Raw genomic sequence first — 55,889 nt, 5'->3', positions numbered from 1 at the left:
AGACCAGTACGCAGTGGAACTGAGCCTGGCGTTTATCATCTGGCACGTCTTTCAGCGCGACAAGCAGCTTTTCCAGATTCTGCTGGTCGGTGGCATCGATACCTGAATAGCGTGCGGAGTAGATACCCGGCGCACCGCCAAGGGCATCTACCGCCAGACCGGAGTCGTCGGCAATCGCGGGCAAACCGGTAATCTGTGCGGCATGGCGCGCTTTCAGGATCGCGTTTTCGATAAACGTCAGCCCTGTCTCTTCGGCGGAATCCACACCCAGTTCGGTCTGTGCAACGACATCCAGTCCAAAATCATTTAATAGCGAGGCCAGCTCGCGCACTTTACCGGCGTTACCGGTAGCGAGAACAACTTTCTGCATGGTTTAATCCTGCTCTGTCAGCGCCGCGACTTCCGTCGGGATAGATTGCGGGTTGAGAATTTTTACCTGTTTATGCCGCCCAAGTTCACCTTTCTCGATGATCACCTGGCTTTTGGCGACACGAAACTGTTTTGCCAGATATTTGGTCAGATGCGCATTCGCCTGGCCATCAACCGGTGGGGCAGTGATGGCGACTTTTAGCTCGTCGCCATGCAGTCCAACAATACTGTCACGGCTGGCTTTCGGCTGAATATACAGCCGTAAAACCAGCCCGTCAGCGCAGGTGCTCACTGCACTCATAGCGCCATCCACAGCCCCGGCAGCAGCATATCGCCCGTGGACTGTAACAGCTCAGCGATCCCCATATTCACGACGTACAGCAGCAGAACCAGGATCATCGGAGAGAAATCGATGCCGCCCATAGACGGAAGCAGGTTACGGATTGGACGCAGCAGCGGTTCAGCCAGCTGAATTAACGCGTACTCCACCGGGCTACGGCCCTGGCTTACCCAGCTCATGATCGCCATGACCAGCAGCACCCAGAAGATCAGCAGACCGACGGTTTTTATCAGAATCAGTACGGCGGCAATCCAGATTATCGGCTGGAAGGTGATAACCATAAACAGCACAATCGCTTTGATAACGCTCAGAATAAACGCGACCAGCAGAGAAGCACTGTCAATGGGGCCCATCGCCGGAATGACGCGACGCAGCGGTCCTACGATAGGTTGCGTGATTTTCACGACAAACTGCGAGAACGGATTGTAAAAATCACAGCGGGCCCACTGCATCCAGACGCGCAGTAACAGCGCCATCGTATACAGCTCAATGACCGTTGAAAGCAGGAAAGTCAACGTCTTCATGGCGTTCCTCAGGTTTCCTTATTATTGGGTGTAATCGCGCGCACCGAAAATTGCCGTGCCGATGCGCACCATAGTGCTGCCTGCCGCGATGGCGGCTTCCATATCATCCGACATGCCCAGAGAAAGCGTGTCTACCGTTTGATAGCGCGCTTTAAGCGCCTCAAATGCTACAGCCATTTGCTGTGCCACGGCAAACTGCCTTTCATAACTTGACTCCGGTGCCGGGATGGCCATCAACCCGCGCAGGGTTAAGCGCGGCAGTGCCGCGACGTCTGCTGCCAGCGCATCCAGTTCTTCCAGCGCAATACCGGACTTGCTGTTTTCGTCACTGATGTTGACCTGAATCAGCACATTCAGCGGCGGTAACGCTTCAGGGCGCTGGTCGTTCAGGCGCGAAGCAATACGCAAACGGTCAATGGTATGGCACCAGTCGAAATGTTCAGCGACCAGACGGCTTTTGTTCGACTGCAAGGGGCCAATAAAGTGCCATTGCAGATCCGTCTTCCCCTGTTCCTGGAAGAAGCGAATTTTATCCACGCCCTCCTGCACGTAGTTTTCACCAAACGCATGCTGACCCGCCTCAATCGCATCTGCGATGGCGCTCGCAGGCTTGGTTTTACTCACTGCAAGTAACGTAATTTCTTCTGAAGCACGGCCGCAACGTGTTGCTGCAGCTGAGATTTTGTCCCGGACCTGTGCCAGGTTGTGCGCAATGTCGTTCATTTTCCGAGGAGTATTGTATGGATGTGGAAGAAATTGTGGCCCTTAGTGTAAAGCATAATGTCTCCGATCTACACCTGTGCAGTGATTCGCCACCGCGCTGGCGCAGATCAGGTCGTCTTGAACCCGCGCCGTTTCCGCCGCCCGAAGTCGATACGCTATTAAAAGCGTGGCTCAACGATGAACAGCAGGGAACGTGGTGGGCGAACGGGCAGGTGGATTTTGCCGTTACCCTGGCGGGCAATCAGCGCCTGCGCGGAAGCGCGTTTAAACAGACAAGCGGCGTCTCAATGACGCTGCGGCTGTTGCCCGGGGTCTGCCCGCAACTCTCCGTGTTGGGGGTGCCCCGGGTTGTTCCTGAGCTGTTATCCAGTGACAACGGGCTAATTCTGGTCACCGGGGCAACCGGCAGCGGTAAGTCCACTACGCTGGCAGCGATGGTGGATTTTCTTAATCACCATACTGACGGGCATATTCTGACGCTCGAAGACCCGGTGGAGTTTCTGTACCAGAGCGAACGGTGCCTGATCCAGCAGCGCGAGATTGGCCAACACAGCCCGTCATTTGCCGACGCGCTGCGCGGGGCGTTACGCCAGGATCCTGATGTCATACTGCTGGGTGAGCTGCGCGACAGTGAAACAATCCGCCTCGCGCTGACGGCGGCAGAAACCGGACATCTGGTGCTCGCGACACTGCATACCCGCGGGGCAGCGCAGGCGATTGAGCGGCTGGTCGATACGTTTCCGGCGCAGGAGAAAGATCCGGTGCGCAATCAGCTGGCCGGCAGCCTGCGGGCGGTGCTGGCGCAAAAGCTCCTCCCCGATGCGCAGGGCGGGCGCGTGGCGCTTTATGAGCTGCTGGTGAATACTCCGGCGGCGGCGAATCTCATTCGCGAAGGAAAAACGTGGCAATTGCCCGGTATTATTCAAACCGGCCAGCAGGCGGGGATGCAGAACTTTGACCAGAGCCTGGCTGAAAGACGGGCGCAGGGGCAACTCCAGGCCCCGGCGCTCAATAACCCTGTTCGAAATAGCTTTCGAGAATGATGACAGCAGACGCGGAGTCAACGCTGCCTTTGTTGAGAGCCCTGAAGCCGCCGTGTTCAAAAAGACCTGCACGTGCTTCAACGGTGCTCAGACGCTCGTCGTGGAGCTTCACGGAGACGCCAAAGCGGCCATGGATTTTATTGGCGAACTTACGCGCTCGGGCGGTAAGCGGTTGTTCAGTGCCATCCATGTTCAGCGGTAACCCAACGATGACGTCATCCGGCTGCCACTCTTTTAGCAGGCGCTCGATGAGGTTCCAGTCCGGTGTGCCGTCACTGGCCTTCAGGGCCGTGAGTGGACGTGCGGTACCCGTGATTCGCTGACCCACGGCGACGCCTATGCTTTTGGTGCCAAAATCGAAGGCCAGAAGTGTTCCGCTCATCAGGCATGCCCCGCTACGCCAGGCATAGTCAGGATATCAATGCCGATCAGTTTTGCGGCGTCACGCCAGCGATCGGCAATAGGGGTTTTAAACAGAATGTTCATGTCCGCAGGCGCGGTCAGCCAGGCGTTATCGAGGATCTCTTGCTCAAGCTGGCCTTTCTCCCAGGAGGAGTAGCCCAGCGCCACCAGCACTTCCGACGGCTGCTCAGCGGTACCCAGCGTTTCGAGTACGTCGCGAGAGGTCGTAATGACGGTGTTGTCAGAGATGCGAATACTGGAAGAGAAGACCGGCGGCGTATGCAGGATAAAACCGCGATCCTCTGCGAGTGGCCCGCCCAGCATCACCGGTTTATCAAGCCTGATTTCCGGCAGACGCTCTTCAGCCGAAATTTTCAGCTTGTCCAGAATCCCTTCAACCTGCAGGTTTTCCAGCGGTTTGTTGATGATAATGCCCATCGCGCCGTCTTCATTGTATTCACAAATATAAACCACGGCGCGGCGAAAAATCGGATCCTGGAGAGCAGGCATGGCAATAAGAAAGTGATGCTGTAAATTCATTGTCAGAGGTACTGTTTCCTGGTTTAAAAAGCGACAGCCCCAGTATGCGGACAAACCGGGGTGCTGTCACTAATAGTATTGAAAGGTTATTTCTGTAAACGTTTCTCGATGGCGTCCATCAGCATTCCGGTGATCGAAATCGGGAATTCCGCTTCGATTTCACGAATACAGGTTGGGCTGGTCACGTTCACTTCGGTCAGACGATCGCCGATGATATCCAGGCCGACAAAAATCAGGCCCTTGGCTTTCAGTGTCGGGCCAACGCGGCGGGCAATTTCCCAGTCGCTTTCACTTAACGGGCGCGGCTCACCGCGGCCACCGGCCGCCAGGTTACCGCGGGTTTCGCCGCCCTGCGGGATACGCGCGAGGCAATACGGCACCGGTTCACCATCCACCACCAGAACGCGTTTATCGCCATCTTTAATGGCCGGGAGGTAGTTTTGTGCCATGCAGTAACGCGTGCCCAGCTCGGTCAGCGTTTCGGCAATCACCCCAATATTCGGGTCGCTCTCCTTCACGCGGAAAATAGATGCGCCACCCATGCCGTCCAGCGGTTTCATGATGATGTCGCCGTGTTTCTGCCAGAACGCTTTCAGCTGTGCCTTGTTGCGGGTCACCAGCGTTTCAGGCGTCAGGTCAGAGAACCATGCAGTGTAGAGCTTCTCGTTACAGTCGCGCAGGCTCTGCGGTTTGTTGACGATCAGCGTTCCTTTCTCTTCCGCGCGCTCAAGGATATAGGTGCAGTAGATGTATTCGGTGTCGAACGGAGGATCTTTACGCATCAGAATGACATTGAGGTCGGCAAGGGCAATATCCTGCTCGGTGCCGAATTCATACCATTTGTCGTAATTCTGCTCGACGTTAACGATGCGGGTGCATGCGCGGGCTTCACCGTTGATCAGGTAAAGATCGTTCATCTCCATGTAGTGGAGTTCATAGCCGCGACGCTGCGCTTCCAGCAGCATCGCGAAGCTGGAATCTTTCTTGATGTTAATGTTTGCGATGGGATCCATCACGATGCCGAGCTTGATCATTTTCATCTCCGTTAAAAGCCTGAGGGCTCAGGCTTAGCGTTAACCCAGATCGCCAAAACGCACCTGTAGCGCGGTAATGGCTGTGAGTGCCGTTGTCTCAGTACGCAGAACGCGAGGTCCCAACAGAATATCAGTAAACTGGTAACGCGCCGTCATGGCAATTTCGTCAGCGGACAAGCCGCCTTCCGGACCAATCAGCAGGCGAACACGTTCAACGGGTAGCGGCAGCGTATTGATGCTGGCGCTGGCGCGTGGATGGAGATTGAGCTTCAGCCCGCTTTCCTCTTCAGCACACCAGTCCTCCAGATCCATCGCCGGGCGGATCTCCGGAATACGGTTGCGGCCACTCTGTTCACAGGCAGCAATGGCAATTTTCTGCCACTGCTGGATCTTTTTATTCAGACGTTCCGCATCCAGTTTAACGCCACAGCGCTCAGAAAAAAGTGGCGTAATGAGGCTTACACCCAGTTCAATGGATTTCTGGATGGTGAATTCCATCTTTTCTCCGCGCGACATCACCTGTCCCAGGTGTATGTGCAGCGGAGATTCACGGTCATCCACTTCGCCGCGCAATATCGTTACATGCACGCTTTTTTTATCAGCACGCGTAATTTCCGCGTCGAAAACCTGATTCGAACCATCAAACAGCTGAATAGCTTGCCCTGCTCCCATGCGCAGTACGCGACCAACATGGTTGGCGGCATCGTCAGAGAGGGCAATTTCGCGGCCGACGGTAATCAGCTCAGGGTGGTAGATGCGAGGGATGCGCATAGTCAGAAATTCCATATGTCATGCGGTGTAAGCGAATTGCCGCTAGTGTAGGTTAGCTCTTTTGCGCCTGGCAAGCCCGCTGGACGTAAGGGTTGTGATTACCCTGAACTTTCGCGATGCGCGCGTCACGCTGGCATTCCCATTCCGTCACCGGATATTGCTTGTCCCATGCGTTGAACAGCTGCGTCTGCTGGCGGGAAAGGTTGAGGTCGTAACGGTCACGCATATAGAAATAGGTGCGGGCGATACTGCCGCGCGCGCGGGCCGGGGGCTCAGCGACTTTCTCTTTAAAATCAACTTTCATGCCGCACTGGCCGTACTGACCCTCTCCGCCGTTCCACTGGCTGTACATAAAGTTGCCGCGATCGCCATTCACCTCGCCAACCGCGGGTTGCAGGTTGTGCATATCGCTTTCCATCTGGCGATAGACCGGATCTTTGACGCAATTTTTACGACCGCCATCCTGCCAGCACTGACGCTGGTGGCCAAACTGCCATGCCGGCACCACGTGTTCCCACTCGATGCGGCTGGCGCGGTTTTCATTCTTACGCACTTTATAGCCGCAGGATTCGAGATCAACGATCCCTTTTTTACCCTGCCAGTTAATCTTACAGCCGCAATAAAAATCACCGGGAACATCCGCGTTGACCTTTACGCCTGCCGCTTTTGCCTGGGAGAAACTGTTAATACCGTCGGCCAGAGCCTGGCCGGAGAGTGCTGTCGCCAGAAAAGCGACCGCGAGAGAAAAATTACGGGACATCTTACACTCCGTGTCAAAACGAGCCCGCAACGTAACGAATGTTGTTCCTGTATGCAATCAGTCAGATCAGGAAAGTTCCTGAAAGTTCAGTTGGTTATTCCGCGACCAGCGGTTCACCACATTTGACGCAACGGTAGGTGGCCTCGCCGCGCACCACGCGATTATGACGGCGGACGGTAAGCTGATGCTGCTGACACTGGCAGCGGTAGGGGAAGGTATTGCGGCGTACCGACTCAAGTTCAAACTGATGGGTTCTGCGTGCCGGAACGCCCAGCACGGCTTCCATCATCCACTTCCACTCTTTGCCGTGGGGTGCCACGCGGCCAAAGTGTTTCCATACCAGCAGGTGCGCCAGCTCGTGCGGCACCACTTCCTCAATAAACGCCTGCTGATTTTCCAGCATCAGCACCGGGTTCAGACGGATCTCATAGGATTCGAGCCACGCCGTGCCCGCCGCCGTGCCACGTTGTTGGTAGACGAGTTTCGGCTCAGGGTAATTCCGGCCGAGTTTCAGGTTGGCCTGGGCGAGTTTTTCCCGCAGGCTGCGCATAACGGCTTGCTGAAGGGCGATGGGGAGACGGGGTGCTTTCATAGGGGCAGAGCATAAAGCGCGAAGCGGGGAGGTGCAAGAGGCACCTCCCGCCAGAGAATTAGTCGTGTGCGCCAATCTCGCGCAGTGGACGACCTTTCATCAGGTTACGTTCAATATGTTCCAGTGACACGTGTTTGGTTTCAGGAACCAGCCACAGCGTCAGAACAATAAAGAAGATGTTCAGGCCGGAGTATACCCAGAAGGTGTTCGCGTTGCCCAGCGTATTGAGCATGGTCAGGAACGTCGCACCCACAATCATGTTGGCAATCCAGTTGGTCGCGGTGGAGCAGGTGATACCGAAATCACGCCCTTTCAACGGCTGGATTTCAGAGCACAGCACCCAAATCAGCGGACCGGCGCTCATCGCAAACCCGACGATAAACATCAGCAGCATGCCCACAGCGAAATACTGGGCGGTTGGAGAGTGAATCCCCACGTGCATCATCGTGCCGAGAACACCCATACCGGCGGCCATCACCAGGAAGCCCAGCGTCAGGGTTGGCTTACGGCCCCAGCGGTCCACCAGACCGATAGCAATAAAGGTCGCCAGAACGTTGGTCAACCCAACGATGACGGTCCCCCACATCTGCTCGGTGGTATTGGTATACCCCGCCAGTTCAAAGATTTTTGGCGCGTAGTACATGATGACGTTCATCCCGGTGAACTGCTGCATCACCTGCAGGAGCACGCCCAGGAATACCGCACGACGGAAGTTGCTGTTCTCTTTAAACAGCGCCCAGCCTGACTGTTTTACCTTCAGGCTCTCGCGGATCTCTTCCAGTTCGTTTTTCGCTTCCGCGCTGGTATCGCGCAGTCGCAGCAGCACGCGTTCGGCATCGACGAAACGACGCTTCGCTGCAAACCAGCGTGGGCTGTCCGGCAGGAAGAAAACGCCAATCAGCAGCAGAATGGCAGGGATAATGATCACGCCAAGCATCCAGCGCCATGCGCCGCTGTAGCTGAAGGCGGTATCGGAAAGGTAAGCCCCGAGGATGCCGATGGTGATCATCAGCTGGTACATCGAAATCATACTGCCACGGATTTTCTCGGGTGCGATTTCAGAGAGATAGAGTGGGGCGGTATACGATGCCACACCCACGGCCAGACCAAGCAGCACGCGAGAAAGCAGCAATACCTCAACGTTTGGAGCCGCTGCTGAGAAGAGCGAACCTGCAACAAACAGGATTGCACCGATCATCAGGCTCTTTTTGCGGCCCAGCCTGAAAGAGAGCCAGCCGCTGCCCACGGCACCCACGGCCGCACCAAACATCATGGAACTTACTACCCACTCCTGGGTGTGAGCGCTTATCTGGAACTCTTCAGTGATAAAGGGTAACGCACCAGCAATCACGCCAATGTCCAGGCCAAAAAGTAATCCTGCCAGGGCGGCGAGGAAGCAGACGAAAAATGTCATCGCCTTATTGGACGTACGCCCCTGTTTTTTATTGTCAGGCATTATGCCCTCCAGTTGGGTTATCAGTTTTATCGATGTTAAGGGTAAGTGAGCAACCCGTATAAATATGTGAGATAAATCACATTGGTGTAATCGGTTACACTGGTGTGCAACCGTAAATAAAATTAAAGCTTTGAAAATATAGAGGTAAATTAGTTGATGTGCATCGCGTTTGAATGAATTTCAGACTTAACTGAAAGGAAATGTAACAGCATAAGACATGCGATCATGCAAAGAGATTATTCTGAAAGCGAGGTATATCGGGTGGGGTGTAATCGGTTTCACGCAAAACGCAATGTCAGGCTATCTGGCTGACAAAAGTAAAAGGCCAGCACGAGGCTGGCCTTTTTTAACATTCGCTGTCAGTCGATTATTTCAGACCAGCAGCTTCACGCAGCAGAGCGGCTTTGTCGGTTTTTTCCCATGGGAAATGTTCACGACCAAAGTGACCGTATGCAGCGGTTTCTTTGTAGATTGGGTGCAGCAGATCCAGCATCTGAATCAGACCGTATGGGCGCAGGTCAAAGAACTCGCGCACCAGCAGCGTCAGTTGCTCGGATGGCACTTTCTCGGTACCAAAGGTTTCAACCATGATGGAGGTCGGTTCAGCCACGCCGATAGCGTAGGAAACCTGAATCTCACAGCGGTCAGCCAGGCCAGCAGCAACGATGTTTTTCGCAACATAACGCGCAGCGTACGCAGCAGAACGGTCAACTTTAGACGGGTCTTTACCGGAGAAGGCACCGCCACCGTGACGCGCCATGCCGCCGTAGGTATCAACGATGATTTTACGGCCGGTCAGACCGCAGTCACCCATTGGGCCGCCGATAACAAAGCGTCCGGTTGGGTTGATGAAGTATTTGGTTGCGGAACTCAGCCATTCAGTTGGCAGAACCGGCTTGATGATCTCTTCCATCACTGCTTCCTGCAGGGATTTCTGGTCGATCTCTTCGGAATGCTGAGTAGACAGAACGACCGCGTCAATACCGACGATTTTGCCGTCGTCGTACTGGAAGGTCACCTGGCTTTTCGCATCAGGACGCAGCCACGGCAGGGTGCCATTCTTGCGCACTTCAGCCTGACGCTGCACCAGACGGTGTGCGTAGGTCACTGGCGCTGGCATCAGCACGTCAGTTTCGTTGGTTGCATAACCAAACATCAGGCCCTGGTCGCCCGCGCCCTGTTCCAGCGGATCGGCACGGTCAACGCCCTGGTTGATGTCCGGAGACTGTTTGCCAATTGCGCTCAGTACCGCGCAAGAGTTGGCATCAAAGCCCATATCAGAATGGACATAACCGATCTCACGAACCGTGTTACGGGTGATCTCTTCAATATCCACCCATGCGCTGGTGGTGATCTCACCGCCAACCAGAACCATGCCGGTTTTGACGTAGGTTTCACACGCGACGCGCGCTTTTGGATCCTGCGTCAGGATCGCATCAAGCACCGCATCGGAGATTTGGTCAGCAATTTTATCTGGATGTCCTTCTGATACGGACTCGGACGTAAACAGGTGTTTTGCCATGTTTTATTTCACCTAAAAGGAATTTGTTTAGCTCAAGCTGCTGTGTGGAATAGCCAAAGGAGATAATTCTACCAAGGCCTGCAGGTTAATGACACTGGCAGTCTGAGTGTTAATCAGTATGGATGGATTAACATCTGGATGGCTATTTTAGGTCAGTTCTTCGCCCGATTTCCAGTTTTTTTTGACTAACCTCTCACTGAGTTGAATTCGCTGCTGGAAATTTTTCCTGACGGCGCTGGCAACCCGCGCATTTATCTTTTGCAATTTACCCCTGTTCTCGGTATAAAACGCGGCGCGCGGCTCATACCAATAAGCGCTCGATGAACTCATCGTGTCGCCACTTCCAGCCGGGTTAAGCAGTGAACTTTTAGCTTTGGCTTGTGGTCCGTTTCAGCAGGAGCGGCCGTGGAGGTGATACGAGATAATGAACCAGTGTTTTCCGCTAATTCAGCGCAGCCGTTCTGGCGCGTACTTGATTCCCGCAACCCGCATTTCTAATCTGCAAACCTGCCGATGTTATACCCATCTCGGGGCTTCTCAGGATTCCAGGGCCGGTCACGCTTTGTGAAAACTGAACAAGGGCGCTCTTGTTAAGACAAGAGTTTTCTCGTGGTTTCGCCGAACGTTGTCATAATTAAGTTCGGACACGTGTTTACAATGATATGAATATGAAACCGGTCGCACGGTCTGGTTTTCAGCATAGTCTGCTGGGAAATGGATCCGTTTATGGGTTGTTATCGCCGTATAACGCTGCGATAGTAGTCAACTGTTTTACACTTAATACAAAGAGTTGAGGTTCGCTATGTCTGACGACATGTCTTCGCTTTCGCCTTCGTCAGCGGGCGAACAGGGTGTACTACGTTCCATGCAGGAGGTTGCGATGAGCTCCCAGGAAGCCAGCAAGATGCTGCGCACTTACAATATTGCCTGGTGGGGCAATAACTACTACGACGTCAACGAACTGGGCCATATCAGCGTTTGCCCGGATCCTGACGTTCCTGAAGCGCGCGTGGATCTCGCCAAACTGGTGAAAGCACGCGAGGCGCAGGGCCAGCGTTTGCCTGCACTGTTCTGCTTCCCGCAGATCCTGCAACATCGTCTGCGTTCCATTAACGCCGCGTTTAAACGCGCGCGTGAATCTTACGGCTATAAAGGCGATTACTTCCTGGTTTACCCTATCAAGGTGAACCAGCACCGCCGCGTGATTGAATCCCTGATCCACTCCGGTGAACCGCTGGGCCTGGAAGCGGGTTCCAAAGCGGAGCTGATGGCCGTGCTGGCACATGCTGGCATGACCCGTTCGGTGATCGTCTGTAACGGTTATAAAGACCGTGAATACATTCGTCTGGCGCTGATTGGCGAAAAGATGGGCCACAAGGTCTATCTGGTAATCGAGAAGATGACAGAGATCGCTATCGTGCTGGAAGAGGCGGAGCGTCTGAACGTTATCCCGCGTCTGGGCGTGCGTGCGCGTCTGGCGTCGCAGGGGTCCGGTAAGTGGCAGTCCTCAGGCGGCGAAAAATCCAAATTTGGTCTCGCGGCGACCCAGGTTCTGCAGCTGGTTGAGATTCTGCGTGAGCGTGGTCGTCTGGACAGCATTCAGCTGTTGCACTTCCACCTCGGCTCGCAGATGGCCAACATTCGCGACATCGCCACCGGCGTACGCGAATCAGCACGTTTTTACGTTGAGCTGCACAAGCTTGGCGTAAACATTCAGTGCTTCGACGTGGGCGGTGGTCTGGGCGTGGATTATGAAGGTACCCGCTCGCAGTCCGACTGCTCCGTGAACTACGGCCTGAACGAATATGCCAATAACATCATCTGGGCGATTGGCGATGCCTGTGAAGAGCACGGCCTGCCGCATCCAACGGTGATCACCGAGTCTGGTCGCGCGGTTACCGCACACCATACCGTGCTGGTATCGAACATTATCGGCGTTGAACGCAGTGAAATTTCCGAGGTAACCCCACCGGCTGAGGACGCGCCTCGTGCGCTGCAAAGCATGTGGGAGACCTGGCAGGAGATGCACGAGCCGGGTACCCGCCGTTCGCTGCGCGAGTGGCTGCACGACAGCCAGATGGATCTGCATGATATTCATGTGGGGTATTCATCGGGCACGTTCAGCCTGCAGGAACGCGCATGGGCTGAGCAGCTTTATCTGAACATGTGCCACGACGTACAGCAGCAGCTGGACCCGAGCAACCGTGCTCACCGTCCGATTATTGACGAACTGCAGGAGCGCATGGCGGACAAAATGTACGTCAACTTCTCGCTGTTCCAGTCGATGCCGGATGCCTGGGGTATCGATCAGCTGTTCCCGGTTCTGCCGCTGGAAGGGCTGAACCACGCCCCGGAACGTCGTGCGGTGCTGCTGGACATCACCTGCGACTCCGACGGTGCTATCGATCACTACGTCGACGGCGACGGTATCGCGACCACGATGCCTATGCCAGAGTACGATCCGGAGAACCCGCCGATGCTGGGCTTCTTCATGGTCGGTGCTTATCAGGAGATCCTCGGCAACATGCATAACCTGTTCGGTGACACCGAAGCGGTTGACGTGTTTGTCTTCCCTGACGGCAGCGTAGAAGTTGAGCTGTCCGACGAAGGGGACACCGTGGCGGATATGCTCGAATACGTTCAGCTGGATCCGAAAAAGCTGCTGACCCAGTTCCGTGACCAGGTGAAAAATACCGGTCTGGACGACGCGCTGCAGCAGCAGTTCCTGGAAGAGTTTGAAGCGGGTCTTTACGGATACACCTATCTGGAAGACGAGTAAGTAAACCTGCCTCTCTCTGTTGGAGAGGGGCGGCGTGAGGGCAAGGGGCAATACCCTCGCCTATACTCACTTGAACCCGTATGAATTAGCGGCGATAATTCGCCCCAATAAGCGATTTACGAATCAATCCCTTCCTCGTCGGGTTTAACGACGCGGAGGGGATTTTTTTTCATCTGTTTTTAATGTATCGACTTTAAAGAGGTCAGGACATGAGCACTTTAGGCCATCAGTACGATAACTCTCTGGTATCTAACGCGTTTGGTTTTTTACGTCTCCCGATGAACTTCCAGCCGTACGACAGTGACGCTGACTGGGTGATCACCGGCGTGCCGTTTGATATGGCCACGTCAGGCCGTGCTGGTGGCCGTCATGGTCCGGCAGCTATTCGTCAGGTTTCCACTAACCTGGCCTGGGAGCACAACCGCTTCCCGTGGAACTTCGACATGCGCGAGCGCCTGAACGTGGTTGACTGCGGTGACCTGGTGTACGCCTTTGGCGACGCGCGCGAGATGAGTGAAAAACTGCAGGCCCATGCCGAAAAACTGCTGGCTGCCGGTAAACGCATGCTCTCCTTCGGGGGTGACCACTTCGTCACGCTGCCGCTGCTGCGTGCTCACGCGAAGCACTTCGGTAAGATGGCGCTGGTGCATTTTGATGCCCATACCGACACCTATGCGAACGGCTGTGAATTCGACCATGGCACCATGTTCTTCACCGCGCCAAACGAAGGTCTGATCGATCCAAACCACTCTGTGCAGATTGGTATTCGTACCGAGTTTGATAAAGATAATGGCTTCACCGTGCTGGATGCCGGCCAGGTGAACGATCGCGGCGTGGATGACATCATCGCTCAGGTAAAACAGATTGTCGGCGATATGCCGGTTTACCTGACCTTCGATATCGACTGCCTGGATCCGGCGTTTGCCCCGGGCACCGGCACGCCGGTGATCGGCGGCCTGACCTCTGACCGCGCCATCAAACTGGTGCGCGGCCTGAAGGATCTGAACATCGTGGGTATGGACGTGGTGGAAGTGGCTCCGGCTTACGACCAGTCAGAGATCACTGCTCTGGCAGCGGCCACCCTCGCGCTGGAAATGCTCTACATCCAGGCCGCGAAAAAAGGCGAATAAGCCTTACGCCCGGATTGCTGCTGCGCGACGCATGCGCAGCAGCAACATGCCTCCTGCCAGCAGGGTGATAACCTGCGAGACGACCAGCACCGAAAAACCTGAGCTGACTGAACCCACCGATTTCATCACCATCCCCATCAGCAGCGGAATAAACGCCGCGCAAATATTCCCAATCCCGTTGATGATCCCGTAGGCACTGCCAACGGCTTCCCGCGCCGCATGATGCTGGATAACCGCCGGAATGGCGGCCCCCTGAAGTCCCCAGAAAATATTGGCAGAGAGCATAAACAGCGCCAGCCAGCCGGGCTGGTGGCTCAGCATCAGCATGACGACGGAACTCGCCGTTAAGATCCCGCCCACCACAAACAGCAGCGGTGCCTGGTCCGGGCGCATTTTGTCGAGCAGCACACCGCCCAGAAACTTTGAGCCAAGACTCAGCAGGAAGGGGATAGCCGCGAGAAAGCCGGTCGCGTGCAGGGAGAAGTGGTGTTCATCGCGCAGCCAGGCCGGAAGCCAGGCGCTGCTGCCCCAGAGATAACTCAGCGTGGCGATTTCAACCAGCAGGATCCAGCCCAGAAGCGGCGTCTGCCAGGCAAGCGTAAAGGTCTGCACAAACCCGGACGTTCGGCGCTTTTCCGTATGTTGAGGGGCCGGCAGGAAACGCCAGATTAACCCTCCACCCAGCGCCAGATTGATCGCCGCGAGGGCATAAAATGAGCCCGCCCAGCCAAGGTGTGCCATCAGCCAGGTGATCAGCGGAAAGCCTACCGCCAGCCCCAGTGAAACGCCCAGCGCGGTAACGGCGTTGGGCTTACCAATTTCCCCGGCGCTAAAGTTATCGCTGATAAAGCGTGTTTTCAGTGAAAAGAGTGGGCCTTCGGCAATGCCCAAAATCAGTCGGGCGATGAGCATGCCCATCAACGACCCCAGCAGTGGCGAGATGGCGCAGACCACGGCCCATATCGCAATGCTGGTTAACAATCCCTGTCGGTAATGTAATTTGCTTTCGATAACTGGGGTCAATAGTAAAGCGGAAAAACCATAACCCAGCAAAAAGCAGGTCATGAGCATTCCTTGTAACATTCTGTTTTCATTTAGCTGAAAATGTTCGGCAAATTCAGGGTTTAAAATCATCACCGAGATATTTACTCGGTCAACGTAGGAAATAATAATGAGCACCAGAAGTGCCACCGTGCCTTGCCATCTTGCCGTCATTTAACCCGCCTTAATTGTGCTGTCTGTTTATATTTTTTATGAACGTTATTGTCACGTAACTAAAATGATTCACCTGTGAAACTCTTTGTTTTAATGAGATAAATTAAATAAAAGTTTCACAGGTGAAACGCCATAGGTATGCGCGTATATAATTTTTAAGGAATAAAAAGAAAAGAAGTCAATCTCTATTTTAAAAAATAAAAGATCATCAAAAAAATGTATTCATTCACGCCTGAATAATGAAAATTTCATATCGCTGCATTTTTTCGTGATCGCTTGCACACTTAGCTAATTAAACCTCGACTGATTAACAAATTCGTCACATTCGCGCTTGACGAAACATTCATCGCTTTTATATTGACCGTATTAAATAAGAAACAGAGTTTCATATATGAAACAAAAGCCTGGAGGATCGTGATGAGCTGGATAGGCGTATGTGACGCAGAACAAGTACAGGAAGATTTCCCTTTTAGCGGTAACGTCGAGGGCAAAGAGATCGGCGTTTATTTGATTGATGGCGAATATTTCGCGCTGGAAGACGTATGCCCGCACGCTTACGCGCTGCTGAGTCAGGGTTTCGTCGAGGACGGTAAAGTGGAATGTCCGCTGCATGAGGCGGTTTTCGATGTCAAAACCGGACAGTGCCTGCACGGCCCTGGCGGACGTAACCTCAATCGTTACCCGGTTCGGGTATTTGAAAACCAGATCCAGATTACCTTCGTCGAGGAGACAGTGGCATGAGCGAAAGTCTGAACTTCAACCCGGCGCTGCCGGAAAGCCGTCAGTTTACCCCTCCGGCTGAGGGCGGTAACGGCGCCATCCATAAGCCCGGTGATTACCAGAACCTGATCTGGCAGACCCGCAGCCGCGTACCGGAAAACTGGGAAATCACGCTTATTTCCACGCTGGAAGACCTTTTCGAACAGGGGGCTGAAACCGTGCCGGAACTGGTCAACGGGCTGAACGCGGTACGTATGCACGATCAGCAGGGCGAGCCATGGAGCGATGCCAGCTTCCAGGCTTTCTTACAGGTTAACGGCTACTGAGGGCAATGCGATGACGACTACCGTACAAAACTATCTTGATAAAGGTCTGCGCGGCCTCTGGTACCCGGTGCTGGCCAGCTGGGAAGTTCAGTCTGCGCCCGTGGGGATCACCCGTCTGGGCGAACAGATTGTGGTCTGGCGCAACAAAGATGGCCAGGTGCAGGCGCTGGAAGATCGCTGTCCGCACCGTGGCGCGCGTCTGTCGATGGGCTGGAATCTGGGCGATCGTATCGCCTGCTGGTATCACGGCGTGGAAGTGGCGGGCAACGGCGAAGTGAAGGATGTGCCTGCGGTGGATAAATGTCCGCTGGTCGGCCAGCAGTGTGTGCGCAGCTACAACGTGCAGGAAGTGCACGGGGCCATCTTCCTTTGGTTTGGCGTTACCGCCGATCAGCAACCCGACGAACTGAGCTTCCCGGACGAACTGGCTGACACCGACGCCTACAGCAATTTTCTCTGCACCGCCGCGTGGAAATGCAATTACCAGTACGCACTGGAAAACGTGATGGACCCGATGCACGGCACCTATCTGCACTCTTCGTCGCACTCCATGGCTGAAGGGGATCGCAAAGCGGATATGGTTCTGCAGCCAACGAAAACCGGGTTTATCTTCGAGAAAAAAGGCCAGAGCGGCGTCAACTTCGACTGGGTTGAGCTGGGCAACAGCGGCACCTACTGGATGCGTTTGTCCATTCCTTATAAGAAGCGTTTCGGGCCGGGCGGTCACTTCTTCATTGTTGGCATGGTGGTGCCGGAAGATAACGATAACTGCCGCGTCTTCTTCTGGCGTATCCGCCGCGTGCAGGGCTGGCAGCGTGATATGTGGCGTTTCATGTACCGTAACCGTCTGGAAAAACTGCACTGGGAAGTCCTTGAGCAGGACCGCGTGGTGCTGGAGAGCATGGCGCCAGATGCACGGGAACACGAATACCTTTACCAGCATGATGTGGGCCTCTCGCGCCTGCGCCGCATGATGCAAAAAGCGGCGAAAGAGCAGCTGGCGGCGCGTGAAGCTCAGCAGGGAGCCGCCTGATGAATGGGCTGCTGAACGGGAAACGCATCGTGGTGACCGGTGCCGCGCGTGGGCTGGGCTTTCATTTCGCGAAAGCCTGCGCAGAGCAGGGCGCGGCGGTGGTGATGTGCGACATCCTTCAGGGCGAGCTGGCTGAAAGCGCGCATGGCTTAAGTGAGAAGGGCTATGCGATTGAATCACACGTTATCGATCTGGCCGATCCGCTCTCCATTTCGCGGGTGTTCAGCACCATTGGCAAACAGGGACCGATCGACGGTCTGGTCAATAACGCGGCGATGGCGACCGGGGTCGGCGGCAAGGACATGCTTGATTACGATCCGGATCTGTGGGACCGGGTGATGAGCGTTAACGTTAAAGGCACCTGGCTGGTTACCCGGGATGCGGTACTGCTGCTGCGCGAAGGGGCAGCCATTGTCAATGTGGCTTCCGATACCGCGCTGTGGGGCGCGCCGCGTCTGATGGCCTACGTGGCCAGCAAGGGCGCCGTGATTGCCATGACCCGTTCAATGGCACGTGAGCTGGGTGAAAAACGCATTCGTATTAACGCCATCGCCCCGGGCTTAACCCGCGTCGAAGCGACGGAATATGTCCCTGCAGAGCGGCATCAGCTTTACGAAAACGGCCGGGCGCTCACCGGGGCGCAGCAGCCGGAAGACGTCACCGGCAGCGTGGTCTGGCTGTTAAGCGATCTGTCGCGGTTTATCACCGGCCAGCTGATTCCGGTCAACGGCGGTTTTGTCTTTAACTGAGGTAAAGCAAATATGGCAAGCGATCACGAAGTGAAGTACCTGGTGCCGGGGCTGGAGCGAGGCTTACAGCTGCTGCTGGCCTTTGGCGAGCAGCACCGTGAACTGACCTTTGCCGAGCTGCACAGGCTGGTCGATATGCCGAAAGCCACCGCCTACCGCGTGGTACAAACGCTGGAATACATGGGTTTTCTGGAGCGCAACACGCGAACCAATACCTTCTCGCTTGGCATGAACGTCCTGCGTCTGGGCTTTGAATACATCGCCTCACTGGATGTGGCGCAGGTCGGTCAGCCGGTCATCGAGCAGCTGCGTGACGTCAGCCAGTGCAGCAGTCATCTGGCGATCCGCGACGGGCGCGACATCATCTATATCGCCCGCGTCAGCGCCGCCGGTTCTCGCATCAATCAGGTGAGCATTGGTACCCGTTTGCCGGTGCACTGCACGTCGCTGGGACGCATGCTGCTGACTGATATTTCGCGAGCCGATTTCGAACAGCTGTTCCCGCACGAACGTCTGCCGGGCAACACGCCGGGCCAGATCCACGACCGTGAAGCGTTGTGGCAGATGGTGCAGCAGGACAAAGCACGCGGCTATGTGATCGGCGAATCCTTCTTCCGTCATGGCATCTCCTCCATCGTTTATCCGGTGTATGACCGCAGCGGAAGGGTGGCGGCCGTGGTGAGCATTCTGGTGCCTTCGGAGGAGATCCCGCAGACCGATCGCGAGCGCCTGCAAAACGATGTCCGCATGGCGGCGGATAAAATTTCTGGCTTCTTAGGGTATTTGTCACAGGCCAGTTAAATCATCAGGTTAACGCCAGGCGCTTCATTGCGTCGGGCATGTTTTACGCCCAATCTGGGCCAGACGAGGCAACGAACGATGTGTATAACCGGAATTGAAAAGCTGGAATTTGGCGTCGAGAACCTGACGCACTGCGCAAAATTTATGCGTGATTTTGGCCTGACGGGCGATGCCAGCGGCCAGCGTTTTACTACCCTGAGCGGCGCGCGCGTGGAGCTTAATCCTGTCGACAGCCCTGACCTGCCGCCAGCGTTTGAAGCAGGAAATACGTTGCGCCGGATGACCTGGGCAGTCGCCACCCGGGACGATCTGGAGGCGCTGCGCCCGAAGCTTGAGAAGCAGCCCGGTTTTCGTGAGGTGGGCGACGCGCTGGAGTGCCGCGATCCGAACGGCATGACCCTGCGCGTACAGGTCAGCCATCAGGTGCCGGTGGAGCTGAACGTCGAGCCGATTAACCAGTGGGGCGATGCCCGCCGTATCGACACGCCAAGCCCGGTCTACGAGCGCGCCCAGCCTATTAACGTGGGCCACGTGGTGTTCTTCGTGGAGGAGCTGGCGGCGGTGGAGACGTTCTACCGTGAGGTGCTTGGGTTCCAGGTGTCTGACCGCTACATCAACCGTGCGGTGTTCCTGCGCTGTGGCGTGCGCGGCGGGCATCACAACCTGTTCCTTCTTCAGCTGCCTAACCGTAAGCGGGGTTTGAACCACGTGGCCTTTACCGTACGCGACATTCACGAGGTGATCGGTGGTGGGATAGCGATGAACAAAAACGCCTGGAGCACCTTTATTGGCCCGGGGCGTCATCCGGTCTCCTCGGCCTATTTCTGGTACGTCAACAGCCCAACTGGCGGGGCGTTTGAATACTACACCAACGATGATTACCTCACCGAAAACTGGCAGCCGCGCGAGCTGGAACATTCGCTGGTGTCGTTCACCGAGTGGGCGGTTGAGGGTGGGATTGACCACGACACGCGCCGTCAGCAGAAAAAGCCGGAGGCGGTATGACCTCGCGCATTGTCATTATTGGCGGCGGTCAGGCAGGTGGCTGGGCGGCGAAAACCCTGCGTGACGAAGGCTTCGACGGCGAGATTTGCGTCGTGGCGGAAGAGGGGTGGGATTTCTACGAACGCCCGCCGCTGTCCAAGGCTGCGTTACTGGAGCCGGACGCGCCGCTACCGCGTCTCTTTCCTGAAGCGGCGCAACAGGCATTGGACCTGACATGGTGCCGGCCGGTGCGCGCGGAATCTCTCGATCGTCACGCCAAAACGGTGCGCTTAAGCAACGGTGAATACCTTAGTTACAACATTCTTTTAATCGCTACCGGTGGTCGGGCGCGTCTGCCGGGCGATGCATGGGCGGCCCACCCGCAGGTCTATACCCTGCGCCACTGGCAGGACGCACAGCGGCTGAAGGCGCGCCTGGCAGAGAGTCAAAACCTGGCGATTATCGGAGGAGGCTGGATTGGCCTGGAGATTGCGGCCTCCGCGCGTAAATGTGGCGTCGCCGTGACGCTGTTTGAGCAGCAGCCCGCGCTGTGCATGCGTTCGGTGAGTGCCGAGGTATCGCAGCAGCTGGAAACACTTCACCGCGAACAGGGCGTGGATATCCGCACCGGCTGCGGAACGCTGGAGCTTGAAGATAACAATGGTCTGCCGGTCATTCACTGTGACGGCCAGCGTGAAACCTTTGATGCCGTGGTCGTCGGGATCGGTGTTGATCTCAATCTGGAGCTGGCGCGCGATGCGGGTCTGCAGACTGAGCGCGGGATCGTGGTGGACGCTCAGGGGCGAACGTCGGATCCGTTTATTTTTGCTGCCGGTGATGTGGCCCAGCACCATCACTATGGGCTGTGCATTCAGTCGTGGGCCTTTGCCCAGAATCAGGCGGTTGCCACGGCAAAGGCGATGCTCAATCCCGATGCCCCCGGCTATGACGACGCGCCGTGGCTGTGGTCGGATCAATACCAGCACAACATTCAGATCCTCGGTATTCCGCAGGCCGGCTGCACAACCCTTGCCCGGGATAATGCGCTGTTTTTCTCACTGGATGAAAACGGACGGCTGACCCAGTTGGTGGCGTTCAACGATGCGCGTACCGTCAAGCTGGCGAAACGCTGGATGGCTGCCGGAAGGGATCTGTCCGATGTGCCGCTGGCTGACCCGACTTTTTCACTGATGTCATTGCGATAGCTAACCCGCACCCGTAGGGGGAGACATGACCACATTTGAGACTAACACCGCGCCGGTTGAGGCAAGCGGTGAGGGCACCCGCACGCCCGAAAAAGCGGTGCGCTGGGCCATCCCGCTGTCATTGCTGGCCTGCGTGCTGCTGGCATTTTTCGACAAAATCAGCATTGCGGCGCTCTTTTCCGACAGCCATTTCCAGCAGGCGATGGGCATTGATTTTGACACCACGCGCCTCGGCATTCTGATGAGCGCCTTTCTGCTGAGCTACGGCTTCTCATCGGTCTTTTTAAGCGGACTGGGGGACAAGATTGCACCGCTTCGCCTGCTCACCGGCATGATGGTGGTGTGGTGCGTGCTGATGGTGGCCATGGGATTTACCCATAACTACACGGTCATGATCGTCCTGCGCATTTTGCTGGGCGTGGCAGAAGGGCCGCTGTTTCCACTGGCGTTTGCCATTGTGCGGCATAACTTCCCGCAGCATCTGCAGGCGCGAGCGACCATGTTGTGGCTGCTGGGTACCCCGGTAGGCGCGGCGATTGGCTTCCCTCTTTCTATCTGGCTGCTGAATGCCTTCGGCTGGCAGAGCACCTTCTTTGTGATGGCGATGCTCACCGTGCCGGTGCTGGTGTTTGTGCGCATTGGTCTGCGCGGGATCCGTCTGGGTGCCAAACCGGCTGCGGATCGCGAATCACAGGATGAACGACGTGCCGCGCGGCGCGAGCTGTTTGTCAGCCCGCACTTCTGGATTATCTGCATCTTTAACATCGCGTTTCTCACCTACCTGTGGGGAATCAATGGCTGGCTGCCGGGTTACCTGATTAAAGGGAAAGGCATTCATCTTGAACACGCGGGCTGGCTGTCGTCGATGCCGTTTATTGCCATGCTGGCGGGTGAGGTGATTGGCGCATGGCTTTCTGACCGGGTCGATAAACGCGCGGTGGCCTGCTTTATCTCGATGGCTGGCGCGGGATTAGGCCTGACGGCGGTCATGCATCTTGATACCCCGCTGGCCGTTATCGCGGCGATGAGCTTTAGCACCTTTATGTGGGGCACCGGTGCGCCGAACATTTTCGCACTGCTGGCGAAGGCTACCCATCCCCGGGTGAGCGCGACGGCGGGCGGTATTTTCAACGGGCTGGGAAACTTTGCGGGCGCGCTGTCGCCGGCGGTGATGGGCGCGTTGATCGCCTTCACCCACAGCATGGATTCCGGGCTGATTTTTCTGGCGGTGATGGCGGCGGTGGGCTGCGTCCTGTTACTGCCGCTGCTGAGACGTTACTGAGGAGAGTGTCATGACTGATTCAACCGTAACTGCAAAACCAGGCATTAAACCTGACCATCTGACCATGGAAGAGTGGATCGAGTCGCGCATTGCGCGCTTTGAAGGGCGTAAATATGACTGGAACGCGCTGAAGTTCCAGGCCGATTTCGATCCTAAATACCGCCGTGCGCAGATGCGCTACATCGGTACCGGGGCAACGGGCGTGGCAAGCGATACCAATACCGTGCCGGCTGAGCACTTTACCTTCTCCACCATGGTGCTGCCGTCGAAGTGCGAGGGACCATTGCATCTGCATGACGACGTGGAAGAGGTGTTCTTCATGCTTAAAGGGCAGATCACGCTGATGATCCAGGACGGCGATCACTACACCGAAACCGTGCTGCGCGAACGCGATCTGATCTCCGTTCCGCCGGGCATCTATCGCGGTCTGTTCAATCATGGTGAAGAAGAGGCGCTGATGTGCGTGATGCTCGGCACCAACAAGCCGGAAATCCCGACCTATCCGGCCGATCACCCGCTGTCGAAAGTGAAGCGGAACTAAGGGGGCGCGATGACGGGCTTTCGTGAACAGGGAAGCGGCATCCCGCTGATGCTGCTCCACGGCATCAGCTCCGGCGCTGCCTCCTGGCATAAACAGATGGCGCTGAACGGTTTTCGCGTGCTGGCGTGGGACATGCCCGGTTATGGCGAAAGCCCGATGCTGGCGGTTGAGCGCGCCAACGCGGGGGATTACGCCGACGCGCTGGCGGCCATGCTGGACCGCGCGGGCGTCTGGCAGGTCGTTCTGGTCGGGCATTCGCTTGGGGCGCTGGTGGCAAGCGCCTTTGCGGCGAAGTATCCCGAACGCGTACTGCATCTGGTACTGGCCGATGCCGCGCAGGGTTACGGCCAGGCCGAGCCGGCGCAGCGCGAGCAGGTCTGGCGTAACCGGGAGCAGCAGATGGCGCTTGGGGGCGAGATCCTGGCGCAAACCCGGGCCGCTAAATTATTACGCCCGGGCGCGCGTGAGGACGATATTGCCACCGTTGCGGCGGGCATGCGCAAACTGCGCCCGGAAGGCTACCTCGCTGCCGCATGGATGCTGGCACATGACGATATTCACGGCTGGCTGAAGCGTTACGCCGGTGACTTTGAAGTCTGGTGCGGTGAGCAGGACGCCATTACCCAGCCTGAGCTGGTTCAGGGGCTGGCGCTACGTTACGGCATGCCGTTTACCGCGATTCCCCTGGCCGGGCACGCCAGCTATCTCGATAACGACGCGTTTTTTAATCAACAGCTTTTACGTATCAACGAAGAGGTGCGCGATGAATGCACAAATTGACGGGCGCGTAGCGGTAGTCACCGGCGGTTCTTCTGGCATTGGTTTTGAAACGCTGCGCTTGCTGCTGGGCGAGGGGGCAAAAGTGGCGTTCTGTGGCCGCGACCCGGACCGGCTTGCCAGCGCGCATGCGTCGCTGCAAAACGAATTCCCTGATGGCGAGATTTTCTCTCACCGCTGCGACGTGCTGGACGCAGACCAGGTTCAGACCTTTGCCCAGGCCGTTAAGTCCCGCTTTGGCGGGACAGACTTGCTGATTAATAACGCCGGACAGGGGTATGTGGCGCACTTCAATGACACCCCGCGCGAGGCCTGGCTGCATGAAGCCGAACTGAAACTGTTTGGGGTGATTAACCCCGTACAGGCTTTTCAGCTGCAGCTGGAGCAATCGGATATTGCCTCCATTACCTGCGTGAACTCGCTGCTGGCGCTGCAGCCAGAGGAACACATGATTGCCACCTCCGCAGCACGTGCCGCGCTGCTCAATATGACGCTCACGCTCTCGAAAGAGCTGGTGAGTAAGGGCATCCGCGTGAATTCCATTTTGCTTGGCATGGTGGAATCCGGCCAGTGGCGGCGTCGCTTTGAGAACCGGGCGGATAAAAGTCAGAGCTGGCCGCAGTGGACGGCGGATATTGCCCGCAAACGCGGCATTCCGATGGCGCGTCTCGGTAAGCCGCAGGAGCCTGCGCAGGCTCTGCTGTTCCTCGCTTCGCCGCTGGCTTCGTTTACCACCGGTGCGGCGCTGGACGTTTCCGGCGGCTTCTGCCGTCATCTGTAAGGACACATCATGAAAAAAATCATGTTAATCGGCTACGGTGCCATGGCGCAGGCGGTCATTGAGCGTCTGCCCGAGCAGGTTGCCATCGGCTGGATCGTGGCGCGCGAGACGCATCATGCCGCGATTCGCCAGCAGTTTGGCGATGCGGTGGTGGCACTGACCTCGCCCGCATTATGTACGGATACTCCCGATCTGGTGCTGGAATGTGCCAGCCAGCAGGCGGTAGCGCAGTACGGGGAAGCGATTTTACGCCGTGGATGGCATCTGGCGGTGATCTCCACCGGCGCGCTGGCAGACAGCGCGCTGGAACAGCGTCTGCTTAACGCAGGCGGAAAGCTGACGCTGCTCTCCGGGGCGGTGGCGGGCATTGATGGCCTGGCAGCGGCAAAAGAGGGCGGGCTTGAGAAGGTGACCTACCAGTCGCGTAAAAGCCCGGCCAGCTGGCGTGGAAGCTATGCCGAGCAGCTTATCGATCTTAACGCCGTGTCCGAGGCGCAGATCTTCTTTGAAGGCAGCGCACGTGAAGCGGCACGACTGTTTCCGGCCAACGCCAACGTGGCGGCGACCGTGGCACTTGGCGGCGTGGGGATGGATGATACCCGTGTGCAACTGATGGTTGACCCGGCCACTCAACGCAATACCCACACGCTGCACGTCGAAGGGATGTTTGGCGAGTTCCATCTGGAGCTGAGCGGGCTACCGCTTGCCAGCAACCCCAAAACCTCCACCCTGGCGGCACTCAGCGCGGTTCGCGCCTGCCGTGAACTGACGCAGCGCTGAGGAGCGACGATGGACGAACTTAACATTTTCATTGGCGGCAACTGGCGGCGTGGCGGCGGTAACCTGATGCAGAGTCATTTCCCGGCAGACGGTGCGGTGAGCGCCACGCTCCACGCGGCAAGCTTGGACGATCTGCAGGAGGCTATCGACGCCGGAGAGCGCGCGTGGCGCGATCCTGCCTGGCGTAACAGCCTGCCGCATGCGCGTGCGAAGATCCTGCATAAGGTGGCGGATCTGATCGAATCCCGCGTCGATGAACTGGCCCGCATGCAGAGTCGCGACAACGGTAAACCGCTGGCGGAAGCGCGGGGGCTGGTGATGAGCGCGGCAGGCACGGCGCGTTATTTTGCCGCCGCCTGCGAGCTGCTGGAAGGTGAACTGCCGACCCCACGCCAGCCCGATGTGCTTACCCTCAGCCGATATGAACCGCTCGGCGTGGTGGCGGCTATCACGCCCTGGAATTCCCCCATTGCCAGCGAAATGCAGAAAGTGGCGCCGGCCATTGCTGCCGGTAACGCGGTGGTTCTCAAACCAGCCGAAGCCACCCCGCTGATGGCGCTGGAGCTGGCGCGTATTTTTGAGCAGGCAGGCTTACCCGCCGGGCTGCTGAGCGTGCTGCCGGGCAAAGGCTCGGTGATTGGCGATGCGCTGGCGCGTCACCCGAAAGTGCGAAAAATCTCCTTTACCGGTGGCACCACCACGGGCCGTCATCTGGCGCACGTGGCGGCGGAAAAATTGATCCCGGCCTCGCTGGAACTGGGCGGTAAATCCCCGACCATCGTGCTGGAAGATGCCGACGTTGAGCTGGCTGCGCGCGGGATCTGCTACGGCATTTTCAGCTCGGCGGGTCAGGCCTGTATTGCCGGTTCGCGGCTCTTTATCCATGAGCGCCTTTACGCCCCGCTGATGGCGAGGCTGCTCGAATTAACGCGCGGCCTGCGGGTCGGGCATCCCTTTACCGACGGCACCCATGTGGGACCGCTGATTAACGACGCGCACCGCAAGAGCGTGCAGGCTTACGTTGAACTGGCAAAGCGTGAAGGGGGCCGCGTGCTGTGTGGCGGGGAGAGTCCTGCCGATCCACTGCTGGCAAACGGCAGTTACTTCCAGCCCACCATCATTGAAGGGCTGACCAACGGCGCGCGCGCCTGTCAGGAGGAGATCTTCGGCCCGGTGCTGGTGGCGATGCCCTTTAGCGATGAAGCCGCGTTGATCCGTGAGGCGAATGACTCCGTTTATGGCCTTGCCGCCGGGATCTGGACGCGGGATACCGGGCGCGCCCTGCGCCTGAGCGAGCAGCTTGAAGCGGGCACGGTGTGGATAAACACCTACAAAGTGTTTGCAATTTCGACCCCGTTCGGGGGCTTTAAAGAGAGCGGTCTGGGCCGCGAAAAGGGCATTCAGGGGCTGAAAGCCTGGATGCAGCAAAAGAGCATTTATCTGGCGACGGGTAACAGCGTCAACCACTGGTGCGACTGAGAAAGGGTGAGTAATGAGCGAAATGATAACCGTCGGCGACGCCATCGCCAGAACGCTGGAGCAGTATCAGGTTGAGGCCATCTACGGCGTCATCTCCATCCACAATTTACCCATCGCCGATGCGGTAGGGCAGCGCGGGAATATTCGCTTTGTACCCGCACGTGGCGAAGCGGGGTCGGTCACCATGGCCGATGCCCACGGCCGTTTTTCCGGGCTCGGTGTGGCGCTGACCAGTACCGGCGCCGGGGCGGGTAACGCCGTCGGCGCGCTGGTGGAAGCCATGAATGCCTGTACGCCGCTGCTGCACATCACCGGTCAGGTGGAAAAAGCCTGGCTGGATGCCGACACCGGCTTTATCCACGAAACCCGCGACCAGCTGACCTTCCTGAAGGCCAGCTCAAAACGGGCATACCGCATCAGCAACGCAAACCAGGCGATAGCGATCCTTCACAAGGCCATTCAGGAGGCGCAAACTCCGCCGTGCGGGCCGGTTTCCGTGGAGATCCCGATTGATATTCAGGGGGCGAAAATCCCCGTGTCGCTGATCACCGCTCCGGTGAAACCGACGTCGGTTTCCGCGGTTGATACGACAGTGGTCGACACGCTGTGGGCGCAGCTTAAACAGGCCAGACGGCCGCTGCTGTGGCTGGGTGGCGGAGCGCTCGGTAGCGCTGATGCGGTAAAAAAACTGGCGGATGCGGGAGTGACGGTTATCTCCAGCACCCACGCGCGCGGCGTGCTGCCGGACAGCCATCGCGCCAGCCTGCGGGCGTTTCATAACTCGCCGTCAGTTGAGGCGTTGATCGCTCAGTGCGACTTTACGCTGGTCGCTGGCTCACGCCTGCGCAGCAACGAAACCCGCTCGTGGACGCTTGAATTACCGCATCCCCGCGTCCAGATTGATATCGACCCCGCGGCGGCGAGCCGCAACTATCTGATGGACACAACCCTTGTGGCCGACTGCGCGGCGCTGTTAACCGCGCTGGCGGCTAAAGCGCAGGGGCGTGAATGGGGCGATGCGCAGTGGGATACGCAGGTGCAGCAGGCGCTGGCGAAAGCTGTTGCGGGGCTGCGTGAGCAGTGCGGTGCTTATGCGAAGCTCAACGACGCCATCGAGAACGCGCTGCCGCAAGATGGCCTGCTGGTTCGTGATATCACCGTTTCCGGAAGCCTGTGGGGCAGCCGTTTGTTCCGCGCCAACGGACCGCTGATGAACATTCACTCGCTGGCAGGCGCCATCGGCATGGGGCTACCGATGGCGATTGGCACGGCGATTGCCAACCCGCAACGCAAAGTGGTGGGGCTGGTGGGCGATGGTGGCGTAAGCCTGAATCTGGGCGAGATGGCAACGCTGGCGCAGGAGAAGGCCAACGTGACGCTGCTGGTGATGAATGACGGCGGTTACGGCGTCATGCGCGGCATTCAGGATAAGTATTTCGGCGGGCGCCAGTATTATAACGAGCTGCATACCCCGGACTTTACGCAGCTGGCGCATGCGATGGGGTTACAGGCGTGGAGCGTCGAACGGGCGGAGGATTTTGACGCGGTGATGACCGAAGCGCTTGCCATGCCAGGACCGTCGGTAGTGGAAGTGCGGATGGGACAGATTGGCGCGCTTAAGTTTGCCGGGCCGCCGCAGAAGACGTTGTACTAAACGTGTTTACCCTCACTCGCGCCCTCTCCCTTAGGGAAAAGGGCGGGTGAGGGGCTTAATCAGAACACGTTAAACGGGTATTCCACGTACGCGCGGATCTCATCCCCGCCCACGTTATAGTCGCTGGCGTTGCTGGACACGCGCAGGACGGAGTAACGGAGTTTCAGTTTCAGATCTTTAGCCGGGCCGTCCTGCACCTGATACTGGATCTGGTTAAACCACTCATGCTCTTTACCGTTGCTGGTTTCAGAGGTCTTGATGTTGTCGCCACGCACGTAAGCTGTGGTCCAGCTCAGTCCCGGTAAACCCAGACCGCCGAAGTCCAGTGCGTAAGAAGCCTGCCATGAGCGCTCGTCTTCGCCGTTGAAATCAGACCAGTAGGAGTTCGCCAGCCAGATGGTATTGCCGCCGTCACCTACGCCACCCTGATCGCGATAGCTGCCATAGTGATAGCCGGTGCTGCCGCTGCTCTGCTGATACGCCACCTTGAAGGTATGAATATCCCAGATGTAGCTTGCCGCCAGGCTCCAGATGCTATTGCTGCGTCCGGTATCAAGGCTGTCTGCGTAGCGCTGATCCAGGCGTGAGTTATAGCCGTTGAAATCGAGCACCAGCTGTTGCCCGGTGCTGAACGGCTGTTTGAAGTTCATTCCCAGGTACTGCTTGTTCATCACCTCTTCCACATGAGAGGCATACAGCGCACCGCTGAACTGGTCGTTGAACTGGTAGCTCGCACCGCCAAAGGAGAGGCTCTTCAGGCCGCTGTCGTGGCGGTCGTCACTTTTGCGCTGCTCATCGGTGAAGTAACCGGCGTTCACTTCCAGACCCGCGATCTCTTTTGATGTCAGCATGGTGCCGGTAAAGCTTTCAAACAGCAGACGGGAATTGTCGGCATTCACAATCGGTAATTCCGGACGCTGGTTACCGTAGCTCAGCACGGTATTGGAAATACGCATTTTTGCTGTGGCGCCAAATTTCGCCAGTTCGGATTTAGCCCGGCCATCGTCTTCCTGTTTAAAGAAGTCAATGCCGCCCGCGCCGCTCTTTCCACGACCGCCGTCCAGACGCACGCCATACTGGGCAATGCCGTCCACACCAAAGCCAACCAGCCCTTCGGTATAGCCGGATTCGAACGTGGCAACGATACCCTGACCCCATTCGGCTTTGTCCTGCTGGCCCTGATGATAATCACGGCTGATATACGCATTGCGTAAAAACAGATCTAAATGGCTGTCATCAATAAACCCTTTGCTGTCGGATTGCTGGCTTGCAACGGCGGGTAATGCGGCGAATAAACTTAACGCAATTAATGATAATTCTTTTTTCACGGAGGGAACGTCTCTTTCTTAATATTGTAAATTGAATTACTGCGAGCTCGATAATTACCCGAATGGTAAATGATTGCAATAATTATGTGACGAGACGTTTCAGGGCAATAAGCCAGTGTTTGCGCGGCTTAGAAAGGTACTCAATCGCTATTACCGATATGTGCGGTTAAATTAACAATTCATGCGAAATAAAAAGGAGGCAAATATGCCTCCTTCTGAATTATTTAATTCCGTCTGCGGCCATACGGTCGCGAATATGCTGTGCGCGCTCTTCTGACGCCGGGTGGTCATCAAACATGGAGCTCTGGCGACCGGCTTCCAGTTTGGCCAGTTTTTCGAAGCTGGTGGCTAAACCTGATGGATTAATGCCGCGTTTGCGCAACAGATCGTAGGAGTAGTCATCCGCTTCGGATTCCTGACGCTGCGAGAACTGAGAGTTAACCAGTTTTTCACCCACATCGCCAAGCTGCGACTGTGACAGGCTGCCGACGATACCGCCCGTAGACGCCGCCGCCGCGCGGATGGCGTTAGTGCCTAACGCAACCTGCATGCCTTTCTTCACGTGGCCAAGTGCAACGTGGCCCATTTCATGGCCGATAACCGCTTCAACTTCGTTGTCGGTCATCATATCCATCAGCCCGCTGTAAACGCGGATGCAGCCGTTCGCCATCGCGAAGGCGTTTACATCTTTGGCCATGTACACCTTATAGTTCACCGGCTGGCCATTAATGTTATCACCCAGCGCGGAGGCTATCTTATTCAGACGCTGCGTGTAGGTACTATTGGCCGGGGCAAGCGTGGCTTTTCCGTCCATATCTTTACAGGCCTGGTCGCTCAGCGCTTTAACCTGTGCGTCGCTCAGGGAGTAGGCCTGAAAGGCTTCTGCGCCTGAGGACATCAGGCCGTTAGAATCCATATTCTGACAGCCGCTCAGCAGGAGCGTTGTACCCAGGGCCAGCACTATTGCACGCATTTTCATGATGTCGCTTCCGTACTCGTTAATCTGAATAAAATCTGAAAAGTGCACCGGCAACGAAGCCGGGGTCGGGCTAAGTATAAGGAATATCTACGGGGGCGGGCGAGCAGATTGCGCAACATGCGAGCATGATCCAGAGATTTCTTAAGCTGCAAAAGAATGCTCCATGTACATGACATGCCGCTTGGGTTACATTGTTGGCACTTTTTTCCGGCGTAGCCCAAAACGCGCTGTCGTCAAGGGCATGGCCTTTAACAGTCCGATCTGGAGTTAAAATGTCCTCACGTAAAGAGCTTGCTAATGCTATTCGTGCGCTGAGCATGGACGCAGTACAGAAAGCCAAATCCGGCCACCCGGGCGCCCCTATGGGGATGGCTGATATCGCCGAAGTCCTGTGGCGCGATTTCCTGAACCACAACCCGCAGAACCCTTCCTGGGCTGACCGCGACCGTTTCGTGCTGTCTAATGGCCACGGCTCAATGCTGATCTATAGCCTGCTGCACCTCACTGGCTACGATCTGCCAATTGAAGAGCTGAAAAACTTCCGCCAGCTGCACTCCAAAACGCCAGGTCACCCGGAAGTGGGTTACACCGCAGGTGTAGAAACCACCACCGGCCCGCTGGGTCAGGGTATTGCTAACGCGGTGGGTATGGCGATTGCCGAGAAAACCCTGGCCGCGCAGTTCAACCGTCCAGGCCATGACATTGTTGACCACTTCACCTACGCATTCATGGGCGACGGCTGCATGATGGAAGGCATTTCTCACGAAGTGTGCTCCCTGGCAGGTACCCTGAAGCTGGGCAAACTGGTTGCGTTCTATGACGACAACGGCATCTCCATCGACGGTCACGTTGAAGGCTGGTTCACTGACGACACCGCGAAGCGTTTCGAAGCTTACGGCTGGCACGTTGTGCGTGGCGTTGACGGTCACGATGCTGACTCGATTAAACGTGCAGTAGAAGAAGCGCGCGCTGTGACGGACAAGCCGTCACTGCTGATGTGCAAAACCATCATTGGTTTCGGTTCCCCGAACAAAGCGGGTACCCACGATTCTCACGGTGCGCCACTGGGCGACGCGGAAATCGCACTGACGCGCGAAGCGCTGGGCTGGAAATATCCTGCTTTCGAAATCCCATCTGAAATTTACGCGCAGTGGGATGCTAAAGAAGTGGGTCAGGCGAAAGAATCCGCATGGAACGAGAAGTTCGCTGCCTATGCGAAAGCCTTCCCACAGGAAGCGGCTGAATTTACCCGTCGTATGAAGGGTGACATGCCGTCTGACTTCGACGCCAAAGCGAACGAGTTCATTGCTAAACTGCAGGCGAACCCATCCAAAATCGCCAGCCGTAAAGCCTCTCAGAATGCGATTGAAGCGTTCGGTCCGCTGCTGCCAGAATTCCTGGGCGGCTCCGCTGACCTGGCGCCATCTAACCTGACAATCTGGTCTGGTTCTAAAGCAATCAACGAAGACACTGCCGGTAACTACATCCACTACGGTGTGCGTGAATTCGGTATGACCGCGATTGCGAACGGTATCTCCCTGCACGGTGGTTTCCTGCCGTACACCTCTACCTTCCTGATGTTTGTCGAGTACGCGCGTAACGCCGTGCGTATGGCTGCGCTGATGAAACAGCGTCAGGTGATGGTCTACACCCACGACTCCATCGGTCTGGGCGAAGATGGTCCAACTCACCAGCCGGTAGAGCAGGTGGCTTCCCTGCGCGTGACGCCAAACATGAGCACATGGCGTCCATGTGACCAGGTTGAGTCCGCCGTGGCGTGGAAATACGGTGTTGAGCGTCAGGACGGTCCAACTGCACTGATCCTCTCCCGTCAGAACCTGGCACAACAGGAACGTACTCCAGAGCAGCTGGCGAACATCGCCCGTGGTGGTTACGTGCTGAAAGATTGCGCGGGTCAGCCAGAGCTGATCTTCATCGCGACCGGTTCTGAAGTTGAGCTGGCTGTTGCCGCATGGGAAAAACTGTCTGCCGAAGGCGTTAAAGCGCGCGTGGTTTCCATGCCGTCTACCGATGCGTTCGACAAGCAGGATGCCGCCTACCGCGAATCCGTCCTGCCTAAAGCCGTTACCGCGCGCGTGGCAGTAGAAGCAGGTATCGCTGACTATTGGTTCAAATATGTGGGCCTGAACGGCGCAATCGTCGGCATGACCACCTTCGGTGAATCTGCTCCGGCAGAGCTGCTGTTCGAAGAGTTCGGCTTCACCGTTGAAAACGTTGTCGCGAAAGCAAAAGAACTGCTGTAATTGTTTGTAGGGGAGGGGCGCGAGCCCCTGTCCATGCTCTCACTGAGAAGAGGGCGCAAACACCCTAAACGGTAACCTTTGGGTTACCGTTTTGTTTTTTCACGCTATCCGCCTTATATGTCCACTATTCCTCAAACATGTAACGTTCCTGTGAATTATTCCATCCAAAATGTGACGCAAGTCATATAGCGCGCTTATTGCTCTGGACAGACATTCCTTTTATTCCCTGATTCGCTTATTCTAGCTGAAGCGTTTCAGTCGATTAAATGTTCGACAATTGACCAATCAATCGCAGTTTGTGACAGCAAGGATTCCCCTTCGGGCGTAGCTGGATTACTCTTTCAGCCACCTCAAACTCAGGGATAGCTTTGCAGGAGATCTATGACCGTACGCGTAGCGATTAATGGCTTCGGTCGCATCGGGCGTAACGTGGTTCGTGCTTTATATGAATCCGGGCGTCGGGCGGAAATAACCGTGGTGGCTATCAACGAACTGGCGGATGCTGCGGGCATGGCGCATTTGTTGAAATATGACACCAGCCACGGACGCTTTGCCTGGGATGTTCGCCAGGAAAGAGATCAGTTGTTTGTCGGCGACGATGCTATCCGCGTGCTGCATGAGAGCAGTATTGCCGGGCTACCGTGGCGTGAACTGGGTGTGGATATCGTACTTGACTGTACTGGCATATACGGTAACCGCGAGCATGGCGAAGCGCATCTGACAGCAGGTGCGAAAAAAGTCCTGTTTTCCCATCCTGGCAGCAACGACCTCGACGCGACCGTCGTATTTGGCGTGAATCAGCATGAGCTGCAAGCCGAACACCGCATTGTTTCCAACGCCTCCTGCACCACCAACTGCATTATTCCGGTCATCAAACTGTTAGACGATGCGTATGGCATTGAATCCGGCACCGTAACCACGATTCATTCAGCGATGCACGATCAGCAGGTGATTGACGCCTACCATCCGGACTTACGACGCACGCGAGCCGCGAGCCAGTCAATCATTCCGGTGGACACAAAACTGGCGGCAGGTATCACCCGTTTTTTCCCGCAGTTTAACGATCGTTTTGAAGCAATTGCCGTACGTGTACCGACGATTAACGTCACCGCAATTGACCTGAGCGTGACGGTGAAAAAACCGGTAAAAGCCTGTGAAGTCAACCTGTTGCTGCAAAAAGCGGCACAGGGGGCATTTCATGGTATAGTTGACTATACGGAATTACCGTTGGTCTCAGTAGATTTTAACCACGACCCGCACAGCGCCATTGTCGATGGCACTCAAACGCGCGTCAGTGGCGCACACCTTATCAAGACGCTGGTCTGGTGTGATAACGAATGGGGCTTTGCTAACCGAATGCTCGACACCACGTTAGCAATGGCCGCTCAAGGTTTCAGGTAAGACGCATCGTGCGTCTGCAAAACTTTAAGAATCAACGAGAGGATTCACCATGTCTGTAATTAAGATGACCGATCTGGATCTGGCTGGTAAACGCGTTTTCATCCGTGCTGATCTGAACGTACCGGTTAAAGATGGCAAAGTGACCAGCGACGCGCGTATCCGTGCATCTCTGCCAACCATCGAACTGGCTCTGAAGCAGGGCGCTAAAGTGATGGTGACCTCCCACCTGGGTCGTCCAACTGAAGGCGAGTACAATGAAGAGTTCTCTCTGCTGCCAGTTGTTAATTACCTGAAAGACAAACTGTCCAACCCGGTTCGCCTGGTAAAAGATTACCTGGACGGCGTAGACATCGCTGCCGGTGAACTGGTTGTTCTGGAAAACGTTCGCTTCAACAAAGGCGAAAAGAAAGACGACGAAGCGCTGTCCAAAAAATACGCTGCACTGTGTGACGTATTCGTGATGGACGCTTTCGGTACTGCTCACCGTGCGCAGGCTTCAACCCACGGTATCGGTAAATTCGCAGACGTTGCGTGTGCCGGTCCTCTGCTGGCTGCTGAGCTGGACGCACTGGGTAAAGCGCTGAAAGAACCTGCTCGTCCAATGGTTGCAATCGTTGGTGGTTCTAAAGTTTCTACCAAACTGACCGTACTGGATTCGCTGTCTAAAATCGCTGACCAGCTGATCGTTGGCGGTGGTATCGCGAACACCTTCGTGGCGGCACAAGGCCATAACGTCGGTAAATCCCTGTACGAAGCGGATCTGGTTGACGAAGCAAAACGTCTGCTGACCACCTGCGATATCCCGGTTCCAACGGATGTTCGCGTCGCGACTGAGTTCTCTGAAACAGCGGCTGCGACCCTGAAATCTGTTAACGACATCAAAGATGATGAGCAGATTCTGGACCTGGGCGACGTTTCTGCACAGAAACTGGCTGAAATCCTGAAAAACGCAAAAACTATCCTGTGGAATGGTCCTGTTGGCGTGTTCGAATTCCCGAACTTCCGCAAAGGTACTGAAATCGTTGCTAACGCTATCGCAGACAGCGAAGCGTTCTCTATCGCAGGCGGCGGTGATACGCTGGCAGCAATCGACCTGTTCGGTATTTCTGACAAGATCTCCTACATCTCCACTGGTGGCGGCGCATTCCTCGAGTTCGTGGAAGGCAAAGTACTGCCAGCAGTAGCAATGCTCGAAGAGCGCGCTAAGAAGTAAGCCATTCAAGGGCAGGGAAACCTGCCCAATTTTCAGCGCGCTTTAAGAGCTCGCACCTTTTCTAACGGCCGAAGATACAGGACTAAGCAACATGTCTAAAATTTTTGATTTCGTAAAACCTGGCGTGATCACTGGTGATGACGTTCAGAAAGTGTTCCAGGTAGCTAAAGAAAACAACTTCGCTCTGCCAGCAGTTAACTGCGTTGGTACCGACTCCATTAACGCCGTACTGGAAGCTGCTGCAAAAGTTAAAGCACCGGTTATCGTTCAGTTCTCTAACGGTGGCGCAGCATTCATCGCAGGTAAAGGCGTGAAAACTGACGTTCCTCAGGGCGCGGCAATCCTGGGCGCAATCTCTGGTGCGCACCATGTACACCAGATGGCTGAACATTACGGTGTTCCGGTTATCCTGCACACTGACCACTGCGCGAAGAAACTGCTGCCGTGGATCGACGGTCTGCTGGACGCGGGTGAAAAACACTTCGCAGCGACCGGTAAGCCACTGTTCTCTTCTCACATGATCGACCTGTCTGAAGAGTCCCTGCACGAAAACATCGAAATCTGCTCTAAGTACCTGGCGCGCATGGCCAAAATGGACATGACCCTGGAAATCGAACTGGGTTGCACCGGTGGTGAAGAAGACGGCGTGGACAACAGCCACATGGACGCTTCTGCACTGTACACCCAGCCAGAAGACGTTGATTACGCTTACACCGAGCTGAGCAAAATCAGCCCACGCTTCACCATCGCAGCGTCCTTCGGTAACGTACACGGCGTTTACAAACCAGGTAACGTGGTTCTGACCCCAACTATCCTGCGTGATTCTCAGGAATACGTTTCTAAGAAACACAACCTGCCGCACAACAGCCTGAACTTCGTCTTCCACGGCGGTTCCGGTTCTTCTGCTCAGGAAATCAAAGACTCCGTAAGCTACGGCGTAGTGAAAATGAACATCGATACCGACACCCAGTGGGCAACATGGGACGGTATCCTGCAGTACTACAAAACGAACGAAGCTTACCTGCAGGGCCAGCTGGGCAACCCGAAAGGCGAAGACCAGCCGAACAAGAAATACTACGATCCACGTGTATGGCTGCGTGCTGCGCAGACTTCCATGGTGGCGCGTCTGGAGCAGGCTTTCAAAGAACTGAACGCGGTTGACGTTCTGTAATTTAAGCTGCTCATAGCATCAGAAGGCCCGCGAATGCGGGCCTTTTTTTATGCTTTTTCAATGGTCTGCCCGGCCCGTTTATGTGATCTGTTTGGCAAAACCGGTCCTTTTTGTTTACCCTTTACTGACCTGCCTGTCTCCATGGGGGATGGATTTTGTGTTTTTGGGATAACAAAAGGAAGACTAAATGGAACAACTCGATGTTGTAGACAGCATCAATAATGCCGGTAACTGGCTGGTGCGCAACCAGGCGCTGCTGCTGAGCTATGCCGTTAACATCGTCGCGGCGATTGCCATCATCATCGTCGGGATGATCGTGGCGCGTATCGTATCAAACGCCGTAAACCGCGTGATGCTGGCGCGTCACATTGACGCCACTGTGGCTGACTTCCTCTCTGCACTGGTGCGCTACGGTATTATTGCCTTTACGCTGATTGCTGCACTGGGGCGTGTTGGCGTACAGACTGCCTCGGTGATTGCTGTTCTCGGTGCCGCCGGTCTGGCCATTGGTCTGGCACTGCAGGGGTCGCTCTCGAACCTGGCTGCGGGTGTGTTGCTGGTAACCTTCCGTCCGTTCCGCTCTGGCGAGTACGTTGACCTGGGCGGTATTGCCGGCACCGTACTGCAGGTGCAGATTTTCTCAACCACTCTGCGAACTGTGGATGGCCGTATCGTGGTGGTACCGAACGGGAAAATTATCGCGGGCAACATCATTAACTTCTCCCGCGAGCCGGTGCGTCGTAACGAGCTGATTATCAGCGTGGCGTATGACTCTGATATCGATCAGGTGAAATCGCTGATCGCCAATATCATTGCCTCCGACGATCGTATTTTGAAAGATAAAGAGCAGACCGTTCGCCTGAACGAGTTGGGGGCATCCTCCATCAACTTTGTCGTGCGCATCTGGAGCAAAAGCAGCGATCTGCAAAACGTTTACTGGGATGTTCTGGAACGTATCAAACGTGATTTTGATGCCAACGGGATCAGCTTCCCGTATCCACAGATGGACGTGAACCTTAAACGCGAAAAAGAAGCCGAGTAATCCTCTTCCTCAGCAGGCCCGGTGAGCGGCAACGCCACCGGGCCTTTTTATTAGCAATACTAATCACCAATTAATATTATCAATTTCCTCTAATAAGGTTCTCGCAGTATAGTCAGCTCCCAGGACAACTTGCTGAGAATTTATTCATGTTATCTTATTATTTTCAAGGCCTTGCATTAGGTGCGGCCATGATCCTTCCCCTTGGCCCGCAAAACGCGTTCGTGATGAACCAGGGCATTCGCCGTCAGTATCATCTCATGATTGCCCTGCTGTGCGCGGTGAGCGATTTGCTGCTGATCTGCGCCGGAATCTTTGGCGGCAGTGCGCTGCTGATGCAGTCTCCCTGGCTTCTGGCGCTGGTGACCTGGGGTGGGGTAGCGTTCCTGCTGTGGTATGGGTTTGGGGCGCTGAAAACGGCAATGAGCAGCAATCTCGAACTGGCGAGCGCCGAGGTCATGAAGCAGGGCCGCTGGAAGATTATCGTCACCATGCTGGCGGTCACCTGGCTCAACCCGCACGTTTATCTGGATACCTTTGTGGTGCTGGGCAGCCTGGGTGGGCAGCTCGACGTTGAGCCAAAACGCTGGTTTGCCCTGGGTACCGTCAGCGCCTCATTCCTGTGGTTCTTCGGTCTCGCGATTCTGGCGGCATGGCTGGCCCCGCGTCTGCGTACCGCTAAAGCCCAGCGGATCATCAACACGCTGGTGGGCGTGGTGATGTGGTTTATTGCCTTTCAGCTGGCAAAAGAGGGGATTCATCATGTTCAGGAATTGCTCAACTAAGCGTTGTCTTATGGACAACTGAGCGAGAGCCGCTAAGCTTGCTGGCATGCGCCCTGTTGTTGGGCACTCTTCGCAACATGGAGGAATGACAGTGAAGTTTAAAGTGATGGCCCTGGCGGCATTAGTGAGTTTAGGTGCGGTGTCGGTGCAGGCAAGTGAATTGCCTGATGGCCCGCATATCGTCACTTCAGGCACCGCAAGCGTGGATGCGGTACCCGATGTTGCAACGCTGGCAATTGAAGTGAACGTGGCCGCGAAAGATGCCGCTTCTGCCAAGAAGCAGGCTGACGATCGTGTTGCGCAATATCTCTCTTTCCTGGAGCAAAACGGTGTCGCTAAAAAAGACATCAGCTCTGCCAACCTGCGTACCCAGCCTGATTACGACTACCAGAACGGTAAAAGCATCCTGAAAGGCTACCGTGCCGTGCGCACCGTTGAAGTGACCGTGCGTCAGCTCGATAAACTGAACTCGCTGCTGGATGGCGCGCTGAAAGCGGGTCTGAACGAAATTCGTTCCGTCTCACTGGGCGTTGCGCAACCGGAAAAATACAAAGACCAGGCGCGTAAAGCCGCCATTGATGATGCAATCCATCAGGCGCAACAGCTGGCGTCCGGATTCAACAGTAAGCTCGGTCCGGTATACAGCGTGCGTTACCACGTCTCAAATTATCAGCCAAGCCCGATGGTACGGATGATGAAGGCCGACGCGGCGCCGGTGTCTGCTCAGGAAACTTATGAGCAGCCGACGATTCAGTTCGACGATCAGGTTGATGTGGTATTCCAGCTGCAGCCGACCCAAAGTCAGCAGACTGAGCCGGCAAAAGCGCAGTAATCTGTCTTCACAATTCCCCCCTCCCGTCAGGAGAGGGGAATTGTTCCTTAATCCTGTCTCAACACCTTATGCCCATACGCCAGCAGCGCGTCGGTGACGTTGCGCATCATGCGGCTTTCTGGCGCAAAACGGTGCCAGTAGAGCATCCGGCGCTGATACAGCCCCGGCGTTAAGTCAATCAGCTCACCGCTTTTCAACTCTTTCTCTATCTGCAGGTGCGGGATCATACAGCAGGTCGTGCCCTGACGTGCGAGCTGCACAAACGCTTCAGACGAGTTCACGATATGACATGGCACGCTGCCCGGCGGCAGATCGAAGTTTTGCTGCAGGAAGGCCTGATGCATATCGTCCAGATGGTCGAACGCTACCGCAGGGGCTTTCAGCAGCGCGGCGCGGGTGACTCCGTTCGGGAAGTAGCGCTCGGCAAACGCTTTTGAGCCGACAAACAGATAGTCCAGTGCGCCCAGCTGATCGACAAGACAGCTCGGCAGCGCCTGAGGCTGGATACTGACCGCCCCAACCACTTCACCGCGACGCAGGCGCTCCTGCGTACGGGTTTCATCTTCAACCTGCAGATTCAGGCGAATCGGGGAGTCCGCTAACACCGGCGCAAGGGCCGGCAACAGCCAGGTTGCCAGGCTGTCGGCGTTCACCGCCAGCGAGAGCAGCAGCGGCGTTGAGCCGGTCTGTTCGTCACCCAGCCACTCATCTTCGAGCAGTTCAACCTGGCGCAGCAGGGCGAGGAGCTTTTGCCCTTGCTCCGTTGGACGCGGTGGAACAGTACGTACCAGCAGAGGCTGCCCGAACATGTTCTCCAGCTGCTTGATGCGTTGTGATACGGCGGACTGAGTGATACAAAGCTTTTGCGCTGCGCGCTCAAAACCGCGTTCACGAATAACTGCATCAAGTGCCTGTAGTGTTCTGTAGTCCGGACGTTTCATTGCTCTGGCTGACTCCTTAATTTTGCTTAATCTGCACTATGACACAATTTTCCCTTCGTGGCAGACGAAATCCACCCGACGTGTTCTATAATGCGGCCTACGTTTTCACACCACAGGCTAAACGATCATGACGCAGGATGAACTGAAAAAAGCAGTAGGATGGGCCGCTCTCCAGTATGTGCAACCGGGTACCATTGTCGGTGTTGGTACGGGCTCGACGGCGGCACACTTTATCGATGCGCTGGGCACGATGAAAGGGCAGATCGAGGGCGCAGTTTCCAGCTCCGACGCTTCCACGGAAAAGCTGAAAAGCCTTGGCATCACCGTTTTCGATCTGAATGAAGTTGACCGTCTTGGCATCTACGTTGATGGCGCGGATGAAATCAACGGCCATATGCAGATGATCAAAGGCGGCGGTGCGGCGCTGACGCGTGAAAAAATCATCGCCTCCGTGGCGGATAAATTCATCTGTATCGCCGATGCGTCAAAGCAGGTTGATATCCTGGGTAAATTCCCGCTGCCGGTAGAAGTGATCCCAATGGCGCGTAGCGCTGTGGCGCGTGAACTGGTGAGACTGGGTGGACGCCCGGAATATCGTCAGGGCGTCATCACTGATAACGGCAACGTGATCCTCGACGTTCACGGTCTGGAAATTCTCGACGCCATTGCGCTGGAAAATGCCATTAACGGTATTCCAGGCGTAGTGACTGTAGGGTTATTCGCCAACCGTGGCGCGGATGTCGCGCTGATCGGCACGGCAGATGGCGTGCAAACCATCGTAAAATGATCTGATGGGGGGAGCCCTCCCCCCGCTAAAAAAATTTTGAAAAGCTAAATTCGGTGACTTGTGTCACGCTTTTTACCTCTCGTTTGCCGATCCTGCCGCATTCGCAAATTTCTACAGCATTTTCCTCTGTCATTTTGCTCTGTATGACTTTTCTTCAGAGTGCCGACGCAAACGTTCATATTGCTGCAATAGTTTTTTTTGATATGTTGGCTACAGCGGATTTTAATCCAGCACAACATCAGTTCAGACAAAAACAGGGTCGGGTAAGGTAAATGGCAAAGGTATCACTGGAGAAAGACAAGATTAAATTCCTGCTGGTTGAGGGCGTGCATCAGAAAGCGCTTGATAGCCTTCGTGCAGCAGGTTACACCAACATCGAATTTCACAAAGGCGCGCTGGACACCGAAGAGCTGAAAGCGTCCATCCGTGATGCCCATTTCATTGGCCTGCGATCCCGTACCCAACTGACTGAAGACGTGATTGCTGCGGCGGAAAAGTTGGTTGCCATCGGCTGTTTCTGCATCGGTACCAACCAGGTTGACCTGAATGCCGCCGCAAAACGCGGTGTGCCTGTCTTTAACGCCCCGTTCTCCAACACCCGTTCCGTGGCGGAGTTAGTGATTGGCGAGTTGCTGCTGTTGCTGCGTGGTATTCCGGAAGCTAACGCCAAAGCGCACCGCGGCGTGTGGAACAAACTGGCTGCGGGTTCATACGAAGCCCGTGGTAAAAAACTCGGTATCATCGGCTATGGCCACATCGGTACTCAGCTGGGGATCCTGGCTGAATCCCTGGGGATGCATGTCTATTTTTATGATATCGAAAGCAAACTGCCGCTGGGCAATGCCACTCAGGTTCAACACCTCTCTGACCTGCTGAACATGAGCGACGTGGTCAGCCTGCACGTGCCGGAAAATGCGTCGACGAAAAACATGATGGGTGCTGAGGAACTGGCGCTGATGAAGCCAGGGTCACTGCTGATCAACGCCGCGCGCGGTACGGTTGTCGATATTCCGGCGCTGTGCGATGCGCTGAAGCGTAAGCATCTGGCGGGGGCGGCAATTGACGTCTTCCCGACTGAGCCTGCTACCAACAGCGATCCGTTTACCTCTCCGCTGTGCGAATTCGACAACGTGATCCTGACCCCGCACATCGGCGGATCGACGCAGGAAGCGCAGGAAAATATCGGTCTGGAAGTCGCGGGCAAGCTGAGCAAATACTCCGACAACGGTTCTACGCTCTCTGCCGTGAACTTCCCGGAAGTGTCTCTGCCGTTGCACGGTGGCCGTCGTCTGCTGCACATCCATGAAAACCGTCCGGGCGTGCTGACTGCGATCAACCAGATCTTTGCCGAGCAGAGCGTCAACATTGCCGCACAGTATCTGCAAACGAACTCTCAGATGGGTTACGTGGTGATTGATATTGAAGCGGACGAAGATGTAGCGGAAAAAGCGCTGCAGAGCATGAAGGCTATTCCGGGTACCATTCGCGCCCGTCTGCTGTACTGATTCTGTTTCTGTGAGCATAAAGCCGGGTCGCTACCCGGCTTTATTTTACCAGCGCCAGGTTTTGCCCGGCGTCACTACCGCAGGCAGCGGAATATCCCACTTCTCTACCGGCAAGGCTTCCACGCCCTGACAGTCATGTGCGTATCCCACAGGCTGTAAATGATACTGCTGCCAGTTTTGCAGCGTCCTGTCATAAAAACCGCCACCCATCCCTAAGCGCTGACCCTGCTCATCAAACGCCACCAGCGGCGTGATCAGTACATCCAGTTCTGAGAGGGGGAGGACGTCGCGGACATCGAGTTTTGGTTCGGTGATTTTCAGACGATTTACCACCAGTTCGCTGTGCGGGTGGTAGTGTAAAAACAGCAGATTTCCCTGGCTAAACGGGTGCAGCACCGGCAGGTACACTCTTTTCCCGGCGCGCCACAGCTGTTCTATCAGCGGTTGAGTATCCAGCTCGCCATCAAACGAGAGGAACAGGGCGACGGTACGCGCCATCACAACAGGGGGATAGGCCATCATACGGGCTGCGCCTTGCTGGGCAAACTGTGCTTGCTGTTCGAGAGTTAACGCACGACGGCGTTGACGCATGAGCTGACGGATGTCCTGGCGTGAGGAAGAGACTTCAGGGAGTTGGGTCATGGTAGTCGGTAGAAGAAAAAGAGAGGGAATCTCCGAGATGCCGCCGCAGGCTGTAACCCTTGAACCCTTGGTTCAAGGTGAATGTGTCGTCATAGTTTTAAGGCTTCTCGGACGAACCGAGCATGCTCACCAACCATGGAGCGCCACATTCTTGTGGTATGAAATATCGGCTCAGGGGACTGGCCCGCTTGCGAACATCTCAGAGAAATTTTGTCTTCACAGTTACTCTACCATAGTCAACTGAGAAGTGTTATTCAAACTTTGGTCCCGGTCTTTCGGGATTGCGACCTTGATCAAGCAATGCTTGTTCAATGGTCTGCTGGAGCATTTTAATGCGCTGCTCCATGCTTGCCGCGTAATCGCGGGTCTTCGCTTTTTCCTGAGTCAGTTCATAACTGATGTTCAACGCGGCGATGAAAACCAGCTGCTCAGTATTTGTGACTCTAGTGCGTTCTTTGAGATCTTGCAACCGCTGATTCAAATCGTCCGCAGCCTGATTCAAGGCATCCCTTTGTTCAGGCGGACAATTCACTCGCAGTGAACGGCCAAAAATCTGGAGATCGACGGGTTGTGCAGACATGCCACCTTCCTGCTGATTGACTGCGCTGCCTTCGCTTACTGCCCCGGGGGGCTGCGAAGGGGCGACACTATAGCTACCCTGATGTGAAGATACAAGCCCTTTTCTGGTATCACCAGGGTCCAAAGTGGTAGCATATCATGAATATTCCTCCCAACGATGACGAATGCGCATGTCTATACAGAACGAAATGCCTGGTTACAAGGATTTAAACCAGTTACTGAACCAGCAGGGAGTCGGTTTAACCTCTGCGGAAATGCACGGTCTGATCAGTGGCATGCTGTGCGGCGGAAACAGCGACAGCTCATGGCAGCCGCTGATCCACGACCTGACGAACGAAGGGCTGGCGTTTGGTCACGAGCTGGCGGAAGCCGTGCGTAAAATGCACTCCGCGATCAGCGATTCGCTGGAAGACGATGGCTTCCTTTTTCAGCTTTATCTGCCTGAAGGCGATGACGTCAGCGTCTTCGATCGTGCCGATGCGCTCGCAGGTTGGGTTAACCACTACCTGTTGGGGCTGGGCGTCACGCAGCCGAAACTCGATAAAGTGACCGGCGAAGCGGGTGAGGCGATCGACGATCTGCGTAACATTGCGCAGTTGGGCTACGATGAAGACGAAGACCAGGAAGAGCTGGAAATGTCTCTCGAAGAGATCATCGAATACGTTCGCGTTGCAGCATTGCTGTGCCACGACCACTTTACGCGTTCGCAGCCGACCGCGCCGGAAGTCCGCAAGCCAACCTTACATTAAGAAAAATAACGCACAGGAGGGTGTCATGGTTATCTCAAATCAAGAGTATTCGCGCCGTCGTCAGGCGCTGCTGGCCAATATGCAGCCGGGCAGCGCCGCGCTGATTTTTGCTGCGCCAGAAGTGACGCGCAGCGCCGACAGCGAATATCCTTATCGCCAGAGCAGCGATTTCTGGTACTTCACCGGCTTCAACGAGCCGGAAGCGGTACTGGTGCTGATTAAGAGTAATGACACCCACAACCACAGCGTGATTTTTAACCGCGTACGCGATCTCACTGCCGAAATCTGGTTTGGCCGCCGCTTAGGGCAAGAGGCTGCGCCAGAGAAGCTGGGGGTGGATCGGGCGCTGGCATTCAGTGAAATCAACCAGCAGCTCTATCAACTGCTGAATGGCCTGGATGTGCTTTACCACGCGCAGGGCGAGTATGCGTATGCCGATGAGATTGTCTTTACCGCTCTGGATAAACTGCGCAAAGGTTCGAGGCAGAATCTGTCCGCCCCAGCCACCCTGACGGACTGGCGTCCGGTGGTGCATGAGATGCGTCTGTTCAAATCGCCGGAAGAGCTGGACGTGATGCGCCGCGCGGGTGAAATCAGCGCGCTGGCGCACACCCGCGCCATGGAGAAATGCCGCCCGGGAATGTTTGAATACCAGCTGGAAGGGGAGATTCATCACGAATTTAACCGCCACGGCGCGCGTTATCCTTCTTACAACACTATTGTCGGTGGCGGTGAAAACGGCTGCATTCTGCACTACACCGAAAACGAAAGTGCGTTGCGCGATGGCGATCTGGTGTTGATTGACGCCGGATGCGAATTCCAGGGGTATGCGGGCGATATTACCCGTACGTTCCCGGTGAACGGTAAATTCACCCCCGCACAGCGCGCGGTGTATGACATCGTCCTCGAATCGCTCGAGACGGCGCTCAGGCTGTACCGTCCAGGCACGTCCATTCAGGAAGTGACCGGCGAAGTGGTGCGCATCATGATCACCGGTCTGGTGAAGCTCGGTATCCTGAAAGGCGACGTGGATACCCTGATTACCGAGAACGCGCATCGTCCGTACTTTATGCACGGCCTGAGCCACTGGCTGGGGCTGGATGTGCATGACGTGGGAGCATACGGTGCCGATCGTTCCCGCGTGCTGGAGCCAGGCATGGTATTAACCGTTGAGCCGGGGCTGTATATCGCGCCGGATGCCGACGTGCCGGAAGCATACCGTGGGATTGGCATTCGTATCGAAGACGACATCGTCATTACCGAAACCGGCAACGAAAACCTGACCGCCAGCGTCGTGAAAAATGCTGACGATATCGAGGCGCTGATGGCAGCGGCACGCGTATGAGCGTGATTATCGTTGGCGGCGGGATGACCGGAGCCACGCTGGCACTGGCCATCTCGCATTTTACGCAGGGAAAACTGCCGGTGCATCTGGTGGAGGCCGTTGCGCCAGAGGCCTCTGATCACCCCGGTTTTGATGCCCGCGCCATTGCACTGGCGCAGGGTACCTGTCAGCAACTCTCACGCATTGGCATCTGGCAGGCGATAGCCGACTGTGCGACGGCGATTAAAACCGTTCACGTCAGCGATCGCGGTCATGCCGGTTTCGTTACCCTGGATGCGCATGATTACCGTATAGATGCGCTGGGCCGGGTCGTGGAGCTGCACGACGTCGGGTTACGCCTGTTCCGCCTGCTTAAGGATGCGCCAGGCGTGACCCTGCATTGCCCGGCGCGTGTGGCCAGCTTTAGCCGCAGTGACGCGTCGGTCAACGTGGTGCTGGATAACGGTACCGTCCTTGAAGGCCAGCTTCTGGTAGCGGCAAACGGTTCGCGCTCTTCGCTCGGCACGCAGTGCGGCGTTGAGTGGCGACAACAGCCCTACGGGCAGGTGGCCATCATTGCTAACGTTTCGACAGCGGGCGCTCACAACGGCCGCGCTTTTGAGCGTTTCACGCAGCATGGCCCGCTGGCGATGCTGCCCATGTCCCACGATCGCAGTTCGCTGGTATGGTGCCATCCGCAGGACAACGCGGCTGAGATACAGACCTGGTCTGACGAACGTTTTTGTACCGAGCTGCAAAAAGCCTTTGGCTGGCGGCTGGGACGTATTACCCACGCGGGAAAGCGGAGCGTATACCCGTTGTCGCTGACCACCGCCTCGCAGTCTATCTCCCATCGCATGGCGCTGGTCGGCAATGCCGCGCAGACATTGCATCCCATCGCCGGGCAGGGGTTTAACCTCGGGCTTCGCGACGTGATGAGCCTGGCAGAAACGCTTTCACAGGCGTGGAGCGAGCAAAAAGACTGTGGTGCCTGGTCGGTGCTCAGCCATTACCAGAAGCGACGTCAGGCAGATAAAGAGGCGACGATTGGTGTGACGGATGGTCTGGTGCACCTGTTTGCCAATCGCTGGGCACCCCTGGTTGCAGGCCGCAATCTTGGGCTGATGGCGATGGAATTATTCATTCCGGCACGTGACGTGCTGGCGCAGCGGACTCTTGGTTGGGTCGCGCGTTAAGGAGTTATCACCGTGCAAAATGTTGATGTCGCCATCGTTGGCGGCGGAATGGTAGGACTGGCGCTGGCCTGTGGTTTACAGGGCAGCGGCCTGCGCGTTGCGGTACTGGAGCAAAACGTGCCTCAGCCTGTCGCGCAGGACGCGCCGCCGGAACTGCGCGTCTCGGCAATCAATGCGGCCAGTGAAAAGTTGCTGACGCACCTTGGCGTCTGGTCAGAGATCGTGGCGCAGCGTGCCAGCTGTTATCACGGCATGGAAGTGTGGGACAAAGACAGCTTTGGTCATATCGCGTTTGATGATGAAAGCATGGGCTACAGCCATCTGGGACACATCATCGAAAATGCCGTTATCCACCATGCTCTGTGGCAAAAGGCGCAGTCCTGCAGCGATATCACGCTGCTGGCACCGGCGCAAATCCAGCAGGTTGCCTGGGGAGAAAACGACGCTTTTATCACCCTGCAAAGCGGTGACATGCTGACCGCGCGACTGGTCGTGGGCGCTGACGGTGCCAACTCCTGGCTGCGTAACAAGGCGGATATTCCGCTGACGTTCTGGGACTATCGCCATCATGCTCTGGTGGCAACGATTCGCACTGAAGAGCCGCACGGTGGGGTGGCGCGCCAAATCTTCCACAATGACGGCATTCTGGCATTCTTGCCGTTGAGCGATCCACATCTGTGTTCGATTGTCTGGTCTCTGGTTCCTGATAAAGCGCAACAGATGCAGGAGGCGACTCCCGAGGCATTCAACCAGGCGCTGTGCGTCGCGTTTGATAACCGTCTTGGGCTATGCACCCTTGAGAGCGAGCGGCTGGTGTTCCCGTTAACCGGACGCTATGCGCGTCAGTTTGCGGCGCACCGTCTGGCGCTGGTGGGGGACGCGGCGCATACGATCCATCCGCTGGCCGGGCAGGGCGTGAACCTTGGCTTTATGGACGCGGCAGAGCTGGTTGAAGAGTTGCGTCGCCTGCATCGCGAAGGCAAAGATATCGGCCAGCATCTCTATCTGCGTCGCTACGAACGCAGCCGTAAGCACAGTGCAGCGGTGATGCTGGCAGGCATGCAGGGTTTCCGTGAGCTGTTTGCCGGCGCGAATCCAGCGAAAAAACTGCTGCGCGACCTCGGCCTTAAACTTGCCGATACCCTTCCGGGCGTAAAACCTCAACTCCTTCGCCAGGCGATGGGTCTTAACGACCTGCCGGACTGGCTGCGCTAATATAGACCCCCATCACACTTTGTTTTCCCGGCCTCTGCGCCGGGGAAATTCGCTCGTTTGAAATAATCTAATTTCACCGCATTTTTCGCATTAGAAAATCTAATCTTACTATTTTTATGTTACGGAAATTCCGCCCGTTTTTCCGCATGAAATATCACCATCTGCTAAATCCTGTTAGAGCAATGTTAATTTTATGCGGGTTTAATCGCAGTTTGCCAGTGAATAACTCTGTAAGCTTTTTCGTGTTTTTAGGTCATAAGCTAATGTGATGACCCGTTTTACCTTATGGTTAATCGCCGGTTTCGGTGGTAAGTTCAGGTAAAAGAGAACGTTTGCGTCGGGGTCCAGAAAGCGATCGCGGCGCCGGGTTTCGTGGCACTGTTCAGGTGTGCGAAACGCAAGACAGCCCTGCTTATTCAACGAGGAAAAGATGGCTCAACAGACTCCTTTGTACGAACAACACGTGTTATGCGGCGCACGCATGGTGGACTTCCATGGCTGGATGATGCCGCTGCACTACGGCTCGCAGATTGATGAGCACCACGCGGTGCGCACCGATGCCGGTATGTTCGACGTGTCACACATGACAATTGTCGACCTGCATGGCAGCCGCACCCGGGAGTTTTTACGTTATCTGCTGGCAAACGACGTCGCCAAACTGAAGACGCCAGGCAAAGCGCTCTACACCGGCATGCTAAATGCCTCCGGCGGCGTAATTGATGACCTCATCGTCTATTACTTCTCTGAAGATTTCTTCCGCCTCGTTGTAAACTCCGCCACCCGCGAAAAAGACCTCTCCTGGATTACCCAACACGCTGAACCTTACGCCATCGACATCACCGTCCGCGATGATCTGTCGCTGATCGCCGTACAGGGGCCGAACGCGCAGTCTAAAGCCGCCTCTCTGTTCAGCGATGAGCAGCGTAAAGCCACCGACGGCATGAAGCCGTTCTTCGGCGTACAGGCGGGCGATCTGTTTATCGCGACCACCGGCTACACCGGTGAAGCGGGCTATGAAATTGCCATGCCGAATGAGAAAGCCGCCGATTTCTGGCGTGCGCTGGTGGAAGCCGGCGTTAAGCCGGCAGGTCTGGGCGCGCGCGATACGCTGCGTCTGGAAGCCGGTATGAACCTCTACGGGCAAGAGATGGATGAAGGCGTGTCACCGCTGGCGGCCAACATGGGCTGGACCATCGCCTGGGAACCGGCTGACCGTGAGTTTATTGGCCGTGAAGCGCTGGAAATGCAGCGTGAAAAGGGCACTGAACAACTGGTAGGCCTGGTGATGACCGAGAAAGGCGTGCTGCGCGGCGAGCTGCCGGTGCGTTTTACAGATGCTGACGGCAACCCGCGTGAAGGCGTGATCACCAGCGGTACCTTCTCCCCGACGCTGGGCTACAGTATTGCACTGGCGCGTGTTCCGGCGGGCATTGGCGAAACGGCAGTGGTGCAAATCCGCAACCGTGAAATGCCGGTCAACGTGACCAAACCGATTTTTGTTCGCGCCGGTAAGCCGGTCGCCTAATCATTTTTATCAGGAGAACTTCAATGAGCAATGTGCCAGCAGAACTGAAATACAGCAAAGAACACGAGTGGCTGCGCAAAGAGGCGGACGGCACTTACACCGTAGGGATCACCGAGCATGCGCAGGAGCTGCTGGGCGACATGGTGTTTGTTGACCTGCCTGAAGTCGGCGCATCCGTGGAAGCAGGCGATGACTGCGCCGTGGCCGAGTCCGTTAAAGCGGCTTCTGATATCTACGCCCCGGTAAGCGGTGAAATTGTTGCCGTGAACGACGCCCTGAGCGACTCCCCGGAGCTGGTGAACAGCGAGCCTTATGAAGGCGGCTGGATCTTCAAGATCAAAGCCAGCGACGAATCGCAGGTCGCCGCGCTGCTGGATGCCACCGCGTACGAAGCGCTGTTAGAAAACGAGTAAGCCTTAGCCCTCTCCCCTTTGGGGGGAGGGTAGGGTGAGGGGAACAGACGACACCCTCACCCCAGCCCTTTCCCTCCGGGAGAGGGAGAAAACACATTCACTGCACGTTTCAGGAACCATCGCTCATGACACAGACTTTAAGCCAGCTTGAAAACCGTGGCGCCTTCATTGAACGTCACATTGGGCCGGATGCTCAGCAACAGCAGGAGATGCTGAAGACAGTTGGCGCGGATTCATTAAATGCACTGATCGGCCAGATTGTGCCAAAAGACATCCAGCTTGCCACGCCGCCTCAGGTGGGTGAAGCCACCACTGAATTCGCCGCTCTGGCGGAGCTGAAGGCGATTGCCGGCCTGAACAAGCGCTATAAGTCTTACATTGGCATGGGCTACACCAACGTGCAGTTACCCCCGGTTATTCTGCGTAATATGCTGGAAAACCCGGGCTGGTACACCGCCTACACCCCGTATCAGCCAGAAGTTTCTCAGGGCCGTCTGGAAGCGCTGCTGAACTTCCAGCAGGTTACGCTGGATTTGACCGGCCTGGATATCGCGTCCGCTTCACTGCTGGATGAAGCCACCGCCGCCGCCGAAGCAATGGCAATGGCGAAGCGCGTGAGCAAACTGAAAAATGCCAACCGCTTCTTCGTGGCAGCGGACGTGCATCCGCAAACGCTTGATGTGGTTCGTACTCGTGCCGAAACCTTTGGTTTTGACGTGATTGTCGACGACGCCGACAAAGTCCTCGATCATCAGGATGTGTTTGGCGTGCTGCTGCAACAGGTCGGCACCACCGGCGACGTTCACGACTACAGCGCACTGATTGCTGAGCTGAAGGCCCGCAAAGTGGTTGTCAGCGTCGCGGCTGATTTTATGGCGCTGGTCCTGCTGACGGCTCCAGGTAAACAGGGCGCGGACATTGTTTTCGGTTCTGCACAACGCTTTGGTGTCCCGATGGGCTACGGTGGCCCACATGCGGCGTTCTTTGCCGCAAAAGATGAATTCAAACGCTCCATGCCTGGCCGTATCATCGGCGTTTCAAAAGATGCCGCCGGTAACACCGCGCTGCGCATGGCAATGCAGACTCGCGAGCAGCATATTCGTCGCGAGAAAGCGAACTCTAACATCTGTACCTCGCAGGTCCTGCTGGCCAATATCGCCAGCCTGTACGCTGTCTTCCACGGTCCGGTTGGCCTGAAACGCATTGCCAGCCGTATTCACCGTCTGGCGGATATTCTGGCCTGTGGTCTGCAGCAGAAAGGCCTGAAACTGCGCCACGCCCATTACTTTGACACGCTGTGCGTTGAAGTGGCTGACAAAGCCGCGGTGCTGGCTCGTGCTGACGCGGCAGAGATCAACCTGCGTAGCGACATCCATAACGCGGTAGGCATTACCCTGGATGAAAGCACTACCCGCGAAGATATCGTTAACCTGTTTAACGTCTTGCTGGGCGATGCACACGGCCTGGATATTGATACGCTCGATAAAGATGTCGCGCTCGACAGCCGCTCTATCCAGGAAAGCATGCTGCGTGATGATGCGATCCTGACTCACCCGGTGTTCAATCGCTACCACAGCGAAACCGAGATGATGCGCTATATGCACTCTCTGGAGCGCAAAGACCTGGCGCTGAATCAGGCGATGATCCCGCTGGGCTCCTGCACCATGAAGCTGAACGCTGCGGCAGAGATGATCCCAATCACCTGGCCTGAATTTTCCGAGCTGCACCCGTTCTGCCCACCAGAGCAGGCGGAAGGTTACCATCTGATGATCAACCAGCTCTCCGACTGGCTGGTGAAGCTGACCGGTTACGATGCACTCTGCATGCAGCCAAACTCCGGGGCGCAGGGGGAATACGCGGGCCTGCTGGCAATTCGTCACTATCACGAAAGCCGCAATGAAGGGCATCGCGATATCTGCCTGATCCCGAGTTCTGCGCATGGCACCAACCCGGCGTCTGCCCAGATGGCGGGTATGGAAGTGGTGGTGGTGGCCTGCGACAAGAATGGCAACATTGACCTGGCCGATCTGCGTGCGAAAGCCGAGCAGGCGGGTGAAAAACTCTCCTGCATCATGGTGACCTACCCGTCCACCCACGGTGTGTACGAAGAGACCATCCGTGAAGTGTGTGAAGTGGTCCATCAGTTCGGCGGTCAGGTTTATCTCGACGGTGCGAACATGAACGCACAGGTTGGCATTACCTCTCCGGGCTTTATCGGCGCGGATGTGTCGCACCTGAACCTGCACAAAACCTTCTGCATTCCACACGGCGGTGGTGGTCCAGGTATGGGCCCAATCGGTGTGAAAGCACACCTGGCGCCGTTTGTCCCAGGCCACAGCGTAGTGCAGATTGAAGGCATGTTGACCCGTCAGGGCGCGGTCTCTGCGGCACCGTTCGGTAGCGCCTCAATCCTGCCCATTAGCTGGATGTATATCCGCATGATGGGCGCGGAAGGGCTGAAGCAGGCAAGCCAGGTGGCTATCCTCAATGCTAACTACATCGCAACGCGTCTGAAAGAAGCGTATCCGGTGCTCTACACGGGCCGTGATGGTCGCGTGGCGCACGAGTGCATCCTCGATATCCGTCCTTTGAAAGAAGAGACAGGTATCAGCGAGCTGGATATTGCTAAGCGTCTGATCGACTACGGATTCCATGCGCCAACCATGTCGTTCCCGGTGGCGGGTACGCTGATGGTTGAACCCACCGAGTCTGAAAGCAAAGTTGAGCTGGACCGCTTTATTGACGCGATGCTGGCTATCCGCGCTGAAATCGACCGCGTGAAAGCCGGTGAGTGGACGCTGGCCGATAACCCGCTGGTTAACGCACCGCACACCCAGAATGAGCTGGTCTCCGGGTGGGAGCACGGTTATACCCGTGAGCAGGCGGTGTTCCCGGCTGGCATAGCAAACAAATACTGGCCGACCGTGAAACGTCTCGATGACGTCTACGGTGACCGTAATCTGTTCTGCTCTTGTGTGCCAATGAGCGAATACCAGTAATCGTTCCGCGGTTATAACGTGTTACAGGCCGGGTCAGCGTTAACGCTACCCGGCTTTTTTTATAAGGAGACATAGATGGCAATTGCACTGGTCACCGGCGCCAGCCGCGGTATTGGTAAAGCCACCGCGCTGCAGCTGGCGCGCGAAGGCTACACCGTGGCGGTGAACTATCAACACAACATTAAAGCCGCGACGGATGTGATCACGATGATTACCGACGCGGGGGGCACCGCTTTTGCCGTGCGTGCAGATATCAGTGATGAAGCTCAGGTGCTGGCAATGTTCGACAGTATCGATCGTGAAGCCGGACCGCTTACCGCACTGGTGAACAACGCCGGGATCCTGTTTGAACAATCCACGATTGAACACCTCTCCGCTGAACGGATCAACCGCGTGTTAGCCACGAACGTGACCGGTTATTTCCTCTGCTGCCGCGAAGCGGTAAAACGCATGTCGTTCATACATGGTGGCAAAGGCGGCGCGATCGTGAACGTGTCATCCGCGGCATCGCGCCTCGGTGCTCCGGGTGAATATGTGGATTACGCCGCGTCCAAAGGTGCTGTCGATTCGTTGACGACGGGATTATCGCTGGAAGTGGCAGCGCAAGGGATCCGCGTAAACTGCGTGCGTCCCGGGCTGATTTACACCGAGATTCATGCTTCTGGCGGTGAGCCGGGCCGGGTGGATAGGGTCAAATCCATGCTGCCTATGCAGCGTGGCGGTCAGCCGGAAGAGGTGGCGCAGGCGATTGTCTGGCTGCTGAGCGAGAAAGCCTCGTATGTGACGGGAAGTTTTATTGAACTGGCGGGTGGGAAATAAACATCTCCTCTCCCCGTCGGGGAGAGGAGAAAAGCGTTAAAGCGTCTCGCCGTTGCTGGCAATCACGTCTTTGTACCAGTTAAAGCTCTTTTTCCGCGAGCGTGACATATCGCCGGTACCGTCGTCGTGCTTGTTCACATAGATAAAACCGTAGCGCTTGCTGTACTGGCCGGTAGTGAACGACACGCAGTCGATGCAGCCCCACGGGGTATAACCCATCAGATCCACACCATCATACGTGACGGCTTTCATCATCTCTTCCACGTGCGCACGCAGGTAGTCGATGCGGTAGTCATCATTGATGCTGCCGTCTTCTTCTACTTTGTCGTAGGCGCCAAAGCCGTTTTCCACGATAAACAGCGGTTTCTGATAACGCTCGTACAATTCGCACAGGGAATAGCGCAGACCCACCGGGTCAATCTGCCAGCCCCAGTCAGAGGCTTTCACATGCGGGTTCGGTACGCTGCCTTCAAAGCCTGAGATAGCATCGCCAGTACCGCCTTCCGCTTTCACGGCGTTGGTCATGTAATAGCTGAAGCCCAGATAGTCACAGGTGCCTTCACGCAGGATCTCCTCGTCACCCGCTTCCATATGGATGGTGAAGCCACGGCGTTCCCATTCATTAAGCACATAGGATGGGTAGTAACCGCGCAGCTGGACATCGGTAAAGACATAGCGTTCACGCATGGATTCCTGTGCAAACATCACGTCCTCTGGTTTACAGGAGAACGGATAGAGCGCCACCATTGCCAGCATACAGCCGACTTTCATTTCCGGGTTAATGCGACGCGCCGCTTTCACCGCCAGCGCGCTGGCAACGAACTGGTGGTGCAGCACCTGGTACATGGTCTCTTCCGGATTGTCATGCTCGGTATAAACCACGCCTGAGCAGCAGTAGCCAAACAGCGGCGCACGCCAGTTACGCTGGTTGTTGATCTCGTTAAAGGTCATCCAGTATTTGACCTTATTTTTGTAGCGCTCAAACACCACTTCCGCGAAGCGCACAAAGAAATCCACCACTTTACGGTTGGTCCAGCCGCCGTACTCCTGCACCAGGTGGAGCGGCATTTCGAAGTGGGAGAGGGTAATGACCGGTTCAATATTGTATTTCAGCAGCTCATCGAACATGTCGTCGTAGAACTTCAGCCCTTCTTCATTCGGCTGTGTTTCATCCCCTTTCGGGAAGATACGCGTCCAGGCGATAGAGGTGCGGAAACATTTGAAGCCCATCTCAGCAAACAGCTTGATGTCTTCTTTGTAATGGCCATGGAAGTCGATAGCTTCGTGGTTAGGATAGTATTTCCCCGGCACGACTTCCTGCGTGATTTCGCGCGGCACGCCGTGCGCACCGCCCGTTAAGACATCGCAGATACTCGGCCCTTTACCGCCTTTGTTCCAGCCGCCTTCAACCTGGTGAGCGGCCACTGCGCCGCCCCATAAAAAGTCTTTTGGTAGGGTAAGTTTTTTCATCGCTGCTATTCTCAGTAAATGACATATTGCGTTCGAGTCTAGCAAAGCGGAATTAAATGTCACGATATAACAATTCGTTGAAAATGTAATTTGTCACATCGAAAAAACAGGGTGTTTTATTCTGTCAGTTTCTTCGCCAGTTTCCGGCCAAGCGATTCGAGAATATAGATGACGGGTATTTGTGTGGTGATATCGTACACGCCGCCTATCCGCGTCTGAGGGACATGCCAGGAGAGGTTAAAGTCCGCGAGCTTTGCCAGGCGCGAGTGCTCGTGGCTGGTTATGGAGAGCACTTTGCAGCGATGCAGGCTAAACTGGCTGGCAAAGCGCAGGATCTCTTCAGTTTCACCGGATACCGACAGCACAATCGCCAGCGCGTTTTTAGCCATATCATTGGTGAC

The 55,889-nt window shown here is 56.1% G+C and carries 57 protein-coding genes and 1 other RNA gene (2 of these 58 running past the window's edge); 36 read left to right on the top strand and 22 right to left on the bottom strand.

Annotated elements, in window-relative coordinates; all coding sequences use genetic code 11:
• The 4 genes in view from HV242_RS19505 to HV242_RS19490 are tightly spaced (at most 21 nt apart) and all read right to left on the bottom strand, a layout consistent with a single transcriptional unit that may run on beyond the window.
• Positions 1-370: the 5' portion of an XTP/dITP diphosphatase gene (locus HV242_RS19505; RefSeq protein ID WP_050737284.1), read on the bottom strand. The gene continues 224 nt to the left of window position 1, outside the view; the window shows 370 of its 594 coding nt (coding positions 1-370); the start codon lies at positions 368-370; its stop codon lies beyond the left edge, outside the window.
• A gap of 3 nt (positions 371-373) precedes the next feature.
• A complete protein-coding gene (gene yggU, locus HV242_RS19500; protein ID WP_014885193.1) occupies positions 374-670 on the bottom strand; it encodes a DUF167 family protein YggU in 297 nt (98 codons plus the stop codon).
• Complete coding sequence (locus HV242_RS19495) at positions 667-1,233, bottom strand: YggT family protein (RefSeq protein WP_014171570.1); 567 nt, start codon at positions 1,231-1,233, stop codon at positions 667-669. Before HV242_RS19495 ends, yggU begins: the two co-directional genes overlap by 4 nt.
• 21 nt (positions 1,234-1,254) lie before the next feature.
• Positions 1,255-1,956: a YggS family pyridoxal phosphate-dependent enzyme gene (locus HV242_RS19490; RefSeq protein ID WP_044865459.1), complete on the bottom strand. Its 702-nt coding sequence runs from the start codon at positions 1,954-1,956 to the stop codon at positions 1,255-1,257.
• A gap of 17 nt (positions 1,957-1,973) precedes the next feature.
• Here HV242_RS19490 and HV242_RS19485 point away from each other — a divergent pair, with 17 nt between their 5' ends.
• Positions 1,974-2,999 (top strand): type IV pilus twitching motility protein PilT, encoded by a 1,026-nt coding sequence (locus HV242_RS19485; RefSeq protein ID WP_044865461.1) that lies wholly within the window; start codon positions 1,974-1,976, stop codon positions 2,997-2,999.
• On the opposite strand, the gene ruvX is transcribed toward HV242_RS19485, so the two are convergent.
• From ruvX to HV242_RS19440, 9 genes are all read right to left on the bottom strand, one after another.
• Positions 2,965-3,381, bottom strand: coding sequence for a Holliday junction resolvase RuvX (gene ruvX / locus HV242_RS19480; protein ID WP_014171567.1), 417 nt, complete (start codon positions 3,379-3,381; stop codon positions 2,965-2,967). The two genes, HV242_RS19485 and ruvX, sit on opposite strands and share 35 nt — an antisense overlap.
• The gene (locus tag HV242_RS19475; protein WP_020883695.1) at positions 3,381-3,941 is read right to left on the bottom strand and encodes a YqgE/AlgH family protein; all 561 of its coding nucleotides are present in this window, start codon (positions 3,939-3,941) and stop codon (positions 3,381-3,383) included. Before HV242_RS19475 ends, ruvX begins: the two co-directional genes overlap by 1 nt.
• A gap of 86 nt (positions 3,942-4,027) precedes the next feature.
• A complete protein-coding gene (gene gshB, locus HV242_RS19470) occupies positions 4,028-4,975 on the bottom strand; it encodes a glutathione synthase (protein ID WP_050737283.1) in 948 nt (315 codons plus the stop codon).
• A gap of 39 nt (positions 4,976-5,014) precedes the next feature.
• Complete coding sequence (rsmE, locus tag HV242_RS19465; RefSeq protein ID WP_020883697.1) at positions 5,015-5,746, bottom strand: 16S rRNA (uracil(1498)-N(3))-methyltransferase; 732 nt, start codon at positions 5,744-5,746, stop codon at positions 5,015-5,017.
• A gap of 52 nt (positions 5,747-5,798) precedes the next feature.
• Positions 5,799-6,506 carry a deoxyribonuclease I gene (gene endA, locus HV242_RS19460; RefSeq protein ID WP_050737282.1) on the bottom strand — a complete coding sequence of 236 codons (708 nt, stop codon included), beginning with the start codon at positions 6,504-6,506 and terminating at the stop codon, positions 5,799-5,801.
• A 94-nt stretch (positions 6,507-6,600) separates the two neighbouring features.
• Positions 6,601-7,098: a SprT family zinc-dependent metalloprotease gene (locus tag HV242_RS19455; RefSeq protein WP_032670169.1), complete on the bottom strand. Its 498-nt coding sequence runs from the start codon at positions 7,096-7,098 to the stop codon at positions 6,601-6,603.
• A 58-nt stretch (positions 7,099-7,156) separates the two neighbouring features.
• Complete coding sequence (gene galP, locus HV242_RS19450) at positions 7,157-8,554, bottom strand: galactose/proton symporter (RefSeq protein WP_014171560.1); 1,398 nt, start codon at positions 8,552-8,554, stop codon at positions 7,157-7,159.
• Between the two features lie 367 nt (positions 8,555-8,921).
• On the bottom strand, positions 8,922-10,076 hold the full coding sequence (metK, locus tag HV242_RS19445) for a methionine adenosyltransferase (protein ID WP_014171559.1): 1,155 nt from the start codon (positions 10,074-10,076) through the stop codon (positions 8,922-8,924).
• A 147-nt stretch (positions 10,077-10,223) separates the two neighbouring features.
• Positions 10,224-10,406 (bottom strand): hypothetical protein, encoded by a 183-nt coding sequence (locus HV242_RS19440; protein WP_025203262.1) that lies wholly within the window; start codon positions 10,404-10,406, stop codon positions 10,224-10,226.
• 94 nt (positions 10,407-10,500) lie between these two features.
• Here HV242_RS19440 and HV242_RS24575 point away from each other — a divergent pair, with 94 nt between their 5' ends.
• The 4 genes from HV242_RS24575 to speB all read left to right on the top strand — a co-directional run bounded on the left by HV242_RS24575 (position 10,501) and on the right by speB (position 13,985).
• Positions 10,501-10,644, top strand: a complete 144-nt coding sequence (locus tag HV242_RS24575; protein ID WP_419763464.1) for a hypothetical protein — start codon at positions 10,501-10,503, stop codon at positions 10,642-10,644.
• Between the two features lie 94 nt (positions 10,645-10,738).
• Positions 10,739-10,870: an acid stress response protein YqgB gene (yqgB, locus tag HV242_RS19430; protein WP_071605459.1), complete on the top strand. Its 132-nt coding sequence runs from the start codon at positions 10,739-10,741 to the stop codon at positions 10,868-10,870.
• An 8-nt stretch (positions 10,871-10,878) separates the two neighbouring features.
• Complete coding sequence (speA, locus tag HV242_RS19425; RefSeq protein ID WP_020883700.1) at positions 10,879-12,855, top strand: biosynthetic arginine decarboxylase; 1,977 nt, start codon at positions 10,879-10,881, stop codon at positions 12,853-12,855.
• 209 nt (positions 12,856-13,064) lie between these two features.
• A complete protein-coding gene (speB, locus tag HV242_RS19420) occupies positions 13,065-13,985 on the top strand; it encodes an agmatinase (RefSeq protein WP_014071686.1) in 921 nt (306 codons plus the stop codon).
• A 3-nt stretch (positions 13,986-13,988) separates the two neighbouring features.
• Here the strand turns inward: speB and HV242_RS19415 are convergent, their stop codons facing one another.
• A complete protein-coding gene (locus HV242_RS19415) occupies positions 13,989-15,200 on the bottom strand; it encodes an MFS transporter (RefSeq protein ID WP_050737281.1) in 1,212 nt (403 codons plus the stop codon).
• 417 nt (positions 15,201-15,617) lie between these two features.
• Here HV242_RS19415 and HV242_RS19410 point away from each other — a divergent pair, with 417 nt between their 5' ends.
• The 14 genes from HV242_RS19410 to HV242_RS19345 all read left to right on the top strand — a co-directional run bounded on the left by HV242_RS19410 (position 15,618) and on the right by HV242_RS19345 (position 28,312).
• Positions 15,618-15,941: a Rieske (2Fe-2S) protein gene (locus HV242_RS19410; RefSeq protein WP_020883702.1), complete on the top strand. Its 324-nt coding sequence runs from the start codon at positions 15,618-15,620 to the stop codon at positions 15,939-15,941.
• Positions 15,938-16,246: a recombinase-like helix-turn-helix domain-containing protein gene (locus HV242_RS19405; RefSeq protein ID WP_014171555.1), complete on the top strand. Its 309-nt coding sequence runs from the start codon at positions 15,938-15,940 to the stop codon at positions 16,244-16,246. The genes HV242_RS19410 and HV242_RS19405 overlap by 4 nt, the downstream gene beginning before the upstream one ends.
• Positions 16,247-16,256: 10 nt before the next feature.
• The gene (locus HV242_RS19400; protein WP_020883703.1) at positions 16,257-17,279 is read left to right on the top strand and encodes an aromatic ring-hydroxylating oxygenase subunit alpha; all 1,023 of its coding nucleotides are present in this window, start codon (positions 16,257-16,259) and stop codon (positions 17,277-17,279) included.
• On the top strand, positions 17,279-18,028 hold the full coding sequence (locus HV242_RS19395) for an SDR family oxidoreductase (protein WP_050737280.1): 750 nt from the start codon (positions 17,279-17,281) through the stop codon (positions 18,026-18,028). The genes HV242_RS19400 and HV242_RS19395 overlap by 1 nt, the downstream gene beginning before the upstream one ends.
• Before the next feature lie 12 nt (positions 18,029-18,040).
• Positions 18,041-18,829: an IclR family transcriptional regulator gene (locus HV242_RS19390; RefSeq protein WP_020883705.1), complete on the top strand. Its 789-nt coding sequence runs from the start codon at positions 18,041-18,043 to the stop codon at positions 18,827-18,829.
• Positions 18,830-18,907: 78 nt separating this feature from the next.
• Positions 18,908-19,834, top strand: a complete 927-nt coding sequence (locus HV242_RS19385) for a VOC family protein (protein WP_050737279.1) — start codon at positions 18,908-18,910, stop codon at positions 19,832-19,834.
• Positions 19,831-21,018, top strand: coding sequence for an NAD(P)/FAD-dependent oxidoreductase (locus tag HV242_RS19380; RefSeq protein WP_050737278.1), 1,188 nt, complete (start codon positions 19,831-19,833; stop codon positions 21,016-21,018). The genes HV242_RS19385 and HV242_RS19380 overlap by 4 nt, the downstream gene beginning before the upstream one ends.
• A 25-nt stretch (positions 21,019-21,043) precedes the next feature.
• Entirely contained in the window at positions 21,044-22,300 is a 1,257-nt protein-coding gene (locus tag HV242_RS19375; protein ID WP_025203265.1) for an MFS transporter, read from the top strand.
• Between the two features lie 10 nt (positions 22,301-22,310).
• Positions 22,311-22,841, top strand: a complete 531-nt coding sequence (locus tag HV242_RS19370; protein ID WP_020883709.1) for a cupin domain-containing protein — start codon at positions 22,311-22,313, stop codon at positions 22,839-22,841.
• Positions 22,842-22,850: 9 nt separating this feature from the next.
• Positions 22,851-23,621: an alpha/beta fold hydrolase gene (locus tag HV242_RS19365; protein ID WP_025203266.1), complete on the top strand. Its 771-nt coding sequence runs from the start codon at positions 22,851-22,853 to the stop codon at positions 23,619-23,621.
• Positions 23,605-24,399: an SDR family oxidoreductase gene (locus tag HV242_RS19360; RefSeq protein ID WP_032678938.1), complete on the top strand. Its 795-nt coding sequence runs from the start codon at positions 23,605-23,607 to the stop codon at positions 24,397-24,399. The genes HV242_RS19365 and HV242_RS19360 overlap by 17 nt, the downstream gene beginning before the upstream one ends.
• A 9-nt stretch (positions 24,400-24,408) precedes the next feature.
• The gene (locus tag HV242_RS19355) at positions 24,409-25,179 is read left to right on the top strand and encodes an aspartate dehydrogenase (protein WP_020883712.1); all 771 of its coding nucleotides are present in this window, start codon (positions 24,409-24,411) and stop codon (positions 25,177-25,179) included.
• A gap of 9 nt (positions 25,180-25,188) precedes the next feature.
• Positions 25,189-26,658 (top strand): aldehyde dehydrogenase, encoded by a 1,470-nt coding sequence (locus tag HV242_RS19350; RefSeq protein ID WP_181616862.1) that lies wholly within the window; start codon positions 25,189-25,191, stop codon positions 26,656-26,658.
• 13 nt (positions 26,659-26,671) lie between these two features.
• Positions 26,672-28,312, top strand: a complete 1,641-nt coding sequence (locus tag HV242_RS19345) for a thiamine pyrophosphate-binding protein (protein ID WP_050737276.1) — start codon at positions 26,672-26,674, stop codon at positions 28,310-28,312.
• Positions 28,313-28,371: 59 nt separating this feature from the next.
• On the opposite strand, the gene HV242_RS19340 is transcribed toward HV242_RS19345, so the two are convergent.
• A complete protein-coding gene (locus HV242_RS19340; RefSeq protein WP_050737275.1) occupies positions 28,372-29,640 on the bottom strand; it encodes an OprD family outer membrane porin in 1,269 nt (422 codons plus the stop codon).
• A gap of 220 nt (positions 29,641-29,860) precedes the next feature.
• The gene (loiP, locus tag HV242_RS19335) at positions 29,861-30,619 is read right to left on the bottom strand and encodes a metalloprotease LoiP (protein ID WP_020883714.1); all 759 of its coding nucleotides are present in this window, start codon (positions 30,617-30,619) and stop codon (positions 29,861-29,863) included.
• Between the two features lie 272 nt (positions 30,620-30,891).
• On the opposite strand from loiP, the gene tkt reads away from it, so the two are divergent.
• The 7 genes from tkt (at position 30,892) to HV242_RS19300 (ending at position 39,324) form a co-directional block, all read left to right on the top strand.
• Positions 30,892-32,883 carry a transketolase gene (tkt, locus tag HV242_RS19330; RefSeq protein ID WP_020883715.1) on the top strand — a complete coding sequence of 664 codons (1,992 nt, stop codon included), beginning with the start codon at positions 30,892-30,894 and terminating at the stop codon, positions 32,881-32,883.
• Positions 32,884-33,264: 381 nt separating this feature from the next.
• Positions 33,265-34,284 (top strand): erythrose-4-phosphate dehydrogenase, encoded by a 1,020-nt coding sequence (epd, locus tag HV242_RS19325; RefSeq protein ID WP_050737274.1) that lies wholly within the window; start codon positions 33,265-33,267, stop codon positions 34,282-34,284.
• A gap of 49 nt (positions 34,285-34,333) precedes the next feature.
• A complete protein-coding gene (gene pgk, locus HV242_RS19320; RefSeq protein ID WP_020883716.1) occupies positions 34,334-35,497 on the top strand; it encodes a phosphoglycerate kinase in 1,164 nt (387 codons plus the stop codon).
• 91 nt (positions 35,498-35,588) lie between these two features.
• Positions 35,589-36,668, top strand: coding sequence for a class II fructose-bisphosphate aldolase (gene fbaA / locus HV242_RS19315; RefSeq protein ID WP_014171535.1), 1,080 nt, complete (start codon positions 35,589-35,591; stop codon positions 36,666-36,668).
• A 187-nt stretch (positions 36,669-36,855) separates the two neighbouring features.
• A complete protein-coding gene (gene mscS / locus HV242_RS19310) occupies positions 36,856-37,710 on the top strand; it encodes a small-conductance mechanosensitive channel MscS (RefSeq protein ID WP_014171534.1) in 855 nt (284 codons plus the stop codon).
• A gap of 146 nt (positions 37,711-37,856) precedes the next feature.
• Positions 37,857-38,492 carry an arginine exporter ArgO gene (gene argO, locus HV242_RS19305; protein WP_014171533.1) on the top strand — a complete coding sequence of 212 codons (636 nt, stop codon included), beginning with the start codon at positions 37,857-37,859 and terminating at the stop codon, positions 38,490-38,492.
• A gap of 91 nt (positions 38,493-38,583) precedes the next feature.
• Positions 38,584-39,324 (top strand): oxidative stress defense protein, encoded by a 741-nt coding sequence (locus HV242_RS19300; protein ID WP_025203272.1) that lies wholly within the window; start codon positions 38,584-38,586, stop codon positions 39,322-39,324.
• A gap of 47 nt (positions 39,325-39,371) precedes the next feature.
• On the opposite strand, the gene argP is transcribed toward HV242_RS19300, so the two are convergent.
• Positions 39,372-40,265: a DNA-binding transcriptional regulator ArgP gene (gene argP, locus HV242_RS19295; protein ID WP_008499727.1), complete on the bottom strand. Its 894-nt coding sequence runs from the start codon at positions 40,263-40,265 to the stop codon at positions 39,372-39,374.
• A gap of 127 nt (positions 40,266-40,392) precedes the next feature.
• Between argP and rpiA the strand changes: the two genes are divergently transcribed.
• Both rpiA and serA read left to right on the top strand, forming a co-directional pair.
• Complete coding sequence (gene rpiA / locus HV242_RS19290) at positions 40,393-41,052, top strand: ribose-5-phosphate isomerase RpiA (RefSeq protein ID WP_014171530.1); 660 nt, start codon at positions 40,393-40,395, stop codon at positions 41,050-41,052.
• Between the two features lie 272 nt (positions 41,053-41,324).
• On the top strand, positions 41,325-42,557 hold the full coding sequence (serA, locus tag HV242_RS19285; RefSeq protein WP_014171529.1) for a phosphoglycerate dehydrogenase: 1,233 nt from the start codon (positions 41,325-41,327) through the stop codon (positions 42,555-42,557).
• Positions 42,558-42,602: 45 nt separating this feature from the next.
• On the opposite strand, the gene HV242_RS19280 is transcribed toward serA, so the two are convergent.
• The 3 genes from HV242_RS19280 to zapA all read right to left on the bottom strand — a co-directional run bounded on the left by HV242_RS19280 (position 42,603) and on the right by zapA (position 43,779).
• Positions 42,603-43,199, bottom strand: a complete 597-nt coding sequence (locus tag HV242_RS19280) for a 5-formyltetrahydrofolate cyclo-ligase (RefSeq protein WP_050737273.1) — start codon at positions 43,197-43,199, stop codon at positions 42,603-42,605.
• Between the two features lie 25 nt (positions 43,200-43,224).
• A non-coding RNA gene (gene ssrS, locus HV242_RS19275) (6S RNA) lies at positions 43,225-43,408 on the bottom strand.
• 41 nt (positions 43,409-43,449) lie between these two features.
• Positions 43,450-43,779, bottom strand: a complete 330-nt coding sequence (gene zapA, locus HV242_RS19270; RefSeq protein ID WP_006811891.1) for a cell division protein ZapA — start codon at positions 43,777-43,779, stop codon at positions 43,450-43,452.
• 169 nt (positions 43,780-43,948) lie between these two features.
• Here zapA and HV242_RS19265 point away from each other — a divergent pair, with 169 nt between their 5' ends.
• The 8 genes from HV242_RS19265 (at position 43,949) to HV242_RS19230 (ending at position 54,018) form a co-directional block, all read left to right on the top strand.
• Positions 43,949-44,527: a YecA/YgfB family protein gene (locus HV242_RS19265; RefSeq protein WP_025203274.1), complete on the top strand. Its 579-nt coding sequence runs from the start codon at positions 43,949-43,951 to the stop codon at positions 44,525-44,527.
• A gap of 31 nt (positions 44,528-44,558) precedes the next feature.
• Complete coding sequence (gene pepP, locus HV242_RS19260) at positions 44,559-45,872, top strand: Xaa-Pro aminopeptidase (RefSeq protein WP_025203275.1); 1,314 nt, start codon at positions 44,559-44,561, stop codon at positions 45,870-45,872.
• Positions 45,869-47,047: a 2-octaprenyl-6-methoxyphenyl hydroxylase gene (gene ubiH, locus HV242_RS19255; RefSeq protein WP_181616861.1), complete on the top strand. Its 1,179-nt coding sequence runs from the start codon at positions 45,869-45,871 to the stop codon at positions 47,045-47,047. The genes pepP and ubiH overlap by 4 nt, the downstream gene beginning before the upstream one ends.
• 12 nt (positions 47,048-47,059) lie before the next feature.
• On the top strand, positions 47,060-48,262 hold the full coding sequence (ubiI, locus tag HV242_RS19250; protein ID WP_040018861.1) for an FAD-dependent 2-octaprenylphenol hydroxylase: 1,203 nt from the start codon (positions 47,060-47,062) through the stop codon (positions 48,260-48,262).
• Between the two features lie 430 nt (positions 48,263-48,692).
• Positions 48,693-49,787, top strand: coding sequence for a glycine cleavage system aminomethyltransferase GcvT (gcvT, locus tag HV242_RS19245; RefSeq protein ID WP_020883724.1), 1,095 nt, complete (start codon positions 48,693-48,695; stop codon positions 49,785-49,787).
• A 23-nt stretch (positions 49,788-49,810) separates the two neighbouring features.
• Positions 49,811-50,200, top strand: coding sequence for a glycine cleavage system protein GcvH (gene gcvH / locus HV242_RS19240; protein ID WP_014171522.1), 390 nt, complete (start codon positions 49,811-49,813; stop codon positions 50,198-50,200).
• 125 nt (positions 50,201-50,325) lie between these two features.
• On the top strand, positions 50,326-53,199 hold the full coding sequence (gcvP, locus tag HV242_RS19235) for an aminomethyl-transferring glycine dehydrogenase (RefSeq protein WP_014171521.1): 2,874 nt from the start codon (positions 50,326-50,328) through the stop codon (positions 53,197-53,199).
• A 75-nt stretch (positions 53,200-53,274) separates the two neighbouring features.
• Positions 53,275-54,018 carry an SDR family oxidoreductase gene (locus HV242_RS19230; protein ID WP_063858429.1) on the top strand — a complete coding sequence of 248 codons (744 nt, stop codon included), beginning with the start codon at positions 53,275-53,277 and terminating at the stop codon, positions 54,016-54,018.
• A gap of 36 nt (positions 54,019-54,054) precedes the next feature.
• Here HV242_RS19230 and bglA read toward each other — a convergent pair whose 3' ends face one another.
• Positions 54,055-55,488 (bottom strand): 6-phospho-beta-glucosidase BglA, encoded by a 1,434-nt coding sequence (gene bglA / locus HV242_RS19225; RefSeq protein ID WP_020883728.1) that lies wholly within the window; start codon positions 55,486-55,488, stop codon positions 54,055-54,057.
• A 116-nt stretch (positions 55,489-55,604) separates the two neighbouring features.
• Positions 55,605-55,889, bottom strand: the 3' end of a protein-coding gene (locus HV242_RS19220) for a MurR/RpiR family transcriptional regulator (RefSeq protein ID WP_040018863.1). The gene runs 447 nt beyond the window's last position; the window shows 285 of its 732 coding nt (coding positions 448-732); its start codon lies beyond the right edge, outside the window; it ends in the stop codon at positions 55,605-55,607.

This window comes from Enterobacter sp. RHBSTW-00593 (assembly GCF_013784105.1).
Taxonomy (GTDB): Bacteria; Pseudomonadota; Gammaproteobacteria; order Enterobacterales; family Enterobacteriaceae; genus Enterobacter; species Enterobacter ludwigii.
This window is presented reverse-complemented; position numbering and strand designations above follow the sequence as displayed.

What these genes read in the sequence shown, in the direction of transcription:
- yggU (WP_014885193.1), bottom strand. Translation starts at nt 670, where the DNA reads ATGAGTGCAGTGAGCACCTGCGCTGACGGGCTGGTTTTACGGCTGTAT.
- HV242_RS19495 (WP_014171570.1), bottom strand. Translation starts at nt 1,233, where the DNA reads ATGAAGACGTTGACTTTCCTGCTTTCAACGGTCATTGAGCTGTATACG.
- HV242_RS19490 (WP_044865459.1), bottom strand. Translation starts at nt 1,956, where the DNA reads ATGAACGACATTGCGCACAACCTGGCACAGGTCCGGGACAAAATCTCA.
- HV242_RS19485 (WP_044865461.1), top strand. Translation starts at nt 1,974, where the DNA reads ATGGATGTGGAAGAAATTGTGGCCCTTAGTGTAAAGCATAATGTCTCC.
- ruvX (WP_014171567.1), bottom strand. Translation starts at nt 3,381, where the DNA reads ATGAGCGGAACACTTCTGGCCTTCGATTTTGGCACCAAAAGCATAGGC.
- HV242_RS19475 (WP_020883695.1), bottom strand. Translation starts at nt 3,941, where the DNA reads ATGAATTTACAGCATCACTTTCTTATTGCCATGCCTGCTCTCCAGGAT.
- gshB (WP_050737283.1), bottom strand. Translation starts at nt 4,975, where the DNA reads ATGATCAAGCTCGGCATCGTGATGGATCCCATCGCAAACATTAACATC.
- rsmE (WP_020883697.1), bottom strand. Translation starts at nt 5,746, where the DNA reads ATGCGCATCCCTCGCATCTACCACCCTGAGCTGATTACCGTCGGCCGC.
- endA (WP_050737282.1), bottom strand. Translation starts at nt 6,506, where the DNA reads ATGTCCCGTAATTTTTCTCTCGCGGTCGCTTTTCTGGCGACAGCACTC.
- HV242_RS19455 (WP_032670169.1), bottom strand. Translation starts at nt 7,098, where the DNA reads ATGAAAGCACCCCGTCTCCCCATCGCCCTTCAGCAAGCCGTTATGCGC.
- galP (WP_014171560.1), bottom strand. Translation starts at nt 8,554, where the DNA reads ATGCCTGACAATAAAAAACAGGGGCGTACGTCCAATAAGGCGATGACA.
- metK (WP_014171559.1), bottom strand. Translation starts at nt 10,076, where the DNA reads ATGGCAAAACACCTGTTTACGTCCGAGTCCGTATCAGAAGGACATCCA.
- HV242_RS19440 (WP_025203262.1), bottom strand. Translation starts at nt 10,406, where the DNA reads ATGAGTTCATCGAGCGCTTATTGGTATGAGCCGCGCGCCGCGTTTTAT.
- HV242_RS24575 (WP_419763464.1), top strand. Translation starts at nt 10,501, where the DNA reads ATGAACCAGTGTTTTCCGCTAATTCAGCGCAGCCGTTCTGGCGCGTAC.
- yqgB (WP_071605459.1), top strand. Translation starts at nt 10,739, where the DNA reads ATGAATATGAAACCGGTCGCACGGTCTGGTTTTCAGCATAGTCTGCTG.
- speA (WP_020883700.1), top strand. Translation starts at nt 10,879, where the DNA reads ATGTCTGACGACATGTCTTCGCTTTCGCCTTCGTCAGCGGGCGAACAG.
- speB (WP_014071686.1), top strand. Translation starts at nt 13,065, where the DNA reads ATGAGCACTTTAGGCCATCAGTACGATAACTCTCTGGTATCTAACGCG.
- HV242_RS19415 (WP_050737281.1), bottom strand. Translation starts at nt 15,200, where the DNA reads ATGACGGCAAGATGGCAAGGCACGGTGGCACTTCTGGTGCTCATTATT.
- HV242_RS19410 (WP_020883702.1), top strand. Translation starts at nt 15,618, where the DNA reads ATGAGCTGGATAGGCGTATGTGACGCAGAACAAGTACAGGAAGATTTC.
- HV242_RS19405 (WP_014171555.1), top strand. Translation starts at nt 15,938, where the DNA reads ATGAGCGAAAGTCTGAACTTCAACCCGGCGCTGCCGGAAAGCCGTCAG.
- HV242_RS19400 (WP_020883703.1), top strand. Translation starts at nt 16,257, where the DNA reads ATGACGACTACCGTACAAAACTATCTTGATAAAGGTCTGCGCGGCCTC.
- HV242_RS19395 (WP_050737280.1), top strand. Translation starts at nt 17,279, where the DNA reads ATGAATGGGCTGCTGAACGGGAAACGCATCGTGGTGACCGGTGCCGCG.
- HV242_RS19390 (WP_020883705.1), top strand. Translation starts at nt 18,041, where the DNA reads ATGGCAAGCGATCACGAAGTGAAGTACCTGGTGCCGGGGCTGGAGCGA.
- HV242_RS19385 (WP_050737279.1), top strand. Translation starts at nt 18,908, where the DNA reads ATGTGTATAACCGGAATTGAAAAGCTGGAATTTGGCGTCGAGAACCTG.
- HV242_RS19380 (WP_050737278.1), top strand. Translation starts at nt 19,831, where the DNA reads ATGACCTCGCGCATTGTCATTATTGGCGGCGGTCAGGCAGGTGGCTGG.
- HV242_RS19375 (WP_025203265.1), top strand. Translation starts at nt 21,044, where the DNA reads ATGACCACATTTGAGACTAACACCGCGCCGGTTGAGGCAAGCGGTGAG.
- HV242_RS19370 (WP_020883709.1), top strand. Translation starts at nt 22,311, where the DNA reads ATGACTGATTCAACCGTAACTGCAAAACCAGGCATTAAACCTGACCAT.
- HV242_RS19365 (WP_025203266.1), top strand. Translation starts at nt 22,851, where the DNA reads ATGACGGGCTTTCGTGAACAGGGAAGCGGCATCCCGCTGATGCTGCTC.
- HV242_RS19360 (WP_032678938.1), top strand. Translation starts at nt 23,605, where the DNA reads ATGAATGCACAAATTGACGGGCGCGTAGCGGTAGTCACCGGCGGTTCT.
- HV242_RS19355 (WP_020883712.1), top strand. Translation starts at nt 24,409, where the DNA reads ATGAAAAAAATCATGTTAATCGGCTACGGTGCCATGGCGCAGGCGGTC.
- HV242_RS19350 (WP_181616862.1), top strand. Translation starts at nt 25,189, where the DNA reads ATGGACGAACTTAACATTTTCATTGGCGGCAACTGGCGGCGTGGCGGC.
- HV242_RS19345 (WP_050737276.1), top strand. Translation starts at nt 26,672, where the DNA reads ATGAGCGAAATGATAACCGTCGGCGACGCCATCGCCAGAACGCTGGAG.
- loiP (WP_020883714.1), bottom strand. Translation starts at nt 30,619, where the DNA reads ATGAAAATGCGTGCAATAGTGCTGGCCCTGGGTACAACGCTCCTGCTG.
- tkt (WP_020883715.1), top strand. Translation starts at nt 30,892, where the DNA reads ATGTCCTCACGTAAAGAGCTTGCTAATGCTATTCGTGCGCTGAGCATG.
- epd (WP_050737274.1), top strand. Translation starts at nt 33,265, where the DNA reads ATGACCGTACGCGTAGCGATTAATGGCTTCGGTCGCATCGGGCGTAAC.
- pgk (WP_020883716.1), top strand. Translation starts at nt 34,334, where the DNA reads ATGTCTGTAATTAAGATGACCGATCTGGATCTGGCTGGTAAACGCGTT.
- fbaA (WP_014171535.1), top strand. Translation starts at nt 35,589, where the DNA reads ATGTCTAAAATTTTTGATTTCGTAAAACCTGGCGTGATCACTGGTGAT.
- mscS (WP_014171534.1), top strand. Translation starts at nt 36,856, where the DNA reads ATGGAACAACTCGATGTTGTAGACAGCATCAATAATGCCGGTAACTGG.
- argO (WP_014171533.1), top strand. Translation starts at nt 37,857, where the DNA reads ATGTTATCTTATTATTTTCAAGGCCTTGCATTAGGTGCGGCCATGATC.
- argP (WP_008499727.1), bottom strand. Translation starts at nt 40,265, where the DNA reads ATGAAACGTCCGGACTACAGAACACTACAGGCACTTGATGCAGTTATT.
- rpiA (WP_014171530.1), top strand. Translation starts at nt 40,393, where the DNA reads ATGACGCAGGATGAACTGAAAAAAGCAGTAGGATGGGCCGCTCTCCAG.
- serA (WP_014171529.1), top strand. Translation starts at nt 41,325, where the DNA reads ATGGCAAAGGTATCACTGGAGAAAGACAAGATTAAATTCCTGCTGGTT.
- HV242_RS19280 (WP_050737273.1), bottom strand. Translation starts at nt 43,199, where the DNA reads ATGACCCAACTCCCTGAAGTCTCTTCCTCACGCCAGGACATCCGTCAG.
- zapA (WP_006811891.1), bottom strand. Translation starts at nt 43,779, where the DNA reads ATGTCTGCACAACCCGTCGATCTCCAGATTTTTGGCCGTTCACTGCGA.
- HV242_RS19265 (WP_025203274.1), top strand. Translation starts at nt 43,949, where the DNA reads ATGTCTATACAGAACGAAATGCCTGGTTACAAGGATTTAAACCAGTTA.
- ubiH (WP_181616861.1), top strand. Translation starts at nt 45,869, where the DNA reads ATGAGCGTGATTATCGTTGGCGGCGGGATGACCGGAGCCACGCTGGCA.
- gcvT (WP_020883724.1), top strand. Translation starts at nt 48,693, where the DNA reads ATGGCTCAACAGACTCCTTTGTACGAACAACACGTGTTATGCGGCGCA.
- gcvH (WP_014171522.1), top strand. Translation starts at nt 49,811, where the DNA reads ATGAGCAATGTGCCAGCAGAACTGAAATACAGCAAAGAACACGAGTGG.
- gcvP (WP_014171521.1), top strand. Translation starts at nt 50,326, where the DNA reads ATGACACAGACTTTAAGCCAGCTTGAAAACCGTGGCGCCTTCATTGAA.
- HV242_RS19230 (WP_063858429.1), top strand. Translation starts at nt 53,275, where the DNA reads ATGGCAATTGCACTGGTCACCGGCGCCAGCCGCGGTATTGGTAAAGCC.
- bglA (WP_020883728.1), bottom strand. Translation starts at nt 55,488, where the DNA reads ATGAAAAAACTTACCCTACCAAAAGACTTTTTATGGGGCGGCGCAGTG.